52 protein-coding genes and 4 pseudogenes (2 of these 56 cut by a window edge) are annotated in these 55,945 nt (G+C 71.8%); 24 read left to right on the top strand and 32 right to left on the bottom strand.

Translation table 11 applies throughout. The features are described 5' to 3' along the window. From OG285_RS35015 to OG285_RS34990, 6 genes are all read right to left on the bottom strand, one after another. Positions 1-713: the 5' portion of a cytochrome P450 gene (locus OG285_RS35015; protein WP_371793337.1), read on the bottom strand. The gene continues 562 nt to the left of window position 1, outside the view; only the first 713 of its 1,275 coding nucleotides appear in the window; its start codon is at positions 711-713; the stop codon falls past the left edge of the window. Beyond that, complete coding sequence (locus OG285_RS35010) at positions 710-1,318, bottom strand: ATP/GTP-binding protein (protein ID WP_356834486.1); 609 nt, start codon at positions 1,316-1,318, stop codon at positions 710-712. Before OG285_RS35010 ends, OG285_RS35015 begins: the two co-directional genes overlap by 4 nt. Next, a complete protein-coding gene (locus OG285_RS35005; protein ID WP_356834484.1) occupies positions 1,296-1,661 on the bottom strand; it encodes a DUF742 domain-containing protein in 366 nt (121 codons plus the stop codon). Before OG285_RS35005 ends, OG285_RS35010 begins: the two co-directional genes overlap by 23 nt. After that, entirely contained in the window at positions 1,658-2,068 is a 411-nt protein-coding gene (locus OG285_RS35000) for a roadblock/LC7 domain-containing protein (protein ID WP_356834482.1), read from the bottom strand. The genes OG285_RS35005 and OG285_RS35000 overlap by 4 nt, the downstream gene beginning before the upstream one ends. A 2-nt stretch (positions 2,069-2,070) precedes the next feature. Beyond that, positions 2,071-3,618, bottom strand: coding sequence for an ATP-binding protein (locus OG285_RS34995; RefSeq protein WP_371793336.1), 1,548 nt, complete (start codon positions 3,616-3,618; stop codon positions 2,071-2,073). A gap of 355 nt (positions 3,619-3,973) precedes the next feature. After that, positions 3,974-4,819, bottom strand: coding sequence for a DUF5753 domain-containing protein (locus tag OG285_RS34990; RefSeq protein ID WP_371793335.1), 846 nt, complete (start codon positions 4,817-4,819; stop codon positions 3,974-3,976). 106 nt (positions 4,820-4,925) lie between these two features. Between OG285_RS34990 and OG285_RS34985 the strand changes: the two genes are divergently transcribed. Then, on the top strand, positions 4,926-5,387 hold the full coding sequence (locus OG285_RS34985) for an ATP-binding protein (RefSeq protein ID WP_356834476.1): 462 nt from the start codon (positions 4,926-4,928) through the stop codon (positions 5,385-5,387). Positions 5,388-5,473: 86 nt separating this feature from the next. Here OG285_RS34985 and OG285_RS34980 read toward each other — a convergent pair whose 3' ends face one another. The 10 genes from OG285_RS34980 to OG285_RS34935 all read right to left on the bottom strand — a co-directional run bounded on the left by OG285_RS34980 (position 5,474) and on the right by OG285_RS34935 (position 20,034). Continuing rightward, on the bottom strand, positions 5,474-7,873 hold the full coding sequence (locus OG285_RS34980; protein WP_371793334.1) for a phosphoketolase: 2,400 nt from the start codon (positions 7,871-7,873) through the stop codon (positions 5,474-5,476). A 127-nt stretch (positions 7,874-8,000) separates the two neighbouring features. Further along, complete coding sequence (locus tag OG285_RS34975; protein WP_371793333.1) at positions 8,001-8,855, bottom strand: universal stress protein; 855 nt, start codon at positions 8,853-8,855, stop codon at positions 8,001-8,003. 53 nt (positions 8,856-8,908) lie between these two features. Continuing rightward, positions 8,909-9,709: a VOC family protein gene (locus OG285_RS34970; protein WP_371793332.1), complete on the bottom strand. Its 801-nt coding sequence runs from the start codon at positions 9,707-9,709 to the stop codon at positions 8,909-8,911. Positions 9,710-9,934: 225 nt separating this feature from the next. Next, positions 9,935-10,942 carry an ABC transporter substrate-binding protein gene (locus OG285_RS34965; RefSeq protein WP_356834468.1) on the bottom strand — a complete coding sequence of 336 codons (1,008 nt, stop codon included), beginning with the start codon at positions 10,940-10,942 and terminating at the stop codon, positions 9,935-9,937. Between the two features lie 3 nt (positions 10,943-10,945). After that, entirely contained in the window at positions 10,946-12,937 is a 1,992-nt protein-coding gene (locus OG285_RS34960; protein ID WP_371793331.1) for an ABC transporter permease, read from the bottom strand. Between the two features lie 61 nt (positions 12,938-12,998). Next, positions 12,999-14,129: a glycine betaine/L-proline ABC transporter ATP-binding protein gene (locus OG285_RS34955; RefSeq protein WP_356834464.1), complete on the bottom strand. Its 1,131-nt coding sequence runs from the start codon at positions 14,127-14,129 to the stop codon at positions 12,999-13,001. Beyond that, the gene (locus OG285_RS34950; protein ID WP_371793330.1) at positions 14,126-15,685 is read right to left on the bottom strand and encodes a GMC family oxidoreductase; all 1,560 of its coding nucleotides are present in this window, start codon (positions 15,683-15,685) and stop codon (positions 14,126-14,128) included. Before OG285_RS34950 ends, OG285_RS34955 begins: the two co-directional genes overlap by 4 nt. Before the next feature lie 62 nt (positions 15,686-15,747). Next, entirely contained in the window at positions 15,748-17,223 is a 1,476-nt protein-coding gene (locus OG285_RS34945; protein WP_356834632.1) for an aldehyde dehydrogenase family protein, read from the bottom strand. A 182-nt stretch (positions 17,224-17,405) separates the two neighbouring features. Next, a complete protein-coding gene (locus OG285_RS34940; protein WP_371793329.1) occupies positions 17,406-18,266 on the bottom strand; it encodes a MaoC/PaaZ C-terminal domain-containing protein in 861 nt (286 codons plus the stop codon). 85 nt (positions 18,267-18,351) lie between these two features. Then, positions 18,352-20,034 (bottom strand): AMP-binding protein, encoded by a 1,683-nt coding sequence (locus OG285_RS34935; protein ID WP_356834457.1) that lies wholly within the window; start codon positions 20,032-20,034, stop codon positions 18,352-18,354. Between the two features lie 133 nt (positions 20,035-20,167). Between OG285_RS34935 and OG285_RS34930 the strand changes: the two genes are divergently transcribed. Beyond that, positions 20,168-20,977, top strand: a complete 810-nt coding sequence (locus tag OG285_RS34930) for an SDR family oxidoreductase (RefSeq protein ID WP_371793328.1) — start codon at positions 20,168-20,170, stop codon at positions 20,975-20,977. A 155-nt stretch (positions 20,978-21,132) separates the two neighbouring features. Here OG285_RS34930 and OG285_RS34925 read toward each other — a convergent pair whose 3' ends face one another. After that, positions 21,133-22,092: an SDR family oxidoreductase gene (locus OG285_RS34925; protein WP_371793327.1), complete on the bottom strand. Its 960-nt coding sequence runs from the start codon at positions 22,090-22,092 to the stop codon at positions 21,133-21,135. A 136-nt stretch (positions 22,093-22,228) separates the two neighbouring features. Between OG285_RS34925 and OG285_RS34920 the strand changes: the two genes are divergently transcribed. Genes OG285_RS34920 through OG285_RS34905 form a run of 4 tightly spaced genes read left to right on the top strand, consistent with a single transcriptional unit; the run spans position 22,229 to position 25,768 of the window. Then, positions 22,229-22,978, top strand: coding sequence for an enoyl-CoA hydratase family protein (locus OG285_RS34920; RefSeq protein WP_356834451.1), 750 nt, complete (start codon positions 22,229-22,231; stop codon positions 22,976-22,978). Positions 22,979-23,037: 59 nt separating this feature from the next. Further along, positions 23,038-23,886, top strand: a complete 849-nt coding sequence (locus tag OG285_RS34915) for a CoA-transferase (protein WP_356834630.1) — start codon at positions 23,038-23,040, stop codon at positions 23,884-23,886. Beyond that, the gene (locus OG285_RS34910) at positions 23,883-24,668 is read left to right on the top strand and encodes a CoA-transferase (protein WP_356834449.1); all 786 of its coding nucleotides are present in this window, start codon (positions 23,883-23,885) and stop codon (positions 24,666-24,668) included. The genes OG285_RS34915 and OG285_RS34910 overlap by 4 nt, the downstream gene beginning before the upstream one ends. A 29-nt stretch (positions 24,669-24,697) precedes the next feature. Continuing rightward, complete coding sequence (locus tag OG285_RS34905; RefSeq protein ID WP_356834628.1) at positions 24,698-25,768, top strand: nitronate monooxygenase; 1,071 nt, start codon at positions 24,698-24,700, stop codon at positions 25,766-25,768. Positions 25,769-25,863: 95 nt separating this feature from the next. On the opposite strand, the gene OG285_RS34900 is transcribed toward OG285_RS34905, so the two are convergent. From OG285_RS34900 to OG285_RS34890, 3 genes are all read right to left on the bottom strand, one after another. Further along, complete coding sequence (locus OG285_RS34900; RefSeq protein WP_371793326.1) at positions 25,864-27,021, bottom strand: acetyl-CoA C-acetyltransferase; 1,158 nt, start codon at positions 27,019-27,021, stop codon at positions 25,864-25,866. Between the two features lie 59 nt (positions 27,022-27,080). Next, positions 27,081-27,680: a TetR/AcrR family transcriptional regulator gene (locus tag OG285_RS34895; protein WP_356837153.1), complete on the bottom strand. Its 600-nt coding sequence runs from the start codon at positions 27,678-27,680 to the stop codon at positions 27,081-27,083. A gap of 96 nt (positions 27,681-27,776) precedes the next feature. Then, the gene (locus OG285_RS34890) at positions 27,777-28,562 is read right to left on the bottom strand and encodes an SDR family oxidoreductase (RefSeq protein WP_356837139.1); all 786 of its coding nucleotides are present in this window, start codon (positions 28,560-28,562) and stop codon (positions 27,777-27,779) included. Between the two features lie 131 nt (positions 28,563-28,693). Between OG285_RS34890 and OG285_RS34885 the strand changes: the two genes are divergently transcribed. The 3 genes from OG285_RS34885 to OG285_RS34875 are packed head-to-tail and all read left to right on the top strand — an operon-like array spanning position 28,694 to position 31,754. Further along, positions 28,694-29,545, top strand: coding sequence for an enoyl-CoA hydratase (locus OG285_RS34885; protein ID WP_371793325.1), 852 nt, complete (start codon positions 28,694-28,696; stop codon positions 29,543-29,545). After that, entirely contained in the window at positions 29,545-30,717 is a 1,173-nt protein-coding gene (locus OG285_RS34880; protein WP_371793324.1) for an acyl-CoA dehydrogenase family protein, read from the top strand. Before OG285_RS34885 ends, OG285_RS34880 begins: the two co-directional genes overlap by 1 nt. Further along, positions 30,714-31,754 (top strand): acyl-CoA dehydrogenase family protein, encoded by a 1,041-nt coding sequence (locus OG285_RS34875; RefSeq protein ID WP_371793323.1) that lies wholly within the window; start codon positions 30,714-30,716, stop codon positions 31,752-31,754. Before OG285_RS34880 ends, OG285_RS34875 begins: the two co-directional genes overlap by 4 nt. A gap of 142 nt (positions 31,755-31,896) precedes the next feature. On the opposite strand, the gene OG285_RS34870 is transcribed toward OG285_RS34875, so the two are convergent. Continuing rightward, positions 31,897-32,394 (bottom strand): peptidylprolyl isomerase, encoded by a 498-nt coding sequence (locus OG285_RS34870; RefSeq protein WP_356837147.1) that lies wholly within the window; start codon positions 32,392-32,394, stop codon positions 31,897-31,899. Positions 32,395-32,684: 290 nt separating this feature from the next. Between OG285_RS34870 and OG285_RS34865 the strand changes: the two are divergent. From OG285_RS34865 to OG285_RS34855, 3 genes and pseudogenes are all read left to right on the top strand, one after another. Further along, positions 32,685-33,110: pseudogene (locus OG285_RS34865) on the top strand (SAM-dependent methyltransferase); the annotation flags it as partial. 54 nt (positions 33,111-33,164) lie between these two features. Then, the gene (locus OG285_RS34860; RefSeq protein ID WP_356837149.1) at positions 33,165-33,494 is read left to right on the top strand and encodes a hypothetical protein; all 330 of its coding nucleotides are present in this window, start codon (positions 33,165-33,167) and stop codon (positions 33,492-33,494) included. A gap of 210 nt (positions 33,495-33,704) precedes the next feature. Beyond that, a complete protein-coding gene (locus OG285_RS34855) occupies positions 33,705-33,956 on the top strand; it encodes a DUF6213 family protein (RefSeq protein ID WP_356837151.1) in 252 nt (83 codons plus the stop codon). A gap of 91 nt (positions 33,957-34,047) precedes the next feature. Here OG285_RS34855 and OG285_RS34850 read toward each other — a convergent pair whose 3' ends face one another. After that, the gene (locus OG285_RS34850) at positions 34,048-34,866 is read right to left on the bottom strand and encodes an endonuclease (protein ID WP_356832117.1); all 819 of its coding nucleotides are present in this window, start codon (positions 34,864-34,866) and stop codon (positions 34,048-34,050) included. Positions 34,867-35,021: 155 nt separating this feature from the next. Between OG285_RS34850 and OG285_RS34845 the strand changes: the two genes are divergently transcribed. After that, positions 35,022-35,474: a DUF5990 family protein gene (locus OG285_RS34845; RefSeq protein ID WP_356832115.1), complete on the top strand. Its 453-nt coding sequence runs from the start codon at positions 35,022-35,024 to the stop codon at positions 35,472-35,474. Between the two features lie 159 nt (positions 35,475-35,633). After that, positions 35,634-36,434, top strand: coding sequence for a hypothetical protein (locus tag OG285_RS34840; RefSeq protein WP_356832139.1), 801 nt, complete (start codon positions 35,634-35,636; stop codon positions 36,432-36,434). A gap of 25 nt (positions 36,435-36,459) precedes the next feature. Here OG285_RS34840 and OG285_RS34835 read toward each other — a convergent pair whose 3' ends face one another. Further along, complete coding sequence (locus tag OG285_RS34835) at positions 36,460-37,179, bottom strand: ribonuclease H (RefSeq protein WP_371793322.1); 720 nt, start codon at positions 37,177-37,179, stop codon at positions 36,460-36,462. A gap of 290 nt (positions 37,180-37,469) precedes the next feature. Between OG285_RS34835 and OG285_RS34830 the strand changes: the two genes are divergently transcribed. From OG285_RS34830 to OG285_RS34820, 3 genes are all read left to right on the top strand, one after another. After that, the gene (locus tag OG285_RS34830) at positions 37,470-37,955 is read left to right on the top strand and encodes a TrkA C-terminal domain-containing protein (RefSeq protein ID WP_356832111.1); all 486 of its coding nucleotides are present in this window, start codon (positions 37,470-37,472) and stop codon (positions 37,953-37,955) included. A gap of 15 nt (positions 37,956-37,970) precedes the next feature. Continuing rightward, a complete protein-coding gene (locus OG285_RS34825; RefSeq protein ID WP_371793680.1) occupies positions 37,971-39,206 on the top strand; it encodes a cation:proton antiporter in 1,236 nt (411 codons plus the stop codon). 219 nt (positions 39,207-39,425) lie between these two features. After that, the gene (locus OG285_RS34820; protein ID WP_371793321.1) at positions 39,426-40,262 is read left to right on the top strand and encodes a M55 family metallopeptidase; all 837 of its coding nucleotides are present in this window, start codon (positions 39,426-39,428) and stop codon (positions 40,260-40,262) included. On the opposite strand, the gene OG285_RS34815 is transcribed toward OG285_RS34820, so the two are convergent. Beyond that, complete coding sequence (locus OG285_RS34815; RefSeq protein ID WP_356832105.1) at positions 40,253-40,558, bottom strand: hypothetical protein; 306 nt, start codon at positions 40,556-40,558, stop codon at positions 40,253-40,255. The genes OG285_RS34820 and OG285_RS34815 overlap by 10 nt on opposite strands. Before the next feature lie 137 nt (positions 40,559-40,695). Here OG285_RS34815 and OG285_RS34810 point away from each other — a divergent pair, with 137 nt between their 5' ends. Beyond that, positions 40,696-41,361, top strand: coding sequence for a transcriptional regulator (locus tag OG285_RS34810; RefSeq protein WP_371793320.1), 666 nt, complete (start codon positions 40,696-40,698; stop codon positions 41,359-41,361). A 31-nt stretch (positions 41,362-41,392) separates the two neighbouring features. Here the strand turns inward: OG285_RS34810 and OG285_RS34805 are convergent, their stop codons facing one another. Both OG285_RS34805 and OG285_RS34800 read right to left on the bottom strand, forming a co-directional pair. Beyond that, positions 41,393-41,863 carry a DUF5954 family protein gene (locus tag OG285_RS34805; RefSeq protein WP_356832101.1) on the bottom strand — a complete coding sequence of 157 codons (471 nt, stop codon included), beginning with the start codon at positions 41,861-41,863 and terminating at the stop codon, positions 41,393-41,395. A gap of 89 nt (positions 41,864-41,952) precedes the next feature. Continuing rightward, positions 41,953-42,660: pseudogene (locus tag OG285_RS34800) on the bottom strand (dihydrodipicolinate synthase family protein); the annotation flags it as partial. A 295-nt stretch (positions 42,661-42,955) separates the two neighbouring features. On the opposite strand from OG285_RS34800, the gene OG285_RS34795 reads away from it, so the two are divergent. After that, positions 42,956-43,699, top strand: coding sequence for a FadR/GntR family transcriptional regulator (locus OG285_RS34795; protein ID WP_371793319.1), 744 nt, complete (start codon positions 42,956-42,958; stop codon positions 43,697-43,699). Positions 43,700-43,814: 115 nt separating this feature from the next. Then, positions 43,815-44,778 (top strand): annotated as a pseudogene (locus OG285_RS34790) (acetylxylan esterase). A 71-nt stretch (positions 44,779-44,849) separates the two neighbouring features. On the opposite strand, the gene OG285_RS34785 reads toward OG285_RS34790, so the two are convergent. From OG285_RS34785 to OG285_RS34775, 3 genes are all read right to left on the bottom strand, one after another. After that, positions 44,850-46,700, bottom strand: coding sequence for an exo-alpha-sialidase (locus OG285_RS34785; RefSeq protein WP_371793318.1), 1,851 nt, complete (start codon positions 46,698-46,700; stop codon positions 44,850-44,852). A gap of 245 nt (positions 46,701-46,945) precedes the next feature. Further along, the gene (locus OG285_RS34780) at positions 46,946-47,824 is read right to left on the bottom strand and encodes an LLM class F420-dependent oxidoreductase (RefSeq protein ID WP_371793317.1); all 879 of its coding nucleotides are present in this window, start codon (positions 47,822-47,824) and stop codon (positions 46,946-46,948) included. A gap of 150 nt (positions 47,825-47,974) precedes the next feature. After that, positions 47,975-48,073: a hypothetical protein gene (locus tag OG285_RS34775; RefSeq protein ID WP_371793679.1), complete on the bottom strand. Its 99-nt coding sequence runs from the start codon at positions 48,071-48,073 to the stop codon at positions 47,975-47,977. Between the two features lie 76 nt (positions 48,074-48,149). Here OG285_RS34775 and OG285_RS34770 point away from each other — a divergent pair. Further along, positions 48,150-48,338 (top strand): annotated as a pseudogene (locus OG285_RS34770) (aldo/keto reductase); the annotation flags it as partial. A gap of 44 nt (positions 48,339-48,382) precedes the next feature. On the opposite strand, the gene OG285_RS34765 reads toward OG285_RS34770, so the two are convergent. Then, a complete protein-coding gene (locus tag OG285_RS34765) occupies positions 48,383-49,009 on the bottom strand; it encodes an FMN reductase (RefSeq protein WP_356832092.1) in 627 nt (208 codons plus the stop codon). Then, entirely contained in the window at positions 49,006-50,115 is a 1,110-nt protein-coding gene (locus OG285_RS34760) for an LLM class flavin-dependent oxidoreductase (RefSeq protein ID WP_371793316.1), read from the bottom strand. Before OG285_RS34760 ends, OG285_RS34765 begins: the two co-directional genes overlap by 4 nt. Positions 50,116-50,421: 306 nt before the next feature. Here OG285_RS34760 and OG285_RS34755 point away from each other — a divergent pair, with 306 nt between their 5' ends. Beyond that, complete coding sequence (locus OG285_RS34755) at positions 50,422-51,621, top strand: hypothetical protein (protein ID WP_371793315.1); 1,200 nt, start codon at positions 50,422-50,424, stop codon at positions 51,619-51,621. A gap of 112 nt (positions 51,622-51,733) precedes the next feature. Here the strand turns inward: OG285_RS34755 and OG285_RS34750 are convergent, their stop codons facing one another. Beyond that, complete coding sequence (locus tag OG285_RS34750) at positions 51,734-52,732, bottom strand: LacI family DNA-binding transcriptional regulator (protein ID WP_371793314.1); 999 nt, start codon at positions 52,730-52,732, stop codon at positions 51,734-51,736. Between the two features lie 255 nt (positions 52,733-52,987). Here OG285_RS34750 and OG285_RS34745 point away from each other — a divergent pair, with 255 nt between their 5' ends. Both OG285_RS34745 and OG285_RS34740 read left to right on the top strand, forming a co-directional pair. Continuing rightward, positions 52,988-54,355 (top strand): NCS2 family permease, encoded by a 1,368-nt coding sequence (locus tag OG285_RS34745; RefSeq protein ID WP_356832082.1) that lies wholly within the window; start codon positions 52,988-52,990, stop codon positions 54,353-54,355. A gap of 67 nt (positions 54,356-54,422) precedes the next feature. Then, positions 54,423-55,945, top strand: the 5' portion of a protein-coding gene (locus OG285_RS34740) for an adenine deaminase C-terminal domain-containing protein (protein WP_371793313.1). The gene runs 202 nt beyond the window's last position; only the first 1,523 of its 1,725 coding nucleotides appear in the window; its start codon is at positions 54,423-54,425; its stop codon lies off the right edge, out of view.

The following is a 55,945-nucleotide window of genomic DNA, read 5'->3' as shown; positions in this document are numbered from 1 at the left end:
GCCTCGTCCCGCAGGTTGGGGTGGTCGAGCAGCGCGGTCGTCAGGTCGTCCGCGGGCACGGCACGGCGGGCCCTGAGCGTGTCGGCGAGGATCTCCTCGAAGTGGCGGTTTCCGCTCTGCGAGTCGTCCGCGCTGCCGACCAGCGCGATGAGCGCGTCCAGCAGCTCACGCCCTTCGGCGCTGTCCAGGCCGAACAGCGAGGCGATGGAGAGCATCGGGACGATCCTGGCGTACTCGTTGACCAGGTCGGCGCTGCCGCGTGCGGAGAACTCGGCGATCAGCTTGGCGCAGGCCGCCTCGACCTGGCGCCGGGTGCGGCGCTGGTCGATCCGCGCGACGCCGTCGTCGAGCGGCTGGCGCAGTCTGCGGTGCTCCGGTCCGTCGGCGCTCACGACGTTGGCCCGCCAGGCCATCATCGGGAGCAGGCCCGAATCCGGCGAGACGACACCGTCGTTGAGGTCGTGCCAGTTGCGCGCGTCCCGCGAGTACACCTGTTCCTGGCGTGTGATGGTCAGCAGTTCCCGGTAGCCCATGACGAGCCAGGCGGGCACCCCCGGCTCCAGTTCCACCTTGGCCACGCTGCCCCACTGCTCGCGCAGCCTGCGGTAGGCCGCCTGCGGATCGCTGGATCCGACGGCCTCGGAAAGCGGGAGCAGCCCGGTGGTGCGGCCGCCGCGGGCCGGGCAGGACGGCGGCGGGAGGGGGTGGTTCATGAGGCGCTCTCCGGTACGCGCGCCGCTCCGGCGCTCATCACGTAGTGGACAAGGCTGATCAGCGCGTCGAGCGACGAGGTGCGCTCCCGTGCGTCGCAGATGACGACGGGGGTCTCCGGCAGCAGGTCGAGCGCCACGCGCAGTTCGTCGGCGGAGTAGCACTCGCTGTCCGGGAACTGGTTGACGGCGACGGCGAACGGCAGCCCCCTGATCTCCAGTTGCTCCAGTACGTCGAAACTGTCCTCGATCCTGCGGGTGTCGATCAGGACCAGGACACCGATGGCGCCCTCGGCCAGCCCGTCCCACAGGTCCCAGAAACGGCGCTGCCCGGGCGTACCGAAAAGGTAGAGAACCAGCCGCGAGGTGACCGTGATGCGGCCGAAGTCCATGGCCACGGTCGTGGTGGTCTTGGTGCCCGTACCCGCGAGGTCGTCCACCCCGATGCTCGCCCGGGTCATCACCTCCTCGGTGCGCAACGGCTCGATCTCGCTGACCGAGCCGACCAGCGTGGTCTTGCCGACACCGAAGGCGCCCACGACGAGGATCTTGACGGCCTGCTGGACGGTGTCGGCCAAATAGCGGTCAACGGAGACGGCGGAGACCATCGAGTACCTCCTGAAGCAGTTGTCCATCGGGGGGAACGGCCTGCGGTACGCCGGAGCGCGCCGACAGATGACCGCTGTCGGCGAGGTCGGACACCAGTACTCTGACCAGGCTCACCGGCAGTTGCAGGTGGGCGGCCGCCTCCACCAGGGAGAGCAGCCGACGGCACATCCGCAGGAGGGCGCGTTCTTCCCGGGTGGCGGAGACGGGCAGGTCGTGCGGAGGGTCGACGGCGATGAGAAGTGTCTCGATACCGATGGTGTTACGCGTGGGGCGTGAGCGCCCTCTGCTGATCACATAGGGGCGTAGCGCCCGGTCCGTGTACTCCCCCTCCGGGTCGCTCACCGAGCGGATCCCGGCCTCGGCGGGCTGCTGAGGTTGGCCGCTCCGATTCTCATGACCTGTGCCTGCATCTGACGGGCCACCAGCTTCGGGTCCACCACCGGGCCCGTCACCACGGCGAGGTGGACGTTGTCGGCGCTGCGCATGAAGAGGAAGCCGCCGTTGAACTCCACCATCTGCTGGTGGACCGACCCGCCGTCCCCGCCGAACTCCCGGCCGAGGCTGCGGCCCAGGGACTGCAGCCCCGAGCAGTTCGCCGAGAGGCGGTCGGCGGCGTCCCGGTCCATGCCGTCGGAGCTGACCAGCAGGAGTCCGTCGGCGCTGAAGACGATCGCCTGGCGTACCCCGGGCACGGCCGCGACCTCCGAGATCATCCAGCCACGCTGCTGGGGATTGTCCACGTAACTCATGCTCAGGCCTGTCCTTCTGCGGAATCGGGGGTGTGGGGGGAAGAGCCGTCGCGGCCGTCGTGCGGGTCGGAGCCGGGTTCGGGCGCGGACCGGCCGCCCTCGAAGAACTGCTCCATCCAGTCGCCCGCCTCGTCCGGGGTCGCCGAGGACATGGTGCCGCCCGCGGAATCGTCCGCGGGCCCGCCGGTCGGGCGGTATTCGTCGCGGCGTGACCGCCGGCGCGGGAGGCGCCGGGTCCGCTCGCCGCCCTGTTCGTACAGCGGGATGGCCTGTTGCGCCGGTGGTTCGGCGGGGATCTCGGGGCTCTGCGAGGTCTGCCCGGGGACGGTGGCGGTGGGCGGCTGCCCCGCCTCGGGAGCGGGCTGCGCCGCGGCGGAGCGGTCCGCGGGAGAGCCGGGCGGATCGATGGCTTCCAGTACGTGGGCGGGGATCAGCACCACGCCGCGGATCCCGCCGTACGGGGAGGGCCCCAGGTCGACGCGGAAGCCGTGCCGCTGGGCGAAGCGGCCCACCACCGCGAAGCCGGTCTGCGGGATCTCGCCGACGTCGCCGACGCCCAGGAGCCTGCGGCCCGAGGCGACTTCGCGTGCTTCGGCGAGCCGGTACTCGTCCAGTCCGAGACCGCCGTCGTCCACTTCGATGACAGCGCCGCGCTGCACGGTCCGTACCGTGACCGGTACCGCGGTGCTCGGCGGCGAGTACTCGGTCGCGTTGGCGAGCAGTTCGGCCAGCAGGTGGATCAGCGGCTCGACGACGGGCGCGGCGATCCCCACGTCCGGGTCGCCCGAGACCTCGATACGGGTGAAGGCGACGATCCGTCCCGATGCGGCCCGCACCGCGTCGACCAGGGCGAGCGGTTTCTGCCACTGCTGCCCCGGCCACTCGCCGCACAGCACCTTGAGGCTCTGGGCGTGCCGGGCCTGCTGGGTCGCCGCGTGGTCCACACGCATGGTGGATTCGAGGAGTTCGGCATCGCCGGGATACCGGTCGGCGAGCCCCGTCACCGCGGCCTGGATGCGGTGTGCGGAGGTCTGGACCCGGCTGGCGAGCTCGACCAGGGCCAGCCGCTGCGACTCCTCGCGGTACTCGACTGCTTCGCGCACCTCGCCGAGCAGCCGGTCCAGCAGACCGGCCACGGTCTCGTCCAGCGGCCACGTCTCGTTCGAAGGGCCCGGGTCCTCCCGGCCGGCCAGTGCCGCGGGCAGCCGTTCCTTGACGGCGTGCTCGACCTCGGCCTGGACCAGATCGCCCTGCTGCTGCGTCCGGCGGCGCCACTCCGTGTCGCGGAGGGCCGTCCGGTCGGCCTGTTCCCCGGCCTCCCGCAGGTGGCGGGCGGCCTCGGCCTCGGCCGCTCTGTGCCGGCCGCGAAGTATCACCAGGAGCGTGAGCACGGCCAGGGCCGCGACGAGGTACACCACGAGAGCGACGGGGCCGGCGGCCGCGAGGGGCACCACGGGGGCCGCGAGCGTGATGAGCGCGAGGCTCAGAACGGTCGGCCAGAGGTACTGCGTCCGGCGTGGTGGAGGAACGGACGCGGAAGGACGGGCCATGAAGAACCTTTGAATCGGCTTCGATTTGGCTGGGAACCGCGGCTCGAATGGGGGAGAGCGACGGCTTCACGGGGGGGGCGTCACGGCGCGACGGGCGGCTGCGGCGGCCACGCGCGGAAGACCCGTACCGGCGTCGGCCGCCGCCACTCGGACAGGCTTTCACCCCGCACTACATGTCACTGAACGTATATCGCCCGTCTACTGAAAGGCATGGCGAGATCGTATAGCCGCCTCACATATCCTCAGGGCCGTTTTCAGCCACTCCGGCTCTCTCGACCGCGCCGGTCGCCCCGACCACCCCTGACACCCGGTGCGATCGGACCATCACCTTCCATCACGGTCGCCGCCCCTCGGCTCACCGCGGGAACAGCTCGGGCAGCACCACGCCGGCGGCCGGTGCCGCGCCGCAGGCGGAATCCATCAGCATCCGGTACGCGGAAACCGCCGCGCGGTCCTGGGTGACAGCGACCTCACCGCCGGGGCCGCCGACGACGGCGTGGTCCGGGATCTCCGGGACGGGAAGCCGTAGCAGCTCCAGCGGCGGGGCGCCGGTCAGTGCGTGCGGCCCCGCCGTCAGAGGCATCACCTGGAGGGTGATGTTCGGGCGGGCGGTCGCCCGCCGGAGGGCGTCCAGCTGCTCCCGCATGACATCCGGGGAGCCGACGCAGGTGTGCAGCGCGGCCTCCGGGATCAGCCCCCACAGGACCGCGTCCCGCTCACGGAACCGCTCCTGCCGGGCCCGGAGGAACTCCGTACGCCGGGCCCGTACGGCAGGCGGGGCCCCCGGGTGCCGGACCGCCTCGACGGCAGCGGCGTAACCGGGGGTCCGCAGCAGGTCGGGGACCAGTGCGGGGTGCCACATCCGGATCACCGCGGCGGACGACTCGATACCGATGACGTCCCGCTGCCAGGCGGGCAGGACGTCACGCCAGCGGTGCCACCATCCGGGCTCGTTCGCCCTGACCAGGCTGGCCCTGATCCGCCGGGCGTCGCCCTCGGGGTGGTGGTAGTACTCCAGGAGGTCCCTGACCTGCCCGGCGTCCAGCGCGGTCTCCGCCCGCTCGATACGCCGCACGGTGGCCTCGGACAGGTCCAGCGCGGCGGCGACCGCCGCGAGCCCGCATCCGGCCCGCTCACGGGCCAGGCGGAGCTGTTCCGCGACGACACGGTGCTCCAGGGTCGGGCCTGAGCGGGCTCTCACGGCGTCCATCTCCTTCGCGGCGAAACCGGGCGGCCGTCGTGTCACATTCTGTGCGATTCACACTCTGACACTTGCAGAGTATGCCGAACGTGTTGATAGTGCATATATGTCTGAATTCGATGGTGATGCCTCTGCCGCACGCTCCGACGACGAGGACGACTCCGCCTACCGCTGGTCGACGCCGCGCATACCCGAGGGGGTCATCGACTCCCGACAGCGCGTCCGCGACGCCATGCTGGCCTGGGGCGAGCCGGAGGAACGGACGGAGACCGCGGTCCTGCTGGTCTCCGAACTCGTCACCAACTCCGTGCGCTACAGCGCCCGGTCCGCGCGGGTCCGCTGCTGCCTGCGCCGGACCTGCTCCCGGATAAGGATCCAGGTGTGGGACGCGGGCGGCGACGGCATTCCGGCCCAGCGCCGGCCACCGGCATGCGAGACCGAGCCGGACGGCGCCGCCAGGACCGGCCTGTCGGAACGCGGCCGGGGTCTCCTCATCGTCACCGCCCTGGCCGCCGACTGGGGCACCTGCCAGGACGGCGGAGGCCGGCTGGTCTGGGCCGACGTCTGACGCCGGGCGCGGCCTCCCGTTGCAACCAGAGCCGTGCGGATGTGCCGCCCGGAGCCCGCGGACGCGCTGTGATCCGCGGGAAGGTCTCAGGTGTCGAGGGGCAGCGGCTGCCAGGTCCAGTCGGCCACCTCGGGGAGGTCGGTGCCGTGCTCGCGGATCCAGGCGTGGTGCCTGAGGCGGGCGTCCTCCATGGTCTGGCGCGCGTGGGTCGCGCGCACCGCGAGTCCGGGGACGCGGTCGATGACGTCCAGGACCAGCCGGTAACGGTCCAGGTCGTTGCGGACCACCATGTCGAAGGGGGTGGTCGTGGTCCCGGACTCCTTGTAGCCGCGCACATGCAGGTTCGCGTGACCGGCCTGGTGGTAGGCCAGGCGGTGGATCAGCCACGGGTAGCCGTGGTAGGCGAAGATCACCGGCTTGTCGCGGGTGAACAGCGCGTCGTACTGCCTGCCCGACATCCCGTGCGGGTGTTCCGACTCCGGGAGCAGCCGGGCCAGGTCGACCACGTTCACCACCCGCACCGCCAGACCCGGGAGGTGACGGCGGATCAGCAGGGCCGCTGCCAGCACCTCCTGGGTGGGAACGTCGCCCGCGCAGGCCAGCACGACATCGGGCTCCTCGCCCTCCCGCTCGGTACCGGCCCACTCCCAGACCCCGGCCCCGCGCGCACAGTGGGCACGCGCCTCGTCGAGGGTGAGCCAGTCGAAGCAGGGCTGCTTGCCCGCCACGACGACGTTCACGTAGTCGCGGCTGTGCAGGACGTGTTCGGCGACGGAGAGCAGGGTGTTGGTGTCCGGCGGGAGGTAGACGCGTACGACTTCCGGGGACTTGTTGAGTACGTGGTCGACGAAGCCGGGGTCCTGGTGCGAGAAGCCGTTGTGGTCCTGCCGCCAGACATGCGAGGTGAGCAGGTAGTTGAGGGAGGCGATGGGGCGGCGCCAGGGCAGGGTGCGGGACACCTTCAGCCACTTGATGTGCTGGTTGACCATCGAGTCGACGATGTGCACGAAGGCTTCGTAGCAGGAGAAGAGCCCGTGCCGACCGGTGAGGAGGTAGCCCTCCAGCCAGCCCTGGCAGGTGTGTTCGGAGAGGATCTCCATCACCCGGCCGTGCCGGTCCAGGTGCTCGTCGACACCGAGGGTCTCCGCCTGCCATGCCTTGCCGCTGGCCCCGTACAGGGCCTGGAGCCGGTTGGACGCGGTCTCGTCGGGCCCCACCACACGGAAGTCACGTCGCTCCGCAGTGGCCGCCATGACCGCCTCCAGCAGATCGCCGAGGACGCGGGTCGGCTCGTGCAGGGTCGCGCCGGGCCGCACGACCTCGACGGCGTACTCCTCCAGGGGCGGTACCGGCAGGTCGAGCAGGCGCAGGCCGCCGTTGGTGTGCGGGTTGGCGCCGAGGCGCAGCGGCCCGTCGGGGACACAGGCCAGGACTTCGGCGCGGGGCCGGCCCGCGGTGTCGAAGAGGTCCTCCGGCCGGTAGGAGCGCAGCCACATCTCCAGCTGCCTGAGGTGCTCGGGGTTCTCCCGGACGCCGGGCAGCGGCACCTGGTGGGCCCGCCAGGTGCCTTCGACCGGCAGTCCGTCGACGCTCGCGGGGCCGGTCCAGCCCTTGGGCGTACGCAGCACGATCAGCGGCCAGCGCGGGCGCTCGGTGCTGCCCTCCTCGCGGGCGGCACGCTGGATGCGGGCGATGCGGTCCAGTGCGGTGTCCATCGCCCGGGCCATGGCCCGGTGGACGGTGTCCGGATCGGCGCCGGTGACGTGCAGGACGTCATGACCGTAGCCGCGGAGCAGCTCGTCCAGCTCCGCTTCGGGAATGCGCGCCAGCACCGCCGGATTGGCGATCTTGTATCCGTTCAGGTGCAGGACCGGAAGGACCGCGCCGTCGTACACCGGATCGAGGAACTTGTTGGAGTGCCAGGACCCGGCGAGCGGGCCGGTCTCCGCCTCACCGTCACCGATGACACAGGCGACGAGCAGATCCGGATTGTCGAGGGCCGCGCCGTACGCGTGGGAGAGCGAGTAGCCCAGTTCCCCGCCCTCGTGGATCGAACCGGGTGTCTCGGGTGCGACATGGCTGGGCACACCGCCGGGGAAGGAGAACTGCCGGAAGAGCCGGGCCATGCCCGCCGCGTCCCGGCCGATGTCCGGGTACGTCTCGGAGTAGCTGCCCTCCAGCCACGAGTTGGCCAGTACGGCCGGACCGCCGTGCCCGGGCCCCCAGACGCACACCGTGTCCTGGCCGCGCGCCCTGGCGACGCGGTTCAGGTGTGTGTGGACCAGGTTCAGTCCGGGCGAGGTGCCCCAGTGGCCGAGCAGCCGGGGTTTGATGTGTTCCGGCCGCAACGGCTCGGTGAGCAGCGGATTGTCCAGGAGGTAGATCTGGCCGACCGCAAGATAGTTGGCGGCCCGCCAGTGGGCGACCAGTGACGCGAGTTCCTCGTCGGTTACCGGGGCCGGTGCTTCCGTACTGGTCTCGCGCATGGCGCTCGCTGCCTCCTGGGCCGTAACTGCCGGGCTGTGCCTGCTGGATCGTGGCTGCGCAGCGCTGGCTGTTCGGTGCTGGCTGTTCGGTGCTGGCTGTTCGGTCGGGCCTGCCGGTCGTGACCGCTCAGTCGTGCGGGACGACTGCCACCGGGCACGGCGCGTGGTGTACGGCCGAGGACAGGACGTGGCCGACCGGCGGCGACAGCGCGGGCCTGCTCCTGCGCCGCCCCACGACCAGCAGTCCGGCGCCCGTGGCACCGCGGACGACCGCCTGGGCCGGGCTCTCCGTGCGTACCCGGTCGGCCGTGCGTACCTGGGGGAACTTCTCCCGCCAGGGCCGCAGCGCTTCGCTCAGCTCCAGCTGGGCACGCTCCGTCGTTCGCCCGGAAACCCGCGAATCGACGCCACTCCGGCTGTACGCGTGCTCCGGAAGGCTTCTGCCGTGCACGGCCCGCAGCAGGACGCCGCGCCTGGCGGCGGTGTCGAAGGCGAACTCGCACAGCGCCTCGCACGGCCCGTGCAGCGAAAGACCCAGCACCACGGCGCCGTCCTCGGCCACCGGGCCGGTGGCTTCCCGCGCCCGGACGAGGACGACGGGGGCGTCGGCGCGCGCCACCACCCGCAGACCGATGTCGCCCAGGTAGTAACTGGCCAGCGGCGCCATGTCCCGGGAGCCGAGCACCACCGCCTGCGAATCGGCCGCCGCCTCCAGCAGGGTCGCCACCGGGTCGCCGTCCGTCAGCTCCTCGGTGACGGGCAGTCCGGGACAGCGCTCGTCCACGACGATGCGTGCCCGCTCCACGATCCACCGGGGCAGATCGTGCTGACCGCTCCCGTCCGCAGGCCGGACCGGACCCACTGCCCGTGCGTGCAGGATGCGCAGCACCGCGCCGCGCGACTGCGCCTCGCGCGCGGCCCAGCGGGCCGCGGAGAGCGACTCGGCCCTGCTGTCCAGACCCACGGTGATGATCGGCTTCATGGCCGTGCTCCGTTCTCGGGGCGGATGTCCCCGCCGCTTCTCGCCGGGCCTGGTCAGGTCATCGACGGATCGCCCTTGATCAGGGCGAACACCGCGCCGTCCGGATCCCGGAGCAGCGCGAGGCGTCCCACTCCAGGAGCGTTGCTCGGCGGCATCAGGGCCGTGGCCCCGCGTCCGGTGGCCGCGGCGAACGTGGCGTCGCAGTCCTCGACGCCGAAGTACGGGTGCCACTCCGATGTCGCCCCGGCGTCCGCGTTCTCCTTCGGGAGCTGCATGATGCCGCCGTGGCTGGTGTCGTCGCCCTTGCCACCGCCGGGCGCGGACACGACGGTGTAGACCATGCCGTCCCCCATGGACATGTCCTGGTCACTCCAGGAGAAGACCGCGCGGTAGAAGGCCTTCGCCGCTGCCGCGTCGGTGGTGTGCAGCTCCGTCCAGCACATCGTGTCCGGCTCCATGACGGCCTCCAGACCCTGTACGTCGCGCGGCTGCCAGACGGCGAACTCGGCGCCCGTCGAGTCGGTGAAGCCCGCCATCCGGCCGGCGGTGAAGACGTCCGTCGCCGGGAAGCGGACCGTTCCGCCTGCCTGCTCGACGGCGCGGCCGGTGGCTTCGGCGTCGGCGGTGTGGAAGTAGACCGTCCACGCGGCGCTCGCGCCCTCCGCCGTCAGCGGGCCGACGGCTCCGACGGTCCTGCCGCCCTTCTGGAAGAAGCCGTAGCCGCCGGCGTCGGGGCCGGCCGACTGGAAGGTCCAGTCGAACACGCCGGTGTAGAAGGCGACGGCTGCGTCGATGTCCGGGGCGCCGAGGTCGAGCCAGTTCGGCGCACCAGGGACATAGTGGGTCGTCAGCACGGGAGATCCTCCGGTGTACGCATGGGGTGGTCCGGCCCACCACGGCCCGGGAATCCTCTTGCCCCGATCGGCGCGGCAGCCACTCACTGTCGCCCCATGGGTACCGGGTCGCCCGCCCCCCGAAACAGCACCCGTACCCCAGCCCTGCGGACGGCTCCCGGCCCTCACCCGTACGGCCCAGCACGGCCGGTCGCGCCCCGGCGGGACGCGACCGGCCGATGGCTCCTACTTCTTCCCGGGGAGCCACTTCTTCCAGATGTCCGGGTTCTGGTCCACCCAGCGCCTGGCCGCCTCGTCGGCCGAGAGCCCCTGCGAGGCGATCATCGCGGAGACCTTGTTCTGGTCGTTCTTCGTCCACTTGAAGTTCTTCAGGAACGTCGCGGCGCTGCCGCCCGTCCTGGTGAACTCGGTGTTGAAGTACTTCTGCAGGGGCGTCGAGGGATAGGCGCAGTCAATGGACTTGGGGTCCTTGACCCCCTTGTCCGCGCACTTCGCGGTGTACGGAGGAAGCTTGACCTCCTTCATCGGTACCTGGTTGAAGAGCCACTGCGGCTCGTACCAGTAGCTGAGGAAGGGCTTCTTCTCCTTGGCGAACTGCTGGATCTGGGTGATCTGCGCGGCCTCCGACCCCGCGAACACCACGTCGTAGTCCAGCTTGAGGTTCTTCACCAGCGCCTTGTCGTTCGTGACGTAGGAGGGCGAACCGTCCATGAGCTGGCCCTTGCTGCCGCTCTCCGCCGTACGCAGCTGACCGGCGTACTTGTTGAGGTTCTTCCAGTCGGTGACATCGGGGTGCTTGTCCGCCCAGTACTTCGGGACGAACCAGCCGATGTGGCCGGTGACTCCCAGGTCGCCGCCCGCGGTGATCGTCTTCTTGTCCTTGACGTACCGCTTCTCCTGGTCGGGGTGGCCCCAGTCCTCCAGGATCGCGTCGACGCGGCCCTGGCTGAGGGCGTCCCAGGCGGGGATCTCGTCCACCTGGACCGTGTCGACCCGGTAGCCCAGCTGGTGTTCGAGCAGATACTTCGCGACGGCCACGTTGGCCTGGGCGCCGACCCAGCTCTGCACGGAGAGCGTGACGGACTTGGCGCCCTTGGCCGCGGCGAACGGCGAGGACTGCTTGGTCATGTCGGCGGCTCCGCAGCCGCTGAGCGAGACCAGCAGGGCGCCCGAAGCCAGGGCGGCGAGGGCGGTCGTGGCACGGCGTGCGCCACGGGTGGGTGTACGGGTCACGGCTCAGGCCCCCTTCCGGGTGCGGCGTTCGGTGGGCTGGGTGACCCGGTCGAGCATCAGGCCGAGGCAGACGATGGCCACGCCGGCGACGAGGCCGATGGCGAGGTCGCCGGTGGCCAGTCCGGTGACGACGTCGTAGCCGAGCGCCCCGCCGCCCACCAGGCCGCCGATGATGACCACGGCGAGCACGAGCACCACGCCCTGGTTGACGGCAAGGAGCAGCGCCGGGCGGGCCAGCGGCAGCTGGACCTGGCGCAGTGTCTGCATCCGCGTGGCGCCGAGCGACCTGGCGGCCTCCACCGCGGCCGGGTCGACCTGGCGAAGGCCCTGGGTGGTGATGCGGATGACGGCGGGCAGCGCGTAGACGACCGCGGCGGCGGCTGCCGGGGCGCGGCCCACGGCGAAGAGCGCCACCACCGGGATGAGGTACACGAACTGCGGCATGGTCTGCATGACGTCCAGGACCGGGCGCAGTACGGCTTCGGTGCGGCGGCTGCCCGCCGCGAGGATCCCGACGGCGAAGCCGACGACGAGGGTGACGACCAGCGCGGCCAGGACCTGCGAGAGCGTGTCCATGGACGGCTTCCACATGCCGAGGACGCCGATGGCGCAGAGCGCGAGTACCGCGGTCAGGGCGGTCTGCCAGGTGCCGATCAGCCAGGCCAGGGCAGCGACGATCAGCAGTGCGCCCCACCAGGGCAGGCCGGTCAGCCCGTCCCTGAGCGGGTCCAGGACCCAGGAGGTGAAGTGCGCGGCCCAGTCGGCGGTGCCGCCGACGACGGGGACTCCGGAGTAGAGGTGGTCGACCATCCACTCCTTGAAGTCGTTGACGGGCCGCGCGATGGCCACGGTGGTTCCGCCGGGCCAGAGGGTGGAGCCGGCCAGCCGGCCGGCCACCGCGACGACCGCGGTGACGACGGCCGCGAGGGCCCAGCCGCGCCAGCCGCGCAGGGCCGGGGGCCCGGAGGGCTCGCTGCCGAGGCGGGCCCCGGCAGCTGCGGTGGTGCGGTCCATGACGATGGCGAGCAGCACGATCGGGATGGCCGCGGCCAGTGCCCCTCCGACGTCCACGGAGGCGAGCGCCTGGTAGACGCGGTCGCCGAGACCGGCGGCTCCGATGAGTGAGGCGATGACGACCATCGAGAGCGCCATCATGATGGTCTGGTTGAGGCCGAGGAGCAGTTCCTTGCGGGCCAGTGGCAGCCGGGCGGTGACCAGTCGCTGGCGGGCGGTGGAGCCGAGCGAGGCGACGGCCTCCAGGACCCCGGCGTCGGCCCCGCGCAGCCCGAGCGCCGTGAGGCGGGCCATCGGCGGCGCCGCGTAGACGACGGTGGCGAGCAGCGCGGCAGGCACACCGATGCCGAACACCAGGACCACCGGCAGCAGATAGGCGAAGGCCGGCAGCACCTGCATGGTGTCGAGCACCGGGCGCAGGATGCGGAACAGCCGGTCGGAGAGACCGCCCGCCAGCCCCAGGACCGCCCCGACGACGGCGGAGGCGATGACGGCCACCACCATCAGCGCGAGCGTCTGCATGGTCGGCACCCACATGTCCAGCATCCCGCTGACCAGCAGGGAGACCAGTGCGGTGGCGGCGATGCGCCAGCCGGCCACCCGCCAGGCCACGAGGGTGACCGCGGCGGTGACTCCGGTCCAGCCGAGGGCGAGCAGCACCAGGTAGACGGCGCGTACGGCGATGACCACGGCGTTGCTCAGATAGCCGAGGAAGTACAGGAACACCGGGTGGGTGTCGCGGTTGTCGATGATCCAGTCGCTGACGTGGCCCAGCGGTGCCGAGAGGTCCACGGTGAGCGCACCGGGCCACAGTCCACTGGACCAGAAGGCGTTCGCGATCGGCACCAGGACGGCGGCGGCGACGGCGAGCACGAGGAGCTTGCCCGGGCCGCGGTGGAGCAGCGCGGCCCGGAGCCTGGCCGCCCTGCCCGGTGCGGCCGGGCTGTCGGCGCGGACGGGAGCGGCAGTGGCGGCCGTCATGCGCGCCTCCGGACGGCTGGGCGGGCGGCGCGGCCGGGTACGGGGGTTGGTTGCGTACGCATCAGGCGGCCACCCCGCTCTCGGCCGGGCTCTCGTCGAGACGGGCGACGACGGCGAGCAGGCAGGCGTGGTCCACGATGCCGAGGCACCGGTCCCCCTCGACGACGCGGACGGCGCCCCCGGAGCGGACGACGGTGTCGATGGCGTCGGATATGAGCGTGCCGGGGGCCACCGACTCGCCCTCTTCGGCCTCAGCGCCCTGCGCCGGGCGCATGGCACGGCGGACGGTGAGAACCTGTTCGCGCGGGACGTCGCGTACGAAGTCGCGGACGTAGTCGTCGGCCGGCGAGCCGACGATCTCCTCGGGCGTGCCGAGCTGGACGATCCGGCCGTCGCGCATCAGCGCGATGCGGTCGCCGAGGGTCAGCGCCTCGGACAGGTCGTGGGTGATGAAGACCATGGTGCGGCCCTCGTCCCGGTGCAGCCGGACGACCTCTTCCTGCATGTCCCGCCGGATGAGCGGGTCGAGCGCGCTGAACGGCTCGTCGAAGAGCAGGACTTCGGGGTCCACGGCGAGCGCGCGGGCCAGGCCGACCCGCTGCTGCTGGCCACCGGAGAGTTCGCTCGGCCGCCGGTGCTCCAGGCCCGTCAGGCCGACCTTCTCGATGAACTCGGCTGCCTTGGTGCGGCGTTCGGCCCGGCCCATGCCCTGGATCTCCAGGCCGTAGGCGACGTTGTCCAGGACCGTGCGGTGCGGGAGCAGGCCGAAGTGCTGGAAGACCATGGCGGCGCGGTGGCGGCGCAGTTCGCGCAGCTTGGTTTTGTCCAGGGCGCGGACGTCCTCGCCGTCCATGGTGAGGTCGCCGCTGGTCGGCTCGATGAGCCGGGTCAGACAGCGCACCAGCGTCGACTTGCCGGAGCCGGACAGGCCCATGACCACGAAGACCTCGCCCTCGTGGACGTCGAAGGAGACGTCGCGCACGGCGGCGGTGCAGCCGGTGCGCTGCCGCAGCTCCTCGCCGGTCAGCCCGGCCAGCGAGCTGTCGCCGGGGATCCGCTCGGCCCTGGGGCCGAAGACCTTCCACAGATTGCGGACGGAGAAGACGGTGTCGCGCTTCTCCCGCGCCGCGGCCGACGCGCCGTCGGGCCGGTCGCCGTCGCCGGAGGGGGCGGTGGGGGCGGTCGCTGTCATGCCGTACCTCCCTGGGCGGGGGTCGCGGCCAGGAGTTCGGCGCACTTCTCGCCGACCATGAGGACTCCGATCATCGGGTTGACCGAGGGCATCGTCGGGAAGACGGACGCGTCGGCGATACGGAGGCCGGACAGTCCGCGGACCCGCAGCTCGGGGTCGACCACGGCGAGGGCGTCGTCGGGTGCGCCCATCCGGCAGGTGCCCGCCGGGTGGTAGACGGTGTGTGCGACCTTGCGGGCGTACTCGCTGATGTCCTCGTCGGACGTGACCTCGGGGCCCGGGCAGACCTCGCGCTTGAGCCAGTGGGCGAGCGGTTCGGTCTTCGCGATCTCGCGGGCGAGGCGGATGCCGTCGACCAGTGTCCGGCCGTCGTAGTCGTCCTCATCGGTGAAGTACCGGAAGTCCAGGGCCGGTTTGACCTCGGGGTCGGCGCTGGTGAGGTAGAGGCGGCCGCGGCTGCGCGGCTTGGGGATGTTGGGAGTCATCGACACGCCGTGCTCGGGCTTCTCGTAGCCCAGGCGCTCCGGGTTGTCGGTGAAGGGGATCTGGTAGAAGTGGAACATCAGGTCCGGGCCGCGCGATCCGGGGTCGCGGCGGACGAAGAGTCCGGCGTCGGAGTCCATCGCCGAGTTCTCCGGAATGGGCCCGTCGGTCTCCCACACGATGACGGACTCGGGGTGGTCGAGGAGGTTCTCGCCGACGCCCGGCAGGTCGTGCACGACGGGGATGCCGAGGGCTTCCAGATCCTGCTTCGGACCGATGCCGGAGAGCATCAGCAGCCGCGGTGTGTCCACCGCACCCGCGCAGACCAGCACTTCGCGGCCGGCCCGCAGAAGGACTTCTTCGCCGTCCTTGGTGCGGACGTGCACACCGGTGGCGCGGTCGCCGTCCAGTTCGAGCCGGTGGGCCCAGGTCTCCAGCATGATCGTGAGGTTGGGCCGGTCGCCGGCCTCGATGTGCGGGTGGAGGTAGGCGACCGACGCCGAGGAACGCTTGTTGTTCTCCGGGTGGTAGGCGAGGTCGAAGAAGCCCACGCCCTCGTGGAAGGGGTTCTTGTTGAAGCCCTCGACGCGCGGGACGCCCGCCGCCTGCTGGGCCGCGGTGACGAAGTCGCGGGCGATGGCGTTCCGGTCCTTCTCGTCCACCGCGACGATGTTGTTGCGGAGTTTGGAGAAGTACGGGTCCATCGACTTCGCGTCCCAGCCGGCCGCTCCGTGCTCGGACCACTCGTCCCAGTCGCCGGGCAGCGGCTTGAACGAGATCAGGGTGTTGTGCGAGGAACAGCCGCCGAGCACCTTGGCGCGGCTGTGCAGGATGTGCGAGTTGCCGCGCGGCTGCTCGGTGGTGGGGTACGCGTAGTCCAGGTCGCCGCCGAGCAGGCCGAGCCAGCGGCGGAGGGTGAGGACGTCGTCGCGGTCGATGTCGGTCGGGCCGCCCTCGACTACGACGACGCTGACGGCGGGGTCCTCGGTGAGCCGGGAGGCGATCACCGAACCCGCGGTGCCGCCGCCGACGATGACGTAGTCGGCGGTGACCGTGGAGATCTCCGGAGGCATGGGACGTTGCTCCTTCTGCAAAGTGCTGACGGGCTTACGCTGTGCTGCGAACAGACGGACGCTCAGCCCGTGAACCAGCGGACCGGTGCGGGCCGGAGGTTCTCGTAGATGTGCTTGGACTCGCGGTACTCGTCCAGGCCGGTGGGTCCCAGCTCGCGGCCGATGCCGGACTTGCCGAAGCCGCCCCACTCCGCCTGCGGGAGGTAGGGGTGGTAGTCGTTGATCCAGACGGTGCCGTGCCGCAGCCGGGCGGCGACGCGGCGGGCGCGGGCGGTGTCGGCCGACCAGACGGCGCCGGCCAGTCCGTACTCGGTGTCATTGGCCAGTGTCACCGCCTCTTCCTCGTCGCGGAAGGTCTCGACGGTCAGGATCGGCCCGAAGGTCTCCTCGCGGACGACCTTCATGTCGCGGTGGCAGCTGTCCAGGACGGTGGGCGCGTAGAAGTAACCGGTGGCGGGCCGGTCACCGGACGGCTCGGGGCGCCGGCCGCCGCAGCGCAGCTGCGCCCCTTCGGCCAGCGCGGACGCCACGTACGCCTCGACCTTGTCCAGCTGCTGCTGGGAGACCAGCGGCCCGCACTCGACGCCTTCGGCGGTGCCGCGGCCGAGCCTGATCCGCTCGGCGCGACGGGCCAGTTCGGCGACGAAGCGGTCCCGGACCGACTCCTCGATGATGAGCCTGGCCCCGGCCGAGCAGACCTGGCCGCTGTGGATGAAGGCGGCGTTCAGCGCCTGGTCGACGGCGGTGTCGAAGCCCTCCTCGGTGGCGCAGGCATCGGCGAAGACCACGTTGGGGTTCTTGCCGCCCAGTTCCAGGGCGATCTTCTTCGCACCGGCGACGGCCGAGCTCGCGGCCGTGGTCCCGCTCGCGAGTCCCCCGGTGAAGGAGAAGAGGTCGACCTGCGGGTGTTCGGCGAGCCTGGCCCCCACGGGGACTCCGGGGCCGGTGACGATGTTGGCCACTCCGGCGGGCAGCCCGGCCTCCGTCAGGAGCTTCACCAGGTGGACGGTGGAGAGCGGGGTGACCTCGCTGGGCTTGACGACGAAGGTGTTGCCCGCGGCGAGCGCGGGCGCGATCTTCCAGCTGGCCTGCAGCAGCGGGTAGTTCCAGGGCGTGATCAGCGCGCAGACGCCGACCGGCTCATGGACGACGACGCTGTGCACGTCGGGCGAACCGGCGTCCACGACCCGGCCGCCGCTCTCGTTCATCACCAGATCGGCGAAGTACCGGAAGGCGTTGGTGACATCGTCGACGTCGACCCGGCCCTCCTCCAGGGTCTTGCCGGTGTCGCGGCTCTCGATGAGCGCGATCTCCTCGCGGTCGCGCTGGAGCAGCCCGGCGACCCGGCGCAGCAGCGCGGCGCGTTCGGCCACCGGGGTGCCCGGCCAGTCGCCCCGGCCGCCCGCGAAGGCGGTGTGCGCGGCCAGTACGGCGGCGTCCGCGTCCTCCGCGCCGCCCTCGGCCACGGTCTGCAGGGTCTTCGCGTCGGCGGGGTCGAGGACCTCCCGTGTGGCGCCGGATGCGGCGCCCCGCCACATCCCGTCTACATGAATGGTCTCGCTTGCCGACACGTGTGTTCTGCCTTTCCTCACTGAACTGAAGCCACTGGTTCACACCAGCGGTCTGGTCACCTCCCCGATTGGCCTTTACCTATGCCTGAACATCAACAGAAAGTGATCCGGTTCACTCACCGTGCCCTGAATAGCCCCGCCGACAGCGGTCAGACGCTGAACCCGGCCCGTCCGCCGGACACCACCGGGCGGCCGCCGCCGAGGAGTTCGAAGCGCAGTTCCACGGTGGGCGCCGCGTGCGCGCCGCCGGTCGGGGGCGGTTGCGGTCCGGTGCGGTCCCAGGCCCGCGCCGTGAGGCGGTCGCCAGGGAAGACCGGAGCGGCGAACCGGCCTTCGAGCCGCACCAGATCGGCCGGATGAGCGCCCGCCGCCCGCGCCAGGGGCAGCGTCGCAGCCGCCATCGAGCACAGTCCGTGCAGGAACGGTCCCGGCTGTCCGGCCGCCCGTGCGGCGTCCGGGTCGATGTGCATGGCGTGGCGGTCGCCGAGCAGCCGGTAGAGCGCCGCCTGATTCGGGGCGGTCGCCACCTCGGCCGCGTGGCCGGGCGGTCCGGCCGGGGCGGACGGTGCCGCCGGGCCGCGTTCGCCGCCGAAACCCCCGCGTCCCGGGGCGAAGAGCGACCAGGTGGCGATGGAGCAGTCGCTGACCACCACGACCTCGAACACCGCGGCCGATCCCTTGTCCCACACCTCGCCCACGTACGCCCGCATGGACAGCTTCCCCGAGCGGGGCAGCGGGGACGTCACCTGGAACCGCTGGGCTCCGTGGACCGCGGTACGGATGTCGAAGGCGCCCAGCGAGCCGAGTGCGTCGGGCGCCCACTGGGCGAGGGTGAGCGCGAAGGTGGGCAGCACCCGCAGCCGTTCCTCGAAGACCAGGTCCAGATCGGTGGCCTCGGCGCCGACCGCGAGGGCGTAGAGGATCGCGTCGCGCTCGTCGTAGGTGACGGTGCGCTCCCCCAGTTCACACCCGCGCCAGTCACCCGCCCGGGGGCGCGGCGGCGCGCTCACGCCGCGGCTCCACGGAGGGGTACGGGCAGGGGTACGGCGGCGGACTCCCCGGGCGGCGTGTGTCCCTCGGCGGTGCGCATCGTAGTCAGCTCCTGTCCAGGTCCGACTTGAGGACTTTCCCCATGGCGTTGCGCGGGAGCCGGTCGAGCACCACGACCTCACGCGGCACCTTGAAGTTCGCCAGCCGCTCCCGGCAGAAGGCGATCACCTCCGCGGGCTCCGGGCGCTCGCCGGGCCGGGGTGTGACGTAGGCCCGGCCCACTTCGCCCAGCCTCGGATCCGGTATCCCGACGACCGCCGCCTCGGAGATCTGCCGGTGCCGCGCGAGGAGTTGCTCGACCTCGGCCGGGTACACGTTGAAGCCGCCGACCAGGAACATGTCCTTCAGCCTGCCGGTGACGGTGAGATTGCCGTTCGTGTCGAGGCGCCCGACGTCGCCGGTGTGCAGGCGGCCCCGGGCGTCGATCGCCCCGGCGGTCGCGGCGGGGTCCTCGAAGTACCCGCGCATCACGTTGTATCCACCCACCACGATCTCGCCGTCCTCACCGGGTCCCAGCCGGTTGCCCGCTGCGTCCACGACGGAGAGGTCCACACCGTCGACTGCCCGGCCGGATGTGGCGGCGACGGTCCGCGCGTCGTCGTCGGCGGTGCACATGGAGACCATGCCGCACGACTCGGTGAGCCCGTACGCGGTGAGTACGGTCAGCTTCAGTTCCTCCCGCATCCGCTCGACCAGTGCGACGGGCACGACGGAAGCGCCGGTGACGGCCAGGCGCAGCGACGAGGTGTCGTAGGCGTGGCGGTCCGGGTGTTCGAGGATCGACGTGTAGATGGCGGGCGGACCGGGCAGTACGGTCACCTTCTCCGCACTCACCAGCCGCAGCGTCTCCCGTACGTCGAAGACCGGCTGGAGGACCATCGTGGCCGCCCGGCGCAGACAGGCGAGGACCCCGGCCTTGTATCCGAAGGTGTGGAAGAGGGGGTTGACGATGAGATACCGGTCGTCGTGGCTCAGCCCGGCCCGCTCGCTCCAGGCCTCGAAGGCGCGGATGTTCTGACCGTGCGCCGTCAGTGCGCCCTTGGGTCTGCCGGTGGTGCCCGAGGTGAAGAACATGTCGCAGGCGTCCTCCGGGCCGACCGCGGCGGCCCGGGCGTCGGCTGCCGCGTCGGACACCTGCCCGCCCGCGGCCAGGAACTCCTCCCAGGTGCGCGCCCCGTGGGCCGTGCCGCCCCCGATGAGCACCACATCGAGCAGACCGGGCAGCGCGGGGACCGGCCCCCTGCCCGGTACGGCGGTGCCGGGTCCGCCGTCCTCACAGGAGGCAGAGACGCGGGCGGGGGCAGCAGCCGGAGTGCCGTCTCCCGGCCCGCTCCCCGCGCCGCCGGGCAGTCCGCCGAGGTAGCCGAGGTAGTCGTGGCCCAGGAAGCCGTTGTCCACGAACAGGGTCCTGGCCCCGCTCCTGGCCAGCAGCCAGCCCGCCTCCTCGCCCTTGTAGCGGGTGTTGACCGGCACCAGTACGGCTCCCGCGCCGAGGGCGCCGAGCGCGGCCACCACCCAGCGGTGCCCGTTGGGGGCCCAGACGGCCACCCGGTCACCGGGTACGACACCCGAGGCCATCACCGCGGCGGTGGCGCGCCGCACCCGCAGGGCCAGTTCGGCGTACGTCAGCCGGGTCGCGCCGTCGATGAGCGCCTCGGTGTCCGGGTGGCTCCGGGCCGTGGCGGCCAGCGCGCCGGGAACGGTGCGGGCCGGCTCGTCCTGCGTCATGGAGACCCCTCGTCCGTCGGAATTCTCGGAATCCAAGCACTCTAGTTCACCTACCTAACGCTTGGTAGGTTGATGTCGCACCAGCTCCCGGCCGTCCACAGCGCAGCCGGGCCCGGACGGCACGGAGGCGGCAATGACCATCAGCAACCCGGCGGACTTCACTGGACGGGCGGTCGTCGTCACGGGCGGCACCAAGGGCATCGGATACGCGATCGCCGAGGCGTTCCTCGGCGCGGGAGCCGAAGTCCTCGTCTGCGGCCGCGGCGAACCGGATTCCCTGCCGGTCGCGGAGGGACGCACCGCGGCCTTCCGCGCGGCGGACGTACGCGACCCCGAGGCGGCGGCCGGCCTCATCGAGCACGCGGCAGCCCGGTTCGGCCGGCTGGACACGCTCGTCAACAACGCGGGGGGCTCGCCCGACTCGGACGCCGCCACCGTCTCACCGCGGTTCGTCGAGCGGATCGTCGCACTCAATCTGCTCGCCCCCTTCTACACGGCCCAGGCGGCCAACCGCGTCATGCGGACGCAGGAACAGGGCGGCTCGATCGTGAACATCGGCAGCGTCTCGGGCCACGACCCGCAGCCCGGCACCGCCGCCTACTCGGCCGCCAAGGCCGGACTGCTCGGCCTGACCCGCGCCCTGGCGCTGGAGTGGGCGCCGCTGGTCCGCGTCAACCACATCACCACCGGGCTGATCCGCACCGAGAACGCCGCGGCCGTCTACGGCAGCGACGGAGGCGCGGCGGTGGCGCGGACCATTCCCATGGGGCGGATGGCGGTGCCGTCCGACGTGGCCGACGCCTGCCTGTATCTGGCGGGCCGTCAGGCGTCGTACGTGAACGGCGCCGATCTCGCGGTCCACGGGGGCGGTGACGTCCCGGGCCGCTACCTCGCGGCCCGCTCCGCCGACATGGCCGCCACCGGCCGACAGCACCGCGGCTGACAGCGCCGGGAACGGCCGGGGGGGCCTCGGCGGACCGGCGGGGCCCGGACTCCACTCCCCCGCGGCGGGACGCCGGCCGGCTCCGGGCGGGGTGTCCGCCGGCGCCGTACCGCCCGTCGTGCGGGCGCCGGCCAGCGGCGCCCGCACGACGGCCTTCACTGCGCGCCGTACACCGGCTGCGGCTGCTCCGCCGCGGCGAGCAGCCGCAGCGCCGCCTCGCCCGCCTCGGCCGGCGTCCAGCGCGCCCCCTTGTCGGCGGCCGGTCCCGGCCGCCATCCCTCCATGACCGTGATCCGCCCGGCTTCCGCCTCGAAGACCCGGCCGGTGACTCCGCCGGACGCCCCGGAGGCCAGCCAGACCACCAGCGGCGAGACGTTCTCCGGGGCCATCGCGTCGAAGCCGCCGTCCACGGACGCGGCCATGGCGTCGGCGAAGACCGTCTCGGTCATCCGGGTGCGGGCGGCGGGGGCGATGGCGTTGACCTGGACGCCGTAGCGGCCCAGTTCCGCCGCGGCGACCAGGGTGAGCCCGAGGATCCCGGCCTTGGCCGCCGCGTAGTTGCCCTGCCCCACGCTGCCGAGGAGTCCGGCACCCGAGCTGGTGTTGATCACACGGGCCTGTGGCGTCCGCCCCGCCTTGGCCTCCGCGCGCCAGTGCGCCCCGGCGTGCTTGAGGGCCAGGAAGTGCCCCTTGAGGTGGACCCGCATGACGGCGTCCCAGCTGTCCTCGTCGAGATTGACGAGCATCCTGTCCCGCAGGAACCCGGCGTTGTTGACCAGGATGTCCAGCCGGCCGAAGGCATCCAGTGCGGTGGCGACCAGGGAGGCCGCACCGTCCGTGGTGGCGATGTCGCCGCCGTGGGCGACCGCTTCGCCGCCGGCCGCGACGATCTCGTCCACGACCTCCTGCGCGGGGCCCGCCGAACCGCCCGCGCCGTCGAGCCCGACCCCCAGGTCATTGACGACGACCCGGGCACCCTCGGCCGCCAGGGCGCGCGCATGGGCGCGGCCCAGACCCCGGCCCGCCCCGGTGACGACGGCCACGCGCCCCGCGCACATGCCACCGCCGTCCCCGGCCGCTCCGTCCGTCGTGCCTTCCGCGTTCTGTGACGTCATCCCACTTCTCCTCTTCGCTTCCGGCTTCGTCGGCTGCCGCGCGGGCAAGGACGCCGGGCGCCCCCTCCCGCGGTACGCGAACCACTGCTACCTTCTCACCTAACAAATGTTTGGTGGAAAGGTAGCTGATCTGCTCATGGGTGTCTCCACCTCAAGCCCCCTCAGCGGCGTCACCGTGGTCACCGTCGACTTCCCCCCGGTCAATGCGCTGCCCGTGCAGGGCTGGTACGACCTGGCCGCGGCCGTACGCACCGCGGGCGCCGACCCGGCTGTGCGCTGCGTGGTGCTCACCGCGGCCGGGCGCGGTTTCAACGCCGGAGTCGACATCAAGGAAATGCAGCGCACCGAAGGCCATGAGGCTCTGGTCGGCGCCAACAAAGGCTGCGCCGAGGCGTTCGCCGCGGTGTACGAGTGCGAGGTCCCGGTGGTCGCGGCCGTGGCGGGCTTCTGCCTGGGCGGCGGCATCGGACTGGTGGGCAACGCGGACGCCGTCGTGGCGAGCGACGACGCGACGTTCGGCCTCCCCGAGCTGGACCGGGGCGCGCTCGGCGCCGCGACGCACCTCGCCCGCCTGGTCCCCCAGCACCTGATGCGCACCCTGTACTACACCTCGCGCACCGCCACCGCCCAGGAGCTGCACCACCACGGCTCGGTGTGGGAGATCGTCCCGCGTGCGGAGCTGCTGGACGCGGCGGTGCGGCTGGCTGCGGAGATCGCCGCCAAGGACGGCACTCTGATCCGCCTCGCGAAGGCGGCCATCAACGGGATCGACCCGGTAGACGTCCGCCGCAGCTACCGCTTCGAGCAGGGCTTCACCTTCGAGGCCAATCTGCTCGGCGTCGCCGACCGGGTCCGTAACACCTTCGGAAGCAAGGAGAAGTCGTGAGCAGCGACACCCGCGGAGAGACCGGGCGGACCGGAAAGACCGGACAGGCCGGAAAGATCATGACGCCGGACGAGGTCGCCGGCCGGCTGCGCAGCGGCATGACGATCGGGATCGGCGGCTGGGGCTCCCGGCGCAAGCCCATGGCGCTCGTCCGGGCCCTGCTGCGGTCGGACGTCACCGACCTGACCGTCATCTCGTACGGCGGACCCGACGTGGGCCTGCTGGCCGCCGCCGGGAAGATCCGCAAGCTGGTGGCCGCCTTCGCCACGCTCGACTCGATCCCGCTGGAACCGCACTTCCGGGCGGCGCGCCAGCGCGGTGACTTCGAGCTGACCGAACTGGACGAGTCGATGTTCATGTGGGGGCTGACCGCCGCCACCCACCGGCTGCCGTTCCTGCCGGTACGGGCCGGTCTGGGTTCGGACGTGATGCGGGTCAACCCGGAGCTGCGTACGGTCACTTCGCCCTACCCGGACGGCGAGGAGCTGGTGGCCGTGCCGGCGCTGCGGATGGACGTCGCGCTCGTCCACCTCAACCGGGCCGACGCGCGGGGCAACGGCCAGTACCTGGGCCCCGACCCGTACTTCGACGACCTCTTCTGCGACGCGGCGACCGAGGCGTATGTCTCCTGTGAACGCATCGTGCCGAGCACGGAGTTCGCCGGTGCGGAGGCACCGCAGACCCTGCTGGTCGGGCGGCAGTCGGTGACCGGGGTCGTCGAGACCCCGAACGGTGCGCACTTCACGTCCTGTGTGCCCGACTACGGACGCGACGAACCGTTCCAGGCGGCGTACGCCAAGGCCGCTGCGGACCCCGACGCCTGGCGGGAGTTCACCGCACGCTTCCTGTCCGGCGACGAGGACACCTATCAGGCCGCGGTCGCGGCGTTCGCCGAGGAGGGCGCATGAGCACACAGGACGCCACCGCCGATGAGCGGAGCGATGTCACCCGCGCCGAGTACTGCGTCATCGCCTGCGCGGAGGCCTGGCGGGGGGACGGCGAGATCCTGGCCAGCCCGATGGGCACCGTGCCCTCGGCCGGTGCCCGGCTCGCCCGGCTGACCTTCTCCCCCGACCTGCTGCTCACCGACGGCGAGGCCATGGTCATCGGCGATGTCCCCGCCCTCGGCGCGGCGCCGGAGGTCGTCGAGGGCTGGCTGCCCTACCGGCGGCACCTGTCCATGGTCACCGGCGGCAAGCGGCACGTGATGATGGGCGCCAGCCAGCTCGACCGGCACGGCAACCAGAACATCAGCTGCATCGGCGACTGGAAGCAGCCCGCCAGGCAGCTGCTGGGTGTGCGCGGCGCCCCGGTCAACACCATCAACAACCCGACGAGTTACTGGGTGCCGCGCCACTCGACCCGGGTGTTCGTCGAGAAGGTCGACATGGTCAGCGGCGTCGGCCACGACCGGGCCGCCGCCGCGGGGCCTTCGGCCACCCGTTTCCACCAGCTCCGCCGGGTCGTCACCGATCTGGCCGTGCTGGACTTCGAGACACCGGACCGGACACTCCGCGTACGCTCGCTGCATCCCGGGGTGAGCGTGGCACAGGTGCGCGAGGCCACCGGGTTCCCGCTCACCGTCGCCGACGACGTGCCCCGCACCCGTGAGCCGAGCGCGGAGGAACTCCGCCTGATCCGTACGGTCATCGACCCCTCGGGGCTGCGCGACCGCGAGGTGCGGACGTGACCGGCGCCGGGACGGGCCGGGCCGCCACCCTGTCCACCCCGCTCACCGAGCTGGTCGGCGTGCGCCATCCGATCGTGCAGACCGGCATGGGCTGGGTGGCGGGCCCCCGTCTGGTGTCGGCCTCGGCCAACGCGGGCGCGCTGGGCATCCTGGCCTCCGCGACCATGACGCTGGAGCAGCTCCGCTCGGCGGTACACGAGGTCAAGTCCCGTACGGACCGGCCCTTCGGCGTCAATCTCCGCGCCGACGCGGGCGACGCGGGCGACCGGGTGGACATCATCATCGCGGAGGGCGTGCGGGTGGCCTCCTTCGCGCTCGCCCCCTCCGAGGCCCTGATCGGCAGGCTGAAGGACGCGGGCGTCGTCGTGATCCCGTCCATCGGCGCGCGCCGGCACGCCGAGAAGGTGGCGGCGTGGGGCGCCGACGCGGTCATCGTGCAGGGCGGCGAGGGCGGCGGGCACACCGGTGAGGTCGCCACCACCGTGCTGCTTCCGCAGGTCGTCGACGCGGTGGACATCCCCGTCGTCGCGGCAGGGGGTTTCCGTGACGGGCGGGGTCTGGTGGCCGCGCTCGCCCAGGGCGCCGCGGGTGTCGCGATGGGCACCCGGTTCCTGCTCACGTCGGACAGCACGGTGCCGGACGCGGTGAAGGCGGAGTATCTCGCGGCAGGCGTCAAGGACATCACCGTGACCACCAAGGTCGACGGGCTGCCGCACCGGATGCTCCGTACCCCCCTGGTCGCCTCGCTGGAACGCGCGGGACGGCCCGCGGCGCTCCTGCGGGCACTGCGGCACGCCGCCGGTTTCAAGGCGCACTCCGGTCTGGGCTGGGCGGAGATGGTCCGCGACGGCCTGGCCATGAAGCACGGCAAGGACCTGACCTGGAGTCAGGTGCTGCTGGCCGCCAACACGCCGATGATGCTCAAGGCGTCGATGGTGGACGGCCGCCCCGATCTGGGGGTGATGGCGTCGGGTCAGGTCGCCGGTCTGATCGATGATCTGCCGTCCTGCGCGGAGCTCGTCGCCCGGATCATGTCCGAGGCCCACGGGACACTGCGGTCGCTGGCCGCGCTGGAAGCGGCGGCCGCCGGGACCGGCTGAGAACACCGGGGTTCATGCGATGGCCGTGCCGTTCCCGGCACCTGGGAGTGTCGGGAACGGCACGGCCATCGCATGAGGGGCACATGAGGGGCACGTCAGAGGCGCTCGATGATGGTGACGTTGGCCTGACCGCCGCCCTCGCACATGGTCTGGAGCCCGTAGCGCCCGCCGGTGCGCTCCAGTTCGTGCAGGAGCGTCGTCATCAGCTTGGTGCCGGTCGCCCCGAGCGGGTGGCCCAGCGCGATGGCACCGCCGTTGACGTTGACCTTCTCCGGATCGGCGCCGGTCTCCTTCAGCCAGGCCAGCACCACCGGGGCGAACGCCTCGTTGATCTCGACCAGGTCGATGTCGTCGATGGACATGCCCGCCTTCTTCAGCGCGTACGCCGTCGCCGGGATGGGCGCGGACAGCATCCGGATGGGGTCCTCGCCGCGTACCGAGAGGTGGTGGATCCGGGCCCGGGGCGTCAGCCCGTGCTCGCGTACGGCCCGTTCGGATGCGAGCAGCATGGCGGACGCCCCGTCGGAGACCTGGGACGAGACACCGGCGGTGAGCCGTCCGCCTTCGACAACCGGCTTCAGTCCGGCCATCTTCTCCAGCGAGGTGTCCCGGCGCGGCCCCTCGTCGGTGGTGACGTCCCCGTAGGCGACGGTCTCGCGCGCGAAGCGCCCTTCGTCGATGGCCCGGAGCGCGCGCTGGTGCGAGCGGAGCGCGAACTCCTCCATGTCGGTGCGGGAGATGCCCCACTTCTCGGCTATCAGTTCGGCGCCGTGGAACTGGTTGACGGGCAGGTCGCCGTAGCGCGCCCGCCACCCCTCCGACCCGGCGTACGGCCCTTCGGTCAGCCCCAGCGGCTCGGCGGCCTGCCGGCTGGCGAAGGCGATGGGGATCATCGACATGTTCTGGGTGCCGCCCGCGACGACGAGGTCCTGGGTGCCGGAGAGCACCCCCTGGGCGGCGAAGTGCACGGCCTGCTGGGAGGAGCCGCACTGCCGGTCGACGGTCACACCGGGCACCTCCTCGGGGAGCCCGGCGGCCAGCCAGCTCGTCCGGGCGATGTCCCCGGCCTGCGGGCCGACGGTGTCCAGGCAGCCGAGAACGACGTCCTCGACGGCGGACGGGTCGATACCGGAGCGCTCCACGAGCGCCCGGAGCACGTGCGCGCCGAGGTCGGCCGGGTGGACGGTGCTGAGCCCGCCCTTGCGCCGCCCGACCGGGGTGCGTACCGCTTCGACGATGTAGGCCTCGGCCATGACTGCTCCTCCATGGGGAACCTGCTGGGGTTCCGACCGTCCGGCAATCGGCGGTCGGTCTACGTTTCCTGGTGCGGCCCGGACGCGATGCCTTCCAGCACCATCGCGAGGTACTGGCGGGCGATCTCCTCCGGGCTGTGCTGTCCGCCGGGCCGGTACCAGCTCGCGGCGACCCAGACGGTGTCGCGCACGAAGCGGTAGGTGAGGCGGACGTCGAGGTCGCCGCGGAAGGCCCCTTCGGAGACGCCGCGTTCGAGCGTTCCGAGCCAGGCCTTCTCGTACTTCTCCTGCGAGTCGGCGAGGTAGCCGAAGCGCGGTTGCACGGAGAGGTACTTGGACTCCTTCTGGTAGATGGCGACTGCGGCACGGTGCCGGTCGATCTCCCGGAAGGACTCGGTGACAAGGGCTTCGATGGTCTCCCTGGGGCCGAGGCCGGAGGCGAGTACGGAGTCGTAGCGGGCCCACAGCTCGTCCAGGAAGGTGCTCAGGATTTCATCGAGCATCGACTCCTTGGAGTCGAAGTGGTAGTAGAGGCTGCCGGCCAGGATCCCGGCCTCGTCGGCGATCTTCCGCACCGTGGTGGCGTTGTAGCCCTGGGCCGCGAAGACCTCGGCGGCGGTGGCGAGCAGCTCCCTGCGCCGCGCGGGCGAGGGACTCATCGCGGTCTTCTCCTTGGCAGCGGTCTTGCCGGCAGGCACGTTCTTGGCGGTGGGCACGTTCTTGGCTGTAGGCACAGAACCATTGTCGTTCCCCGCTCACGCGTGCTGGCTGCTGACCGACACGGTCTCGCCGGTCATGTACGAGGAGTAGCCGCTGGCCAGGAAGACGATGACGTTGGCGATCTCCCACGGCTCGGCGTACCGGCCGAAGGCCTCGGCCTCGGTGAGCTGTTCGAGCAGTTCGGGGGTGGTGACCTTCACCAGGTGCGGGTGCATGGCCAGACTGGGCGAGACGGCATTGACGCGTACGCCGTACTCGGCGGCCTCCACGGCGGCGCAGCGGGTGAGCGCCATCACGCCGGCTTTCGCGGCGGCGTAGTGGGCCTGTCCGCGCTGGGCGCGCCAGCCGACGACGGAGGCGTTGTTGACGACGACCCCTCCGCCGCCGGCCGCCTTCATCCGGCGCAGTGCGGCGCGGGTGCACCGGAAGGTCCCGTTCAGCGTGACGTCGATGACCTTGTCCCACTGGGAGTCGGTCATCTCGGTCAGCTCGGCGGTCCCGCCGAGCCCCGCGTTGTTGACCACCAGGTCGAGCCGGCCGTGCCGTTCCTCCGCCAGGTCGAAGAGGGCGCCGACCTGTTCCTCGTCGGTCACGTCGCAGGCGGCGCCGGCGACCCGGTCCGCCCCGAACTCCTCCGCCAGTGCCCGGACGGACTCGTCCAGACGGCGGGCGTGGCTGTCGCCGAGGACGACGCGGGCGTCCTCCTCCAGGAACCGGCGTGCGGTGGCGCCGCCGATCCCCGCGCCCGCGGCCGCGGTGATCACTGCGGTACGGCCTGCGAGCAGCTGGTGCCCGGGAAGGTACTGCGGGGGCTTGTTCACGGATGTCCACCTCGCGATGCGGTCCGCCGCCGGGCGGTCCCGGTGCCGGATTCCTCGACGCTGCTCATGGCCGTAGGTTAACCTACCAAACACTTGTTAGGGAAGAATGCCCGCCAGCGAAGGAGCCGCCGATGACCGCCGACCACGAAGAGCCCGTGGTGCGCTACGAGCGGCAGGGCCCCGTAGCCCTGGTCACCATGAACCGCCCGGACTACCGCAACGCCCAGAACTCCGCGATGACCTACGCGCTCGACCGCGCCTTCTACCGCGCGGCGGACGACAGCGAGGTCAAGGCCGTTGTCCTGGCGGGCGCCGGCCAGCACTTCTCCGCGGGGCACGACATCGGAACCCCGGAGCGCGACGCGCATCTCCCCTTCGACCGCACCGCCGGGCTGTGGTGGGACCACTCGGACAAGACGGGCGCCGAAAGCCGTTTCGCCCGGGAGTCCGAGGTCTATCTCGGCATGTGCCGGCGCTGGCGCGAGCTGCCGAAACCGCTGATCGCCTCCGTGCAGGGCGCGTGTGTGGCGGGCGGGCTGATGCTCGCCTGGATCTGCGACCTCATCGTCGCCTCCGACGACGCCTTCTTCGCGGACCCGGTCGTGCGGATGGGGATCCCCGGTGTCGAGTACTTCGCCCACCCCTGGGTGATGCCCCCGCGGATCGCCAAGGAGTTCCTCTTCACCGGTGACCGGATGAGCGCCCGGCGCGCCTACGAGGTCGGCATGGTCAACCGGGTCGTGCCCGCCGCCGAGCTCGCCGACCGTACGCGTGAACTCGCCGCCCGCATCGCCGGGATGCCCCGGATGGGGCTGGCCCTGACCAAGCGCGCGGTCAACCAGGCCGAGGATCTGCAGGGCCTGCACACCGGTCTCGACTCGGTGTTCGGCCTCCACCATCTCGCCCACGCACACAACGCCGAGACGGCGGCGGACCCGCTCGGCGGTATGGACATCGGTGCGATGAAGGAGGCAGGACGCTGATGGATCTCGACTTCACCGCCGCCGAGGACGCCTTCCGTGCCGAGGCGCGCGACTGGCTCGCCGCGCACGTCCCCGCCTCTCCCCTGCCCTCCCTGGAGACCGCCGAGGGCTTCGCGGCGCACCGCGCCTGGGAGCGCGCCCTGTCGGACGACCGGTGGTCGGTCGTCTCCTGGCCCTCCCGGCACGGCGGCCGGGACGCCTCGATCCTGCAGTGGCTGATCTTCGAGGAGGAGTACTTCGCGGCGGGCGCACCCGGCCGCGTCAGCCAGAACGGCATCAACCTCCTCGCCCCCACCCTCTTCGAGCACGGCAGCCCCGAGCAGTGCGGCCGGATCCTGCCCGCCATGGCGAGCGGTGAGGTGATCTGGGCGCAGGCCTGGTCCGAACCCGAGTCGGGTTCGGACCTGGCCTCGCTGCGCTCCACCGCGACCCGGACGGCCGGCGGCTGGCTGCTCAACGGCCAGAAGGCCTGGTCGTCGCGGGCCGCCTTCGCGGACCGCGCCTTCGGGCTCTTCCGCAGCGACCCGGACGCGGACCGGCCGCACCGCGGGCTCACGTATCTGATGTTCCCGCTCGACGCCGACGGCGTGACCGTACGGCCCGTCGGACGCCTCGACGGCAAGCCGGCCTTCGCCGAGCTCTTCCTCGACGACGTCTTCGTGCCCGACGCCGACGTCATCGGCGAGCCGCACCGCGGCTGGCAGGTCGCGATGAGCACCGCGGGCAACGAACGCGGTCTGACCCTGCGCAGCCCGGGACGCTTCACCGCGGCGGCCGGACGGCTCACCGGACTGTGGCGCGCCGGGGCCGACCCGGGCGACACCGCGCTGCGCGACCGGGTCGCCGACGCCGTGATCCGCTCGCGCGCCTATCAGCTCTTCACTTACGCCAACGCCTCGCGGATCGCGGCCGGCGGCTCGATCGGTGCCGAGTCCAGTCTGAACAAGGTCTTCTGGTCGGAGCTGGACATCAGCCTGCACGAGACGGCGCTCGACCTGCTCGGCCCGCGCGGTGAGCTCTCGGACGAGGCAACGGACGCGCCCGCGGACGGCAGTTGGGCCGACGGCTACACCTTCTCGCTGGCGGGCCCCATCTACGCGGGGACCAACGAGATCCAGCGCGACATCATCGCCGAGCGGCTGCTGGGCCTGCCGAAGGGACGCCGGTCATGAAATTCCTGCTGGACGACGAACAGGCCGAGTTCGGCCGCACCCTGGACCGGATGCTCACCTCGGCCGACACCCCGGCGGCGGTACGGGCCTGGGGTGCGGGCGACACCGGCCCCGGCCGGGCGCTGTGGAAGCGGCTCGCCGACGCGGGGGTCTTCGCCCTTGCCGTACCGCAGGAGTACGACGGCTTGGGCCTGCTGCCCGTCGAACTCGCCGTGGCGTTCATCGAGCTGGGGCGGCACGCCGTACCGGGGCCGCTGGTGGAGACCGTGGCGGCGGGTGTTCTGCTCGGCGGTCCCGCGGGGTGCCCGGACACGGCAGCCGCGGACCGGTGGCTTCCGCGGCTCGCGTCGGGACGGGCCATGGCATCGCTGGCCCTGCCGGCCGGCGGCCCGTACGCCCTGGACATGGACACGGCCGACGTCACCTTCGTGGTGACGGGCGGGGAGCAGGCCGGCAACGGACAGACGGCGGCGGAGCTGCGTACGGCGTCCGGGCACGGTTCCGTCCAGCCGTCGATCGATCCGGCCCGGCGGCTCGCCGCCCCGCACATCGCCGGAGGCGCCCCGCTCGCATCGGGCGCGGACGTCGGCGGGGCGGCCGGCACAGCGGCCGACTGGGCGGCGTTCACCACTGCGGCCCAGACGCTGGGAGTCGGCCTGGCACTGGTCGAGCGGACTGTCACCTACGCGAAGCAGCGCACCCAGTTCTCCACCACCATCGGCGCTTTCCAGGCCGTGAAGCACCGGCTGGCGGACGCGCTGATCGGGCTGGAGTTCGCGCGTCCGCTGGTCCACGGCGCGGCGGTGGCCCTGGCGGGCAGGTCGCCGGACGCGGGGGCCGAGGTCGCGGCCGCGAAGGTGGCGGCGGGCGAGGCGTCGTACGCGGCGGCCCGCACCGCGCTGCAACTGCACGGCGCCATCGGTTACACGGCCGAGTACGACCTGTCGCTGTGGATCCGCAAGGCCCGCGCCCTGCGCTCGGCCTGGGGCTCACCGTCCGCCTGCCGGGCCCGGGTACTGGCCGCGCCGGGTGGGTGAACCCTCGGGAAGTACGACCGAGGTCCGGGGCTTCCGCGACCGCTCGCGATGGCGGCGGTTGCAGAGGCACCCGGACCTCTCCGGTCCGTACCCGGGAGCTCCCGAAGGGGCCCCGACTATTTCGGAAGGAACCCCCGGGGGGTTACTTCTCGACGACCCCGGAGGCCGCGATGGTGATCGTCGCGCTGGTGCCGCCGGAGCGGGAGCCGAGCGACTCGATCTTCTTCACGAGGTCCTGGCCCTCGACGACCTGGCCGAAGACGACGTGCTTGCCGTCCAGCCACGGGGTCTCCACCGTGGTGACGAAGAACTGCGAGCCGTTGGTGTTCGCGCCGGCGTTGGCCATCGACAGCAGGTACGGCCGCTCGTGCTTCAGTGTGAAGTTCTCGTCGGCGAACTTCTCGCCGTAGATGCTCTTGCCGCCGGTACCGTCGCCGCGGGTGAAGTCACCGCCCTGGAGCATGAACTGCGGGATGACGCGGTGGAAGCCGGAGCCCTCGTAGCCGAAGCCGTGCTCGCCGGTGGCGAGCTCGCGGAAGTTCCGCGCGGTCTTGGGAACGACGTCGTCGAAGAGCTCGAAGACGATCCTTCCCGCGGCCTCGCCCTGAATGGTGATGTCGAAGAAAACGTTGGTAGACATGGAGACATCCTGTCACGTCCACCCCGGACCCCCAGGCCACAGGTCCGGCGGCCCGCCGGACGGAGCCATGCGCGTCCCGCGGACCGCCCGGCCGGAGGGCGGGACGAGGCCCGCCGGGCGGCCTCGGGCTGCTCCTGCTCCACCGCGCCCTCAGCCCCCTCAGGTCCCCCGGATTCGGCTGCTCCCGGCGTGCCGGCGCCCGGGGTGAGGAGCGAGGCAGCCCCGCCGGCCGTGGCGAGGACCGCGGCACCCCGAAAAGCGGCGGCGAAGCCGTTGGCGAGGGCGCCGGGACGACCCGGCTCGTCCACACGGACTACGACCCCATCGTCCTGCGGCACGCGGAAGCCCTGCTGGTCAGCACCGGGGAAGGCGCGACCGACTACATCCAGGCGGATGTACGGGAGCCACAGGCGATCATCGACCACGCCAGGAAGTTCCTGGACGTCGACCGGCCGATCGCCCTCTCCCTGATCGCCCTGATGCACTTCGTTCCCGACGACCAGGATCCGTACGGCATCGTCGGCGGCCTGGTGGAGACGCTGCTGGTCACCGCGCCCGAGTGGTTCAAGGACACGGCCGCCCCTGAGGCGGAAGGCAGCGGGATCTACGCAGCGGTGGGACGCGTCCGCCAGGCCCTGCCCGGTCGAGGGGGTTCGTCCGGGACCGGCCCGGAGCCGCGCGGGCGGAGCACACTGGGTGGTGCAGGATCCGCGTGATCAGGCACGCGGCCGCCCGCGTTCCCGGTGGCCGCAGCCGGGAAGGGGTTCCTCATGTCCCACCGTGCCGTGCCGGCCGCACACCACGGCCGACCCGTCCCGCACGCCCGTTCGGGGTTCCCCGGCCCCGGACGGGACAGGACCGGTACCGAACCGCTGACCGCGTACAGCGCACTGGGCGCCCGTCTGGCGCTCTCCGTCGTCGCCCTGCCGCTGTTCGCCGCGGGAACGGCGCTCCTCGCCCTGTGGGCGGTTTCCGCGCGCCCGTCGGGAGCCCCGGGCACAGCCGTCCTGGTGGTTCTCGCCGGCGTCTGCGCTCTCTTCACCGCCGTGTCCGCCGTCGACATCGCCGTCATCCGGCACCGCCGCGCCGAGCGGCGGTGAGGACCGGACCGGACCGCTCCGGCTCCACATACCGTGCCGTCGGAGTGGTTCCGGCCGTGAGCGGGCACACGACCCCTCGGACACGGACACGGATACCTCGTGCATCGCCTGCGCTCGCGGAGGGCATGGACCTCATGTCCCGCGTGAGGGCGCAAGGTGTCATTAGAGTCGCATCGCGGAGCATTCCGCAGACACTGGAGGCGGAGAGACTTGAACCGTGACGTCATGCTGGCCCTGGTCCCCGACGAGCAGGGCGTGCTGCATGTGGCAGCCGCCGATGTGAGCCACATGCTGCGGACGCTCGGCGCGGGCTGGCTCCAGGCGGTGCGCGACGACGCGTCGAACGCCGACGAGGACACCGTCGCCGCCCTCACCATCGAACTGGCGAAACTCGCCGACCAGATCGACGTCGAGTGCATCGCCCACACCTCCAAGCCGAGCGGCGACGGCGAGAGTCCCTGAGCCCCGGCACTCCCCCGGAACGGTGCGGACAGCAGGGGTGGGGCCGGCCTCCGGAGGCCGGCCCCACCCCTGCTGTCCGCACCGCTCGCGTCTACCAGATCGAGTCGACCCACTCGGGGTGGTCGATGAACGGATTGCGGTTGTGCTGGTAGTCGCTGTAGATCACATCGTTGCGGTGTTCCTCGAAGGCGTCGGGCGGGTCCTCGTCGCTCCACTGCGTGAGCACGCTGATCCGGCCGATGGCCGGGGCCGACCCGTTGTCGACCTTGTCGTTCGGCTCCAGGTCGGGGAATCCGTCACCGCCGTCGTACCGCACGGCCATGTAGAGGATCATGCGGGCGACGTCCCCCTTGACCGCGTCGCGCGGCTCGAAGGAGTCCGAGTCGGTGTAATTGCCCGGGGCTCCGGCGACCGCGGTGCCCCCGTTGTCGAAGTCCTTGTTCCCCCGGACGCCGTTCACCGCGACGTCCGAGGGCCGCAGGTGATGGAGGTCGGTGCCCGGGCCGGTGGCCGTGCCGAAGTCGCCGTGCGACTTGGCCCACACATGCTCGCGGTTCCAGTCCCCGGTACCGCCGCCGCTGCTCGACTTGGGCACGGACTTCCCCGTGTACAGCTCGATCACGTCGGAGGAATTGGCCGGGTCCTGGTCGGTGACGGTCAGGGCGTCCCAGACCTGGGCGTAGCTGACCGTCGACTGCTTGCTGATGATCGTGTGGAGCGCGCTCTTGAGCGCCGCACCGGACTTGCCCTCGGCGTCCGCGTAATACGCGTCGTCCAGCACCCTGGCGGCGGTCGCCGCCGGATGGGAGGCCGGGCGGGCGGCTGCGGGCGCGGGGGGCGCCGCGCTCAGCGCGGCGGCCGCCGCGAGGGCCGCGGCGGTGATCCATCTCGTCGCTGCGATACGGGACATGTGGGGGGTGTCCTCTCCAACTGCCGCGCGTTAGCACGTGATTGGTGTCATGTACGGTTCACAGGACACTGCCACGGCCCCCGGTCCGGCGTGTGAAGAACAGGGAACGAGCGTGTGCCGATCTGCCGTACGCGGCGGCCCTGGACAATGGCCGCATGCAGATCCGTATCGAAGCCTCCGGCCTCCCCGGCCGCACCAGTTCCGCCTTCGCCGACGCCGTCGACATCCACGTCGGTGTCCAGGCCAGGGACCGGCCCCAGGAGGTGGCCGCCCCGCACGCGGGAGACCTGCCGTCGGCCCGGTGGACACTGGAGTGCACGACGGCCCCGGGACCCGACGGCACGGTGGTCACCGGTCCGTACATCCAGAACCGCTTCGGCGGACGCTTCATCTACCTGTCCTGGACCACCGCGGACGAGGGCGGCACCGCCACCATGTTCCGCCGCGCCAAACTGATGCTGGACGCCGTCAGCCCCGAAGTGCTCGACGCGGCCGTACGGTCCGGCCGTCTGACCGCCCGGCTGCGGCTCACGGACGGCCAGGGGCAACCGCTCTGCGGCTCGGTGCGGCCGCCGCTGATCACCTGGACCGCCGAACCCGCCGAGTAGCGGCCGCTGGGCGCGCGGCTACGGCGCATTCCGGCCACCGGCGCAGAGCCGCCGCGCGGAAGTGGTGCGGGCGTACGGGCATCCGGTCTACGCTGCGGCTCCCGCTGCCGAACCGACGGAGGATCAGTGCCCCTCAAGACGCTCCGCGTTGCCGCCGTGATGACGGGTGCGATAGCGCTCTCCGTCGCGTTCCTGCCCAGCGCGACCGCCTCCCCCGGCGGCTGGACCGAGTCGGGCACCTCCTACACCGGCTCCCTGACCGGTGGCGAGGGCATCGCCAGCCGGGCGGACGGCTCACTGCTCTTCCGGGGACTCGCATCGGTGCCGCTGGACCTCCGCGCCAAGGGCTGGAACCACGTCGGCGATCCGGACATCGCCGGCGGCGATGTCTTCGACGCCTACCAGGGCGGGAACGACGCGACATCGAAGATGTACGCGGTGACGACCGCCGACGGGAAGCGGTACGAGTACGTCCACCAGCTCGATCCGGGCGAGAAGCTCAACAACTCCTTCGCCGCGGTCTCTCCCGACACACAGTGGATGGTCTCCGGCGAGTGGGGGGACCAGGACCGCCTCCAGGTCTTCCCGGCACCGCTGCTCAATCCGGCCACTCCGCCCACGGGCGGGGCGCTCCCGCAGGCCGGCCAGATCTCGCTGGACCGCACGGTGAGCGACATCCAGGGCTGCGACTTCGTATCGGACACCCGGCTGGTGTGTGTCTCCGACGACGAGGCCAAGGACCTGTTGCAGGTCGACCTCCCGCACGCCCTGGACGGCGGTGCGGTCACCGGCCGGGTGACCACGCTGCTCCAGCTCCCCCGGCGCAGTATCTGCTCCGGCACCTTCGAGTCCGAGGGCGTCGACTACGACCCGAAGTCGTCCACCCTGCGCGCGGAGGTCGTCCCGCCGGGCGCCTGCGTCGTGTCCACGACGGTCTACTCGTACTCACCCGCCGGCTGACCCGGCCCGATCCGGACGGAAGGCCCTACGCCCCGGCGGCGTCCGCGGTGCGGCAGTCGGGGTGGCCCCAGCCGTCCGCGTTCTTGGCGATGGGCTCGCCCGTCGCATAGGAGCGGCCGCAGCGGCAGCGGCCCGGGAACTTCGCGTTCAGCGTCCGCGACGAGGTGCGCTTCGCCGACGGTCCGGCCTTCGTGGCGCCCCCGGAGGAACGGCGGGGCGGGGCGCCGGTACGAACGGCGTCGGGCGCGGCGGGCGGCTGCGGGGAGCCGAGGTGGCTGCCCGCGGCCTGCTGCACGATCGCGGCCTGGCTGGCGGCCCGGTCGGCGAAGTCATTGAGCGGATCACCGTTGACCTGGTGCGCGGGGACGTAGCGGAACTCGACGGTACGGCCGGTGAGCAGCTCATCGATCCGCACCACGAGTTCCTGGTTCGCGACCGGCTTGCCGGACGACGTCTTCCAGCCCTTGCGCTTCCAGCCCGGCAGCCAGGTCGTGACCGCCTTCATCGCGTACTGGGAGTCCATCCGGATCTCCATCTCGACGCCGGGGTCCACGGCGGCCAGCAGGCTCTCCAGAGCGGTCAGTTCGGCGACATTGTTCGTCGCGGTACCCAGCGGACCGGCCTCCCAGCGGACGGGTGCCCCCGTACCGTCGGCGATGACCCAGGCCCATGCGGCAGGTCCCGGATTTCCTTTCGACGCCCCGTCACACGCGGCGATAACGCGTTCAGCCATGGCCCCGATCATGCCAGCAACACCTGTGGGCCCGGCACCACACCTTCACCGGCGGACCCGGGCCGGGTCCGCCGAACGCGCAGTGCTCACGACGGCACCGCCGACTGGATAATTAACCACCAATAGCCATCAATCGGGACATAAATACCGAACTATTTACCATTACTTGACCTGCGCTAGAGTATGAGCAGAGCCATCGGCTGCCCTCCGGACCGGATCCGCGGAGACCGACCGCGTTTCGTGCCGCGCCTGCGGCAGCCCGTGCCCGCACACCGCCCCTGAATGCCCGTATGGAGCCTTCTATGGAACCCGCCGCCCGCGTCCGGAAGACCGGCCTGCCCGGAGTCGGAACCAGGTACGACCTCAACACCGATGCCGGAGCGCACATTTCGGTCGTGGCACATCAGGACGGCCGGCGCATCCTCGCCTTCCACGACCCCGAGGACGACGACAGCTGCCGCAGTTCGACACCGCTGGCCTCGCACGAAGCGGCCGCGCTGTCCCGGCTTCTCACACCGGCGCCGGTGGCCCAGCTGTCCGAGCATCTGGAGATCGGCCTGGTGAGCGAACGCATCCCGATCACCAAGAGGTCCCCGTACGCGGGGCGCGTCCTCGGCGCCACTCAGGCGCGCACCCGGACCGGCGCCTCCATCGTCGCGGTCCTGCGGCGGACCACCGCATTCCCTTCTCCCACCCCGGACTTCCGCTTCGCCAGTGGCGACATCCTCGTTGTCGTCGGCACCCGTGAAGGCGTGGACGCCGTCGCGGAACTGATCACCGGAGGATAGACGCCTGTGCATGACATGTCCGCGCTGCTCATCGAACTCGGGGCGGTCATCCTTGCCCTGGGCCTTCTTGGCCGCTTCGCCGGCCGCATCGGCTTCTCCCCCATCCCGCTGTATCTGCTGGCCGGACTCGCCTTCGGCCACGGCGGCCTCGTACCGCTCGACGCGAGCGAGGAGTTCACCGCCACCGGCGCCGAGATCGGCGTCATCCTGCTGCTGCTCCTGCTGGGGCTCGAATACAGCGCTTCCGAACTCGTCACGAACCTCAAGACGCAGTACCCCTCCGGAATCGTCGACTTCGTGCTGAACGCGACCCCGGGCGCCGTCGCCGCGCTCATCCTCGGCTGGGGCCCGGTCGCCGCCGTCGCGCTGGCCGGTGTCACCTGGATCTCCTCATCGGGAGTGATCGCCAAGGTGCTGGGGGATCTGGGCCGCCTCGGCAACCGGGAGACGCCGGTCGTCCTCGGCGTGCTGGTCATCGAAGACCTGGCGATGGCCGTCTATCTGCCGCTGCTCACCGCACTGCTCGCCGGACTGAGCCTGGCCGGGGGCAGCCTCACCCTGCTGATCTCGCTCGGCACGGTCGGCGCGGTCCTCTATGTGGCGCTGCGCCACGGCCGGTTCATCAGCCGGGCGGTCTCGTCCGACAACCCCGAGATGCTGCTGCTCGTGGTCCTCGGGCTGACTCTGTTCGTGGCCGGGATCGCGCAGCAGCTCCAGGTCTCCGCGGCGGTCGGTGCGTTCCTGGTCGGTATCGCGCTCTCCGGTGAGGTCGCCGAGGGCGCGCACAACCTGCTGACTCCGCTGCGGGATCTCTTCGCCGCCGTCTTCTTCGTCTTCTTCGGGCTGAGCACCAACCCCGCGGACATTCCGCCCGTCCTCTTTCCCGCGCTGCTGCTCGCGATCGTGACGGTCCTGACGAAGATCGCCACGGGCTGGTACGCGGCCCGCCGGGCCGGGATCAGATCCGCGGGACGCTGGCGGGCCGGGGGCACGCTGGTGGCACGTGGTGAGTTCTCCATCGTCATCGCGGGTCTGGCGGTCGGCGTCGAGCCGCGCATCGGCCCGCTGGCTACGGCGTACGTCCTGATCCTGGTCATCGTGGGCCCGCTGACCGCCCGCTGGACGGAGCCGCTGGCACGCCGGCTCCGGCGGGGAACCGCGGTCACAGCCGCGTCGCCCGTCCCGCAGCCGGCCGACGCACAGCCGGCCGACACGGTGGACACGACGGATGCGGCGGGTTCGCGGGGCTGACAGCCGCGGGCCGGTCCCGGGCCGCGTCCGGCGGCAGGCAGGCCAGCAGCGTCGCCGCGTGCACGGCGCGGGCGATCCGGGCACCCCAGCGCGCCCGGGGCCCCGCAGACGCCGGGCGCATTCCCCGCTGTTCGCCGTGCGGGTGGCGTCCGGAGGGCAGAGTGGGGGTCACCACCGCGCCGGTCACGGCGGGGCACAGTCACAGCGGGAGGCGGACCCATGCAGGTCTACATCAGCGCCGACATGGAGGGCGTGACCGGGCTGGTCGACGCCGATGACGTACAGCCACAGGGCAGGGACTACGAGCACGGACGCACGATGATGACCGAGGACGTGAACGCCGCGGTACGTGGCGCACTCACCGCCGGAGCCACACGGGTCCTCGTCAACGACGCGCACGGTTCCATGCGGAACCTGCTCGCCGACCGTCTGCATCCCGGGGCATCGCTGGTGCGCGGCAAACCCAAGCGGATGGGGATGCTGGAAGGTCTGGACGGCGGATTCGACGCGATGCTCTGCATAGGTTTCCACGCCCGCGCGGGAGCCCTCGGCGTGCTGAGCCACAGCTTCTTCGGCCACGAGATCGAGGACATGTGGCTCGATGACCGGCCGGTGGGTGAGATCGGTTTCGCCCATGCCACCGCGGCCGCGCTGGGCGTTCCGGTGGCGATGCTCTCCGGTGACGACGTGGCGTGCGAGGAGATGAACGGCTGGGACTCCGGGGTCGCCACCGTGCCCGTCAAGTACGCCAGGGACCGGTTCGCCGCCCGGCTCCGGCCCGCCGCAGAGGCACGGGCAGCCATCGAGGGAGGGGCGGCCGCCGGTCTGCGCCGCGCCGCCGCGGGTGGCCGGCCGACGGTCGCGGACGGGTCGCTGACTCTGGCGGTCCGCTGGCAGTCCTCTTCGGTCGCGGCTCAGCTGGAGGCGGTCCCCGGAGTGACCCTGAAGGACTCCCGCACCGTCGTCACCAGCGGGACCGCGCCGGAGCTCTTCCGGCTCTTCGGGCTCTTCATGCAGGTCGCGGCGGCCCGGACCGGGCATTACCCCTACTGCTGATCCCAGGGCCCCGCGTTGTGCTGGACGGTCTGCGCCGTGGCTCCGCCGCCGGCGCGGACCGCCTCGACGACGATCTGGTGGAGTTCGCGGCTGGCACGCTCCGAACCGCAGGGCACGGGGCTGCCGACCAGGGTGAACCAGTCCGACGACCCGCTGTACTGCACGGCGAAGGACACTTGGTCCTCCCACCACGTGGTGTGTACCGTCAGGTCGCCGGTCAGCACACCGACCTCTTCCGTACGGACTCCGCCCGGTCCCGCGAAGATTCCGCTGGTGGTCCACGAAGCCCAGGTCATGGCGCGTCGTCCTTTCGGACAGGGACAGCCGTTCGAGTGAACATGTCCGAGTATGGCACCGCCGTCCGGGGTGCGCACCACAGGTGCCGCACACACTCTGGGCGGGTGCCGCACACCCATGACGAAGGGACACGGGAATGGACCGTACAGCGCTCGGCGTACTCAGGAGCACCACGGCCGAGCTGGCACCGGACACCGGGGACAACCGGCTCGTCCCGCTGATCGCCGCGGGCACGGCGGACCTCGGCGCGCTGTCGGCGCTCGCACTGGAGCAGCGGCACGTCATCGCCAGCGACCGGAGTTCCTTCGCGTATCTGGCCGAGCGGTCGGCCGCTCGCCGGGAGGACGCCTGTGCCGTATTCTTCGCCACCCTCGCGGGCGGGGAGAACACCGCGGCCGAGCGGCTCGAAGCGCTGATCGCCGCGTGCGGGCTCGACGGCGCCGACGTGGCGTCGTACGAGCCGACGGCCGGGTGCCAGGCCTACCCCTCGTACGTGGCCAGGCTGGCCCTCACCGGTGCGCCGGCGGAGGTGGCCCTCGCCCTCACCGCGAACTTCGCCGCCTGGGGTGGCTACTGCGCCACGATCGCGGAGGGACTGCGCACCCACTACGGCTTCGACGACGAGGCCTGCGGATTCTTCGACTTCTTCGGCGAGCCCGCACCCGGCCTCGAAGAGCAGGCGGCGGCCGCCGTGCAGGCCGGGCTCGACGGTGGTCTCGACACGGCAGCCGCCCGCCATCACGGGCGGCTGCTGCAGAGCTACGAGTCGATGTTCTGGAACACCCTCGCCGAACTGGCCTGACCGTCCGGGCAGTCGGAGGTTCCCGGGCAGTTCAGTGTTCCGACTCCCGGTCGTCGAACTCCTCCGGGAAGGGGCAGTCCGTCCCCTGGGGCGGCTCGGGTCCGTACTCCGTCATGACGACGGTCTGCTCGACGCGCACGATGCGGTACACGCGCTCGCCGAGGACGACCTGGTCCGCCCCGTTCTCGACGGCGTCCGCCGCCTGCGCGTAGCGGACCGCCGCCACCTGCGGGTGCTCGGTGGTACCCCGCAGGACCGCGGCCAGATCGAGCCGCGCCTCGTCCTCGCTCGGCTGGGCCGGGAACATCTGGCGCCAGCCCGCGCCTTCGAGGACCATCGCCGCGTACGCGGTGTACGGCGCCATCCGGGTCCGCTCGAAGGACGTCGATTCGACCGGATAACGGCGGCGCAGCTTCTCCTCGCGTGCGCCCGTCGCGAGGACCTGTCGTGCCTCCTCGTCGAAAGTGCTCCGGCTGCCCGCGGTCTCGTCGTGATCGCTCATGGATCCATCATGCTGCGCCGGTCCGGTCGCCGTAAGACGTCAGCACGGTGTCCGGATCGCGTGTCCGGAACGCGGTGTCCGGGCCGGTCTCACATCAGGCCTGCCCGGTCCAGGATCCCGGTGATGGCCCTGGCCTCCTGCTCGTTCAGGTGCCGCATGGGCGGGCTCACGGTGTTGTTGGCGATGACGCCGCGCGCCCGGAGCGCGGTCTTGAACGCGCCGATCCCCGCCGCCGTACCGGACGAGTCGGCGGGGTCGGCGACGGAAACGATGTCGAACAGCTCGGCCAGCCTGTCCTGTTCGGTCCTGGCAGCGGCCCAGTCGCCCCGGTCGGCCGCGTCCTGCAGCCGCCGGTAGCCGTGCGGATCGACGTTGCCGAGGCCGGGGACGCAGCCGTCGGCGCCGCCGAGCAGCATCGCGTCGACGACGACCTCGTGCCCGGTCAGCAGGGCGAAGCCGGGCACCGCCCGCAGCTCGATGGCCAGCCGGCGGAAGGACACGTCGTCGCCGCTGGAGTCCTTGACGCCTGCCAGCACCCCGTCGATGGCCAGCGACATGACGAGCGAGCGGTCCAGTTTGCTGTGGACGCAGACCGGGATGTCGTACGCGAAGAGCGGCAGGTCGACGGCGGCGGCGATCAGCCGGAAGTGCCGGTCGGTCTCGGTGGCGTGGGCGCGGGTGTAGAACGGGGCGGTGGCGACCAGAGCGTCGGCGCCCTGTCGGGCCGCGGCGCGGGCGCACTCGATGACCTTGTTGGTGGTGGTCTCGATGACTCCGGCCAGGACCGGCACCTGCCCGCTTCGATCGTGCCGCTCCCGCCCTTGCCGCCCGTGGAGGGCCCCGCCCCCCGGGTGGAGGCAGGGCCGCCGCAGGCGGCGAGGGTGCCCGTGAACGCGGCGGCCGCACCCACCGCCCCGGCGAGGCGCAGAAAACTGCGGCGGTCGGCTCTGGCAGGTGTCCTCTGAGACACGGGGGTCCTCCTGGTGCGGGGGAACGAAACAGCGACGGCACCGGACAAGAACTTGTCCGATGTCTGATGTCTGATGGCTGGTAACGTGTGAACGTAGCTGGGACAAGGAGAGGGGTCAAGGGGTGGAGAGCCGACACATCCTGGAAGGACGTCAGGGGCGTTCCCTGCTGAGACAGGAGGTCAGCGAGGGAATCAAGCGGTACATCCTGGAGAACAAGCTCCGCCCGGGAGACCCGCTGCCCACCGAGAGCGAACTGAGCGCCACCCTCGGCGCGAGCCGGTCGAGCGTGCGCGAGGCGGTCAAGACCCTCGACGCGCTGGACATCGTCGAGGTACGGCACGGCCACGGCACCTACGTCGGCAGGCTCACCCTTTCCGCGCTGGTGGAGGGGCTCACCTTCCGCGGACTGCTCAGCCGCGACGACGACTTCAAGGTCATGTCGGATCTGGTGGACGTACGCGAGCTGTTCGAGCGCGGGATGGCCGAGCGCATCCTCACCTCCCTGGACAGCGACCACCTGCGCACCCTCTACCGCCTCGTGGACGACATGGAGCGCTCGGGAAGCGGCGACGGTACGGGCTTCGTCGAGGCCGACCGGGCCTTCCACGCCCTGCTGGTCGAGCCGCTCGGCAACGAGCTGATAGGGCAGCTGTCGCTCGCGTTCTGGGATGTGTACACCATCGTCGTGCCGCATCTCGGCGTGATCACCAGCAAGGACGAGGCCGAGACCGTGGCCAACCACCGCAGGATCGTCGACGCCGCACGCGCCGGCGATGCCGACGCGTTCACCCGTGCCATCGCCGAGCACTACGCGCCGGTCAGGCGACGGGTGCAGGAGGCGCGGGCGGCGGCCCCGGCCAGCTGACCCTCCTTCCGCGGACTCCGGGCCCGTTCCCCCACCTTGACGGGGGAACGGGCCCGCTCTATCGTCACAGCCCCTATGACATCGGACGTCATATCTCTGGTTGGAGGGCTACCGCGTGCCGCTGACGGATCTCACCCGTGACGAGTGCTTCGACTACCGCTCGGAAGCGGTGGCCCCGGCGGACTTCGACGCCTTCTGGTCCGGCACGCTCGCGCCGGACCCGGCGACCGGGCCGGTCTTCACCCCCGTGGACTGCGGCCTCAGCCAGGTCCGCGTCCAGGACGTGACCTTCGCGGGGTACGGCGGCGCCCCGGTACGGGGCTGGCTCCGCCTTCCGGCAGGCCCGCCCCGACTCCGCGGCTGCGTAGTGGAGTTCCTCGGGTACGGGCGCGGCCGCGGCCTGGCACACGAGAACCTGCTCTGGGCGTCGGCCGGTTACGCGCATCTGGTCATGGACACCCGGGGCCAGGGCTGGTCGGCCGCCGCGGGCGGCACCGGCGACGAAGGACCCAGCGGCACCGGACCGGTGCCCGGCTTCCTCACCCGGGGCGTGGAGTCGCCCGGCACCCACTACTACCGGCGGCTGTACACGGACGCGGTCCGCTGTGTGGAGGCTGCCCGCAGCCATCCCGAGGTGGACGCGGACCGGGTGGTCGTGACCGGCCACAGCCAGGGCGGCGGGATCTCGCTCGCCGTGTCGGGGCTGGTGCCGGGGCTGGCCGGCGTGCTGCCGGACGTGCCGTTCCTGTGCGACATACGCCGCGGGGCCGAGCGCGCGGCGCTGGCCCCGTACACCGAGATCGCCGACTATCTCCAGCTGCACCGGGACCGCGCCGGGAGTGTCTTCGAGACGCTCGCCTACTTCGACGGGGTGCACTTCGCCGTACGGGCCACGGCCCCCGCCCTCTTCTCCATCGCTCTGATGGACCCGGTCTGCCCGCCCTCCACCTGCTTCGGCGCGTACCCACCGGTACGCCGGTTCGAAGCAGGTGGAGGTCTACGGCTTCAACGGCCACGAGGGCGGCGGTGAACACCACCGGGCCCGTCAACTGGACTGGGTCCGGGAGCGGATCGGCTGAGCGCGCCAGGCGCCCGGCCGGCGCCGGGCACCAGCTGAGTCACTGCCGCAATCACCAGGTCACGTGCGGGGTCAGGACTGCCGCGCCCAGTCGGGAGTGAAGCTGCTGAACACGATGCCGCCGGTGTCGCCGATCTCGTAGAGGTCACCGATCACACCGTTCCCGAGGACCGCCGTGGTCGAATACCCGGCCGCGCCCGGCTTGATCAGCACCTGGTGCGGCCAGGTCACGCCGTCGTCCTCGCTCACCCGCACGGTCAGCTCGCTGCGGTCGGCCGACGCGTTGTTGCTCTGCACCGTGACGGGGGTCCGGGTGGGATATCCGTCGGCGCCGACGTCGGCGGGCCTGAGGTACGAGATCTCGTCGGCGTTGCAACCGGGGTCGATCAGGCCGGAGTCCCAGGCCGGCCCGTAGGCGCCCGCGACATTCCGGCCGGCGGCCGTGTCCGCGGCGGTGGCGTACCAGCGGTCGCCTCCAGTGTCGGACCTCAGGTTCTGCACCACCTGGCCGCTGTCCCGCTGGACGGCCTTGTTCTCGTTGACGCCGGTCGCCGCCGGGGCACCCGCGTGCCAGCTGACGCCGTGGTCGTCGGAGTAGATGTTGCCCGCGTGGTCGACCCCGTCCTGCTTGTAGACGATCGGCTGGACGAGACGGCCGTCGGAGAGCTGGATGCCATGGCCCGAAGAGGCGAACATCCCGGCCCACTTGACGTTCTTCACCTGCGGATTCAGATCCACCGGGCGGCTCCAGGTGGCGCCGTTGTCCGTGGAGGAGATCATCCGGATGTGCATGGCGGTGCTGTCGGTCGCCGAGTTCGAGCCGGCCGACGAGCCCGCGTAGCCGATCCCGGGACCGGGCGAGTAGTTGACGAACGCGTAGACCTTGCCGTCCGGACCGGCCGAACGGTCCACCAGGAGACTGCTGTCGCCGTACCCCTCGCTGGTGGTGGCCGCGTGCGCGACCGTGGAGGCTCCGCTCCAGGTGGCGCCGCCGTCGGTGCTGCGCCGCATGGCCACCTGGATGTTGTTGCTCCTGCCGCCCAGGTCGCCCGAGCTGTCGATGCGGGCGTCGGCCATGGCGATCACCGTGCCGTTGTTGGTGACGGCCATCGCCGGGATACGGACCGATGCGGCGGTGCCTGTGTAGGTCTCGTACCCGCTGCCGTCCGCCTTGGCCCGGTTCAGTCCGGCGATCGGGGTTCCGGCGCCGGTGGACGTGTGCGCGGCGAAGAGCGTCTGGGCGTTCATGCCGGGCGTACCCGCGGCCAGCCCACAGCGCACGGTTCCGCTCTCGGTGCGGTCGAAGCCGGTGGCCGTCGTCCTGATCCGGTACGGGGTTCCGTCGGCCACCGTCCAGGACAGCGTGTCGTCCGCACCGCGGGCCGCCACGGTCCGGGTCCAGGGGGACCCGGAGCGCCCTGCCCACACCACGGTGAAGGTCTTCGACGTGTCGGACCGGTTGACCAGGGTGAGCTTCAGCCGGTGGGTCGCGGGCTGTGAACCGTCGGCGCCTCGCGGGCACTCCGCGCTGACCTGGGCGGCCATCGACCGGCCGCAGTCCAGGGTGCCCGATGTGGTCCGGTCCAGCCCCTGGGGCGTGGTGGTGCGGAACGAGTAAGCCGTACCGCTGGGCTTGGAGAAGTACAGATCCGTACGGTCACCGGCGGCCACCGCGCGGGTCCAGGTGCCGCTGCCCGGCCAGGTGACCGTGAAGGTGGTCGCCGCCGCCGTGGGGTTGAGCAGCGCCACACGGATCCGGCTGCTGGTGCAGTCCTGGCTGACCACGGCCGACTGGCTGCCGTCCGCCGCGACGGCCGGGCCCGTCGTCACCACCGTGGCGGCGGCGAGCGCCGCCCCCACCGCCAGCAGGGCAACAGCCAGTCGCCGCAGGGACGCTGGCGCTCTCCACGTCATCAATGCCATCTGCTCGAACGCTCCTTGGTGCGACAGCGCGAATGTGAACAATCAAGACGAATGGGATCACAGAAGACTATGACGCATGACATCAGACGTCATGTGTCGAGTGGTTCGAGACCCTAGGAGCAGGCGGACAGATGCGTCAATGGGCGGGCGCCCGAGGCGAGTTCCCCACGACGACGGCGACGGCCCCACGGACCGGGCCGCGGGGCCGTCGAAAAGGTGGGAAGGGTCCATCGGGACCAGCGGGGTCAGCCGAGGGAGAAGGCCGCCGCCAGCTCGCGCCACTCGGCACGCGGCAGATCGCTGTGCCGGTCCCCCGACAGCACCTGGAGCGCCACATGGTCCGCGCCGGCCGCACGGTACGCGTCCACCCGGGCCCGCGCCGTCTCCAGGCCGCCCAGCGCGAACAGCGCGTCGAGCAACCGGTTGCTGCCGCCATCGGCGAAGTCGGCCTCCTCGAACCCGAGTCGCAGCAGATTGCTGGTGTAGTTGGGGAGTTGCAGGTACATGGAGAGGGTGTTCCGCGCGACCGTGCGCGCCCGGTCGAGATCGGTGTCGAGTACGACCTTCAGCTCGGGGGCGAGCAGTGCGTCGGGGCCGAGCGTGTCGCGCGCCTGCGCCGTGTGCTCGGCGGTGACCAGATAGGGATGGGCACCCACCGCACGCGCGGACGACAGCTTCAGCATCTTCGGGCCGAGCGCCGCCAGCACCCGGCGCGAGGCGGGCACCGGCTCGGACGCGGCGTCCAGGGCGTCGAGGTAGGCGACCATCTCGGAGTACGGGCGGGCGTACTGCGGGGTGAGCGCGTCATGACTGACACCGATCCCGAGCACGAACCGGCCGGGGTGGCGCTTCTCGACCTGCGCGAACCTGCCCGCGACATCAGCGGCACTGTGCTGCCAGATGCTGAGGATGCCGGTCGCGACGGTGATGCGCCGCGACGCGTCGACGAGGGGCACCACGTCTTCCATGGACGGGCTGCCGCCGATCCAGAGAGTGCCGTAGCCGAGCTCGTCCAGCTCGGCCACGGCTTCGGACACTTCACCCCGGCTACCGGGGTCCGCGGGGTGCAGGGCTCCGCTCCAGATGCCGATGGTGCCGAAACGCGCGTGTTCCTCAGAGGTCATGGAGGCTCCAACCGCCTCCGGGCGGGCGCCTATTCCGGCGCCCGGCAGTTTCCCCCGATCGGCCCAGCGCCTTGAGTGGTCGTGTCCGGCCGGGCCCGAACAGCACCCGAACAGCGTTCGATACTCAGTGCCCGTACCGACGGCTCGACATCACCGTGCGCACAACCGGTCCAGCGCCGGCTGACTCCCGTCGTCCGCGGCGCGGTAGATCACCAACCGCTGGTCCGGATCCTGAAGTGGCATGAGCACTTCGAAATGCACTGCGATCACACCGACGTCAGGATGCCGTAGCACCTTCGGCCCGCGGCCGTTGACCTATGCCGGCCGCGAAAGCCTGGTGCTGGCAACGTAATACACCACGCTGCGCCGGCCCGGCGATCCGAATTCCGGGGGCCCTCACCGCAAGAGCCTGTTCGCATCGGTGGAAGTCAGCCTGCGACAGCTGAATACGGACGACATCAGCAACACCCCGGCCTGGCAGGTGTCGCGCATGCAGGCCATCGCCGCCACCCGGATCACCCGGCGCGGGGTCAGCCGGCCCGGGGAGCCGGCCAGGGGTCAGTCGGCGCGGAGTCCCGCCAGTTGCTGGGCGAACGGCACCACGTTCTCGTAGGCGTCCCCGGACCCGCCCGGCACGGACCGGCCCGCCATCAGTGCGGCCAGTTCCCGGCCGGCCTGCTCGATGCGGCCCGGAAGGCTCCCGGTGTCGCCGTCGCCGTCCGATCCCCAGTCCTCGGATGCGGCGTAGACGGCCGTGGGGACCACCACCGCCCGCAGATAGGCGAAGAGCGGGCGCATCGCGTGTTCCAGTACGAGCGAGTGGCGTGCGGTACCGCCGGTCGCGGCGACGAGGACCGGCGTACCGGCCAGTGCGGTGTTGTCGATCAGGTCGAAGAACGACTTGAAGAGACCGCTGTACGAAGCGGTGAAGACCGGCGTCACGGCGATCAGTCCGTCGGCCCCGGTCACCGCGTCGATGGCATCGCGCAGGGCCGGGTTCGGGAAGCCGGTCACCAGATGGTTGGCGATGGCGGTCGCCAGATCGCGGATCTCGACGACCCGGACCTCGACGTCGCTGTCGTGGGACGCGCGGGCCGCGGCCCCGGTCAGCCGGTCGGCCAGCAGCCTGGTGGACGACGGCCGCCCGAGACCGGCCGAGACGGCCACCAGTTTCAGCGTGGTCATGCCACCGCCTCCTCGGCCCCGGCCTGCCGGCCGCGGTCACGCTCGGCGACGAGAGCCGCATGCGTGGGGCCGTCCGGCACCTCCGCGGGCCGGCCCTTCGCGAACTCCGCACGCAGCACCGGCACGACCTCCTCGCCGAGGATGTCGAGCTGTTCGAGGACGGTCTTCAACGGCAGCCCCGCGTGGTCCATCAGGAACAGCTGGCGCTGGTAGTCGCCGAACGAGTCCCGGAAGGACAGCGTCTTCTCGATGACCTCCTGCGGGCTGCCCACGGTCAGCGGTGTCTGCTCGGTGAACTCCTCCAGCGACGGCCCGTGTCCGTACACCGGCGCGTTGTCGAAATACGGCCGGAACTCGCGTACGGCGTCCTGCGAGTTCTTCCGCATGAACACCTGCCCGCCGAGGCCCACCGTCGCCTGCCGGGGAGTCCCGTGTCCGTAGAAGGCGAAGCGCTCCCGGTAGAACGTGATGAGCCGCTTGAAGTGGTCCTTCGGCCAGAAGATGTTGTTGGCGAAGAAGCCGTCGCCGTAGTAGGCCGCCTGCTCGGCGATCTCGGGGCTGCGGATCGAGCCGTGCCAGACGAACGGCGGCACACCGTCGAGAGGGCGGGGGGTGGCGGTGAAACTCTGAAGCGGTGTACGGAACCTGCCCTCCCAGTCCACGACGTCGTTGCGCCACAGCTCGTGCAGCAGCGCGTAGTTCTCCACGGCGAGCGGGATCCCCTGCCGGATGTCCTGGCCGAACCACGGGTAGACCGGTCCGGTGTTCCCGCGTCCCATCATCAGGTCGACGCGGCCGTCGGCCAGATGCTGGAGCATGGCGTAGTCCTCGGCGATCTTCACGGGGTCGTTCGTCGTGATGAGGGTGGTGGAGGTGGAGAGGATGATGTTCTCGGTGCGGGCCGCGATATGACCGAGCAGCGTGGTGGGGGACGAGGGCACGAACGGCGGGTTGTGGTGCTCGCCGGTCGCGAACACGTCCAGGCCGGCCTCCTCGGCCTTGAGCGCGATGGCGACCATCGCCTTGATCCGCTCGTGCTCGGACGGCGCCTTCCCCGTGGCCGGGTCGGCCGTGACATCACCGACGGTGAAGATTCCGAACTGCATCGCGCTCACCTCTCGTAGCTCTGACTCGCTCTGACCGCCGATGAGCAATCGGCTGTGCTGGTGTGATGGTGTGATGGTCGAACATATTAGTTGAACGTTGAACTGAATCGTACAACGGCCGGCCTCCCGTCCGTATTCCGGTCCGGTGCGCCGCCCCTCTGCCCGCCGACGGCCTCCCGCCGGTCACGCGGCAGCGGTCCGCAGCCGTGCGGCGGTGTGCAACCGGGTGAGCCGCCGCACCCTCGGCCGGCCCGGTGGCGTTTGGCACGGCGACAGGACGGACGGTCACCGACAGAGGGAGTACGGATGCACGGCAGAGCACTGCGGCGCAGCGGGAGGCTCGCCCTGGCGGCGCTGACCGCCTCGCTGGCGATGGCGGCCCCGGCCCTGGCCGCCGGCGGCGCGCCCCGCGACGGCTGGCACACATGGAGCCCGGCCGGACCCGAGCACAACGAGGAACTGCGTGGTGTCGCCGCCCGCGGCCCGGCCGACGCCTGGGCCGTCGGATACCGCGAGAGCGGTTCGGGCACCAGTGTGCCCGTCGCCGAGCGCTTCGACGGCCGGGCCTGGCGGGCGACGTCCGTGCCCGGCCACTCGGGGGCGGGTCAGCTGGACGCCGTCGTTCCGCTGTCCCCGCACGACGTATGGGCGGTGGGGACCTGGAACGACGCCCCCGCCGCACAGGACCGCTCGCTCGCCGAGCACTTCGACGGCCGGGCCTGGCGCACCGTCCCGCTGCCCGCCGAGCCCGCGAACCGGTCCGCCTATCCCGCGGCGCTCGCCGCCGTGGGCCCCGGCGACATCTGGGTGGTCGGGGTCACCGCCGAGGACCGGATCGCCACACCCCGGCCACTGGCCTACCACTGGAACGGCCACAGCTGGTCGTCCGTCCCGACCCCCTCCACCGGCGGCGACGCCCTGCTGCAGGGCGCGGCCCCCGACGGCGCGGGAGGCGTCTGGGCGGTGGGCGTGGCCTACGACGCGCAGGGCGCGGGCCGCCCGCTGACCGAGCACTGGGACGGCAGTTCCTGGCGGATCGTCGACGCACCGCACACCGCGGGCCAGGGCGAGTCGCTCGGCGGCGTCACGGCCGTCGCGCCGGACGACGTCTGGGCGGTCGGTGGCGGCGGGCCCGCCACCGGGGCCTCACACCCGCTGACCCTGCACTGGGACGGGCGCACCTGGGCCTCGGTCGCGACGCCGCCGGCCGACGCCACTCTGCACGCGGTCTCCGCGGACGCGCACGGCCGGCTCTGGGCGGTCGGCGAGCAACAGGGCGCCGCCACACCGGCGTTCACCCTGCGCCGGGACGGAAGCACGTGGCACGCCGTGCCCGCCGACAGCGGGCCGAACGGGAAGGGCGCCTCGCTCTTCGGCGTCGCCACCGTCCCGCACCCGAGGCCGGGCGGTCCGACGGCCTGGACGGTCGGATCGACGCTGCCGCAGCTGCAGCCGACGTGGCACCCGGTGATCGAAGGGTTCGGCCGGGACCCCTCGGCACACTGACGCGACGGGGTGCCCGCCGCACGAGGGTCCGGCGGCGCGCCCCGCCGGCACCCCCTGATGCCGCGCACCGGGGCCTCCCGCCGCTCCCCCGCCGTCCGCCGGCGGACCGTGATCAGTGCGGGCGGGGGCCGGCGGCCGGGCGGCCCGGGGCGGCCGTCGATGCCCGTCGGTGCAGTTCGGTCGGCAGCTCGGTCACGACGGTCCTGCGGCTGCCCGCGCAGACTTCGAGGAGACGGGTCACCGCGAGCGCCCCCGCCTCCCCGACCGGGACGCCCAGCGCGGTGACGGCCGGGGAGGTCGCCCCGAGCGCCGTCAGGTCGTCGGCCGCGGCCAGGCTCATGTCCTCCGGGACGCGGACACCGGCCGCCGTCAGACCGTGCAGCAGACCGAGCGCCAGATAGCTGTTGTACGCGATCGCCGCCGTGGTCCCGGACGGCAGCGCCGCAGCGGCCCCGATCCCCGCGTCGAAGGTGGGCGGCAGCGGCCCGAGCACCCGCAGCCGCGCCCCGGCGGCCGCCGCCTGCCCGGCCATCGATGTGCGGCGCTGTGCGTCGGCCCAGGAACCGGCAGGACCCGACACGTACGCGATGTCGCGGTGCCCCAGATCGAGCAGATGCCGCACCAGCGCGGACGTGCCGGACGCCGTGTCGAGGACGACCGCGGGCAGCTGGCCCGAGCGGCGGTCGACCAGGACGAGGGGGCGGCGGCGGGCCCGCTCGCGCAGCGCGGCGTCCGGGCCGACGGGGGCGACCATGATCAGCCCGTCCACCTGCTCGGAGATCCGGTCGGCGAGCGCCGCCTCGCGTTCGGCGCTGTATTCGGAGACGGTGAGGAGCAGATGGCTGTCGGTCTCCTCGGCGGCCTGCTGGGCGCCGAGGACCAGCGGCGCGAAGAAGGGGTTGGCGAGGGTCGGCACGATCAGTCCGATCATGCCGGTACGCCCGGTGGTCAGGGCGCGGGCGGCCGGATTCGGGTGGAAGCCGAGACGTTCGGCGGCGCCGCGCACCCGTTGGAGCGTGATGTCGGCGACCATCTCCGGACGCATCAGCGCGCGGGAGGCCGTGGCCTTGGACACGCCCGCCGCGCGGGCCACATCAGCCAGCGTCGCCATCGTCGGATCCCCCTCCGTCCCGCCGTACGGGCCAGACCGTTCGCACGCCCCCGTACGGACTGTGTGACCGCAGTGTGACCGATCACGGGGTTCACGTGGCGGCCAGGTCGTGCCATCCTATCCGCAACCGGTCTCTGCAACCGGTTACAGAGACCGGTTGCAGAGATGCCGCCGGCGCGGCACACCCGAGTCGCGCCGGAGACGCGCAAAAGCCCCGGAACACCGGCCTCGCCCCCTCATCCTGCCGAGGTACTCATGCACCGACCCGACGCGCCCGACGTACAGGACGCGCCCGACCCGGCCTCCGGGCCACGCTCCTCGCTGCTGGAACGGCTGTTCCACATCCGCGAGCGCGGCAGCACGCCACGCACCGAGGCCGTCGCGGGCCTCTCCATGTTCGTCGCGGCCGCCTACGCCGCGGTGGTCGTGCCCGGCCAGCTGGCGAAGGCGGGACTCCCACTGGGCCCGGTCACCACCGCCGTGATCATCGCGATCGTGCTGGCCACGCTCGCGATGGGCCTGTTCGCGAACCTGCCGTTCGTCCTCGCCCCCGGTCTCGGCGGGGTGGCGCTGCTCGCCGTCACGATCGTCGGTCAGGACGGGGTCCCCTGGGACTCCGCACTGGGCATGGTCTTCTGGTCGGGTGTGGCGTTCCTGGTGCTGACCGCCCTGGGCATCCGGGACCTGATCACACGGCTGATGCCGCTCAACCTCAAGTACGCGATCAGCGGCGGACTCGGGCTCTTCATCGCGCTGCTGGGCTTCCGGGACAGCGGACTGGTGATCGCGAAGACCGCCGGCAACTCCCTGAGCATCGGCGACCTCTCACAGCCGGGTGCCCTGCTCGCGCTCGGCGGTCTGGTGCTGCTGACGGCGCTGGTGACCCGGAAGGTGCCCGGCGCGTTCCTGATCACCATCGCCGTGGTGACCCTGGCGGGCATCCCGTGCGGGGTGACCGAACTGCCCGGCCACTTCTTCGGGGCGCCGGACAGCCCGGGCCCCGTGGTGTTCCACGTCGACATCCTGGGCGCGCTGAAGCCCGCGTACTTCCCGTACATCTTCGCCTTCTTCGTCTCGGAGTTCTTCTCCATGACGGGCACGCTGCTGGCCGTGGCGGGCCGGGCCGGGCTGACCGACAAGGACGGCAACGTGCCGGGCATCAGGCGGCCCTTCTACGTCGACTCGGGCGCGGTGATCGGTGGCGCCGGCCTCGGTGCGCCCAGCATGACCGCGTACCTGGAGTCGTCGGCGGGCGCCGACAGCGGCGGCCGTACGGGGCTCACCTCGGTGTACGCGGCGCTCGGGTTCGCGGCGCTGCTGCTCGTCACCCCGTTCGCCACCCTGATCCCGTCGGCCGCGACCGCTCCGGTACTGATGTACATCGGCCTGAGCATGCTCGGCGCACTGCGCAACGTCGACTTCCGCGACCCGACGGACGCCATCCCGGCCGCGCTGGTGGTCGCGACGACCATCTTCTTCGGCAACTTCGGCACCGGGATCGCCGTGGGTCTCGCCGCCCACGTCCTGGTGAAGGCCGCGGCGGGCCGGTTCCGGGAGATCCCGCTCGGGCTGTGGATCGTGATGATCCCGCTCGGCTACTACTTCTACACACTCGTCCCCTGACCCCGCCGCCCCGAGGACCCGGGAACGGGCGCCGGGACTCGGACGGCTCGCTGAGGAGCACCTACGCATGACCACTGACCAGCAGCACCTGCCGGAACCGCACGACGTCCGCATCAGCGGAGGCCGGGTGGTGTCCACTTTCACGGGTGAGGAGTTCGCAGCCGACGTCCTGCTGCGCGGCGACCGCATCAGCGGTGTGCTGCCGCCCGGCGCGCCCGGTGACGCACGCGAGCAGGTGGACGCCACCGGGATGCTGATCGTGCCCGGCTTCGTCGACGCGCACATGCACATCGAGAGCTCGTTCCTCACCCCGCAGACCTTCGCCGGGCTGACACTCGCCCGCGGGACGACGACGGTCCTGGCCGATCCGCACGAGATCGTCAATGTCGCGGGCGCCGAGGCGATGCGCTGGATGACCGAGGCCGGACAGGGGACGCCGCAGACCCAGCTCTGGGGTGTGCCGTCCTGCGTTCCCGCACTCGAAGGCCTGGAGCACGCGGGCGCCAGCCTGTCCGCCGACGACATCGACGCGATGCTCCAGTGGCCGGGCGTCATCGCGCTGGGCGAGGTCATGGACTACCGGGCCGTGGTCGCCGACGAGCCCCGGATGCGGGGCATCGTGGGCGCGGCCCGCGAGCGCGGGGTCATCCTCGACGGCCACTGCCCGAACCTCAGCGGCGCCGACCTCAGCGCGTACATGGCCACCGGCGTCGACTCCGACCACACCAAGAACCGCACCGAAGTCGTCCTGGAGAAGGCCAGGATGGGCATGCTGATGATGCTCCAGGAGAAGTGCCTGCTCCCGGAGGTCGTCGAGGCGCTGCTGGCGCTGCCGCAGCTGCCGCCGCTCTGCCTGGTGACCGACGATCTGGCCGCCGACCACATCCTCTCCACCGGCCACCTCGACCACATCGCGCGCGTCGCGGTCCGGGCCGGGCTGCCCGCGGTCGACGTGCTGCGCGCCCTGACGTGGTACCCGGCGCAGCGGATGCGGCTGTACGACCGCGGGGTGGTCGCGCCGGGCAAGCGGGCCGACCTGGTGCTGCTCCGCGGCGAGCTGGCCGCCTTCGACCCGGCGCTGGTGATCGCGGGCGGCCGGACCGTGGCACGGGACGGGAAACCGGCGTACACGACGGAGCCGGTCGCCGGCGCGCTGTCCGGCACGTTCGACGTCGAGCCGCAGACACCGGAGGGCTTCCGCTGGCGGGTCGAGCTGCCCGACGGCGTGCACCGCTTCCGGGCGATGCGGGTCAACTCGCGTGACACGTACACCGAGGCCGCCGAGGCCGAACTGCCGGTACGCGACGGCGAGGTGCAGTGGGAGGGCCGGGTGACCCTGGTCCGGGTGCGCAACCGCTACGGCCGCTCCGGCACGGTCTTCGCCCCGCTGCTGGGCCGTGAGCTCGGTGCGGGCGCGGTCGCGACGACGTACGCGCACGACAGCCACAACCTGGTGACCGTGGGGACGTCCCGGACCGCGATGGCGACGGCCGCGGCCGCGGTGCTGGCCGACGGGGGCGGGGTCGCCGTCGTACACGGCGACACGGTGGCGGCACGGCTGCCACTGCCGGTCGCGGGGGTGATGTCCCC

It is taken from the genome of Streptomyces sp. NBC_01471 (assembly GCF_041438865.1).
Lineage (GTDB): Bacteria > Actinomycetota > Actinomycetes > Streptomycetales > Streptomycetaceae > Streptomyces.
The sequence above is the reverse complement of the archived record's forward strand: the minus strand, read 5'-3'. Positions and strand labels throughout refer to the sequence as shown.

What these genes read in the sequence shown, in the direction of transcription:
- OG285_RS34900 (WP_371793326.1), bottom strand. Translation starts at nt 27,021, where the DNA reads ATGGCCGAGGCCTACATCGTCGAAGCGGTACGCACCCCGGTCGGGCGG.
- OG285_RS34755 (WP_371793315.1), top strand. Translation starts at nt 50,422, where the DNA reads ATGCACGGCAGAGCACTGCGGCGCAGCGGGAGGCTCGCCCTGGCGGCG.
- OG285_RS34750 (WP_371793314.1), bottom strand. Translation starts at nt 52,732, where the DNA reads ATGGCGACGCTGGCTGATGTGGCCCGCGCGGCGGGCGTGTCCAAGGCC.
- OG285_RS34820 (WP_371793321.1), top strand. Translation starts at nt 39,426, where the DNA reads ATGCAGGTCTACATCAGCGCCGACATGGAGGGCGTGACCGGGCTGGTC.
- OG285_RS34975 (WP_371793333.1), bottom strand. Translation starts at nt 8,855, where the DNA reads ATGAAGCCGATCATCACCGTGGGTCTGGACAGCAGGGCCGAGTCGCTC.
- OG285_RS34885 (WP_371793325.1), top strand. Translation starts at nt 28,694, where the DNA reads ATGACCGCCGACCACGAAGAGCCCGTGGTGCGCTACGAGCGGCAGGGC.
- OG285_RS34805 (WP_356832101.1), bottom strand. Translation starts at nt 41,863, where the DNA reads ATGAGCGATCACGACGAGACCGCGGGCAGCCGGAGCACTTTCGACGAG.
- OG285_RS34850 (WP_356832117.1), bottom strand. Translation starts at nt 34,866, where the DNA reads ATGTCCCGTATCGCAGCGACGAGATGGATCACCGCCGCGGCCCTCGCG.
- OG285_RS34860 (WP_356837149.1), top strand. Translation starts at nt 33,165, where the DNA reads ATGTCCCACCGTGCCGTGCCGGCCGCACACCACGGCCGACCCGTCCCG.
- OG285_RS34960 (WP_371793331.1), bottom strand. Translation starts at nt 12,937, where the DNA reads ATGACGGCCGCCACTGCCGCTCCCGTCCGCGCCGACAGCCCGGCCGCA.
- OG285_RS34745 (WP_356832082.1), top strand. Translation starts at nt 52,988, where the DNA reads ATGCACCGACCCGACGCGCCCGACGTACAGGACGCGCCCGACCCGGCC.
- OG285_RS34980 (WP_371793334.1), bottom strand. Translation starts at nt 7,873, where the DNA reads ATGCGCGAGACCAGTACGGAAGCACCGGCCCCGGTAACCGACGAGGAA.
- OG285_RS35010 (WP_356834486.1), bottom strand. Translation starts at nt 1,318, where the DNA reads ATGGTCTCCGCCGTCTCCGTTGACCGCTATTTGGCCGACACCGTCCAG.
- OG285_RS34870 (WP_356837147.1), bottom strand. Translation starts at nt 32,394, where the DNA reads ATGTCTACCAACGTTTTCTTCGACATCACCATTCAGGGCGAGGCCGCG.
- OG285_RS34910 (WP_356834449.1), top strand. Translation starts at nt 23,883, where the DNA reads ATGAGCACACAGGACGCCACCGCCGATGAGCGGAGCGATGTCACCCGC.
- OG285_RS34835 (WP_371793322.1), bottom strand. Translation starts at nt 37,179, where the DNA reads ATGATCGGGGCCATGGCTGAACGCGTTATCGCCGCGTGTGACGGGGCG.
- OG285_RS34985 (WP_356834476.1), top strand. Translation starts at nt 4,926, where the DNA reads ATGTCTGAATTCGATGGTGATGCCTCTGCCGCACGCTCCGACGACGAG.
- OG285_RS34925 (WP_371793327.1), bottom strand. Translation starts at nt 22,092, where the DNA reads ATGACGTCACAGAACGCGGAAGGCACGACGGACGGAGCGGCCGGGGAC.
- OG285_RS34995 (WP_371793336.1), bottom strand. Translation starts at nt 3,618, where the DNA reads ATGGCCCGTCCTTCCGCGTCCGTTCCTCCACCACGCCGGACGCAGTAC.
- OG285_RS34875 (WP_371793323.1), top strand. Translation starts at nt 30,714, where the DNA reads ATGAAATTCCTGCTGGACGACGAACAGGCCGAGTTCGGCCGCACCCTG.
- OG285_RS34930 (WP_371793328.1), top strand. Translation starts at nt 20,168, where the DNA reads ATGACCATCAGCAACCCGGCGGACTTCACTGGACGGGCGGTCGTCGTC.
- OG285_RS34845 (WP_356832115.1), top strand. Translation starts at nt 35,022, where the DNA reads ATGCAGATCCGTATCGAAGCCTCCGGCCTCCCCGGCCGCACCAGTTCC.
- OG285_RS34915 (WP_356834630.1), top strand. Translation starts at nt 23,038, where the DNA reads ATGACGCCGGACGAGGTCGCCGGCCGGCTGCGCAGCGGCATGACGATC.
- OG285_RS34840 (WP_356832139.1), top strand. Translation starts at nt 35,634, where the DNA reads ATGACGGGTGCGATAGCGCTCTCCGTCGCGTTCCTGCCCAGCGCGACC.
- OG285_RS34785 (WP_371793318.1), bottom strand. Translation starts at nt 46,700, where the DNA reads ATGGCATTGATGACGTGGAGAGCGCCAGCGTCCCTGCGGCGACTGGCT.
- OG285_RS34825 (WP_371793680.1), top strand. Translation starts at nt 37,971, where the DNA reads ATGTCCGCGCTGCTCATCGAACTCGGGGCGGTCATCCTTGCCCTGGGC.
- OG285_RS34830 (WP_356832111.1), top strand. Translation starts at nt 37,470, where the DNA reads ATGGAACCCGCCGCCCGCGTCCGGAAGACCGGCCTGCCCGGAGTCGGA.
- OG285_RS34780 (WP_371793317.1), bottom strand. Translation starts at nt 47,824, where the DNA reads ATGACCTCTGAGGAACACGCGCGTTTCGGCACCATCGGCATCTGGAGC.
- OG285_RS34815 (WP_356832105.1), bottom strand. Translation starts at nt 40,558, where the DNA reads ATGACCTGGGCTTCGTGGACCACCAGCGGAATCTTCGCGGGACCGGGC.
- OG285_RS34935 (WP_356834457.1), bottom strand. Translation starts at nt 20,034, where the DNA reads ATGACGCAGGACGAGCCGGCCCGCACCGTTCCCGGCGCGCTGGCCGCC.
- OG285_RS34765 (WP_356832092.1), bottom strand. Translation starts at nt 49,009, where the DNA reads ATGACCACGCTGAAACTGGTGGCCGTCTCGGCCGGTCTCGGGCGGCCG.
- OG285_RS34895 (WP_356837153.1), bottom strand. Translation starts at nt 27,680, where the DNA reads ATGAGTCCCTCGCCCGCGCGGCGCAGGGAGCTGCTCGCCACCGCCGCC.
- OG285_RS34955 (WP_356834464.1), bottom strand. Translation starts at nt 14,129, where the DNA reads ATGACAGCGACCGCCCCCACCGCCCCCTCCGGCGACGGCGACCGGCCC.
- OG285_RS34945 (WP_356834632.1), bottom strand. Translation starts at nt 17,223, where the DNA reads ATGTGGCGGGGCGCCGCATCCGGCGCCACACGGGAGGTCCTCGACCCC.
- OG285_RS34950 (WP_371793330.1), bottom strand. Translation starts at nt 15,685, where the DNA reads ATGCCTCCGGAGATCTCCACGGTCACCGCCGACTACGTCATCGTCGGC.
- OG285_RS34880 (WP_371793324.1), top strand. Translation starts at nt 29,545, where the DNA reads ATGGATCTCGACTTCACCGCCGCCGAGGACGCCTTCCGTGCCGAGGCG.
- OG285_RS34760 (WP_371793316.1), bottom strand. Translation starts at nt 50,115, where the DNA reads ATGCAGTTCGGAATCTTCACCGTCGGTGATGTCACGGCCGACCCGGCC.
- OG285_RS35000 (WP_356834482.1), bottom strand. Translation starts at nt 2,068, where the DNA reads ATGAGTTACGTGGACAATCCCCAGCAGCGTGGCTGGATGATCTCGGAG.
- OG285_RS34810 (WP_371793320.1), top strand. Translation starts at nt 40,696, where the DNA reads ATGGACCGTACAGCGCTCGGCGTACTCAGGAGCACCACGGCCGAGCTG.
- OG285_RS34920 (WP_356834451.1), top strand. Translation starts at nt 22,229, where the DNA reads ATGGGTGTCTCCACCTCAAGCCCCCTCAGCGGCGTCACCGTGGTCACC.